Below are 57,325 nucleotides of genomic sequence, written 5' to 3' on the forward strand. Positions count from 1 at the left end.
GTGCAGGCGGGTGCCGTGCTTCTTCGCCAGCGACACGGCCAGCTGGGAGGACTTCAGGCAGGCCTCGCGCGAGCGGATGTCCGGGTGCTGTTCGGCACTGAGGGCATCGCCGTACTTCTCGGCGTACTCCTTGGCCTTGGCATCGATCATCGGGGTGTCTTCGCAGTGCGTGATGATCGGGGTGGGCGCGTCGCGGAAGATCGCGTCCAGCGTTTCGGGGTTGTCGACCAGCATGTTGCCGGTGGAGGCGCCCATGAACACCTTGATGCCCGGTGCGGTCTTGGGATCCAGCGACTGGATGTGGGCCAGGTTGTCGTTGCTGGCGCCCATGTAGAAGCCGTAGTTGGCGCGCGCGCGGCCGGCGGCGGCGTCGTACTTGGACTGCAGGATCTCGGCGTTGAGCGTGGGCGGGTTGGTGTTGGGCATGTCCATGAAGCTGGTCAGGCCCCCGGCGACGGCCGCGGCGGATTCGGTCGCGATGTCACCCTTGTGGGTCAGGCCGGGCTCACGGAAGTGGACCTGGTCGTCGATCATGCCCGGCAGCAGCCAGCGGCCGGCGGCGTCGACGACGGTTTCGCCCGGACGTGCCTCCAGGCCAGGACCGATCTGCGCGATGCGGCCGTCTTCGATGCGCAGGTCGCCCTGGGTGATGGTGCCTTCATTGACGAGGCGGGCGTTGACGATGAGCGTGGAGGACATTCAGTGTTTTCCTGTGCAGCGGCAGGTGGCGTCATGCGCGGCGCGCGGGGGCACCTCGTCGATACCACCGGGATGGAAGGGATGGCAGCGGCCCAGCCGGCGCGCGGCCAGCCAGCTGCCGCGCGCGGGGCCATGGGTGGCGATGGCTTGCATGGCGTATTCAGAACAGCTGGGCATGAAGCGGCAACGCGGCCCCAGCAACGGGCTGATGAAGCGCTTGTAGAAGCGCAGCAGGGCGATGAGCAGGCGTGAGATCACCCCCCAATCTTATTCCAGTTGGCATGAAGGCCGCATTTGTCGCAGGATGGGGCGTTGGACCCGTCCGCACCCACGCGCGCGACGGGCCGCCCCGGCGGTGTCGCCGGGTCAGGTACCGAACTGCGCACGTTGGCCCGCCTGCCAGGCGGACCGGTCGCACGCCTTGCGACTCCGGGGCTGAACGGAGTAGGCGGTGTGGTTGCTGCTGCTGGTCGGGTAGGCTATAAAGGCCCGCTTTCCCGGGCCCCGGGGAATCCAAGGAAGAGCGTTTCGTGGCTGCTAAAAAAACTGCAAAGAAGGCCGTCAAGGCCGCCAAGAAAACCGCCAAGCCTGTTGTAAAGAAGTTGGCGGCCAAGACCGTTGCCAAGAAGCCGGCTGCCAAGCCGGTCGGCAAGCCTGCATCCAAACAACCGGCGGCCAGGACGGCACCCGTTAAGAAGGCGGCCAGCAAGTCGCCCGCCAAGGCCGTCAAGAAGGCTGTCGCCAAGAAGCCTGCTGCCAAGACGGTGGTGGCCAAGAAGACCGTCGCCAAGAAGGTCGTTGCCAAGAAGTCGACGGTCGCCAAGCCGGTTGCCACGCCCGCCAAGCGCGCGGCAGGCAAGCCGGTAACCAAGGCGCCCGTCAAAAAAACCGCGGCCGGCAAGCCGGCGGCCAAGAAGACCGTGACGCCTGCCGCCGCCAAACCCGCGGCCAAGCCGGCCCCGGCGAAGAAGACCGCGGTCAAGCAGGCACCGGCCACGCCGGTGAAGGCCAGCAAGACCGCCAGCAAGCCCGTGGCATCCAAGCCGGCTGCCAAGCCGGTTGCAGCACCCGTAGTGAAGTCCGCACCGAAGCCGGCATCGCCGGCGCCGGCCAAGTCTGTCCCGGCCAAGAGCGCGGCCAAACCTGTCACCTCTCCGGCCTCCGCGCCGGCGCCGGTCGCAGCCGCCCCCGCCTCCAAGGCCCCGCAAAACAAGAATCCCGTGCCCGTTTCGAAATCGCCTGCAAAAACCCCCGCCAAGTCCGAGTCCGCCCCCAAGCCGGTGTCCCGTCCGGTCGGCAAGGTCGCCGTTGCCGTGGCAGCGCGTTCGGCCGCCCCGGCCCCGCGCACCAAGGTGAAGGTGGTGGAATACAAGACTGACGAAGCCACCGGTCGTCCGATCCTGCCCGACGGTTACAAGCCGAGCGCGGAAGAGGAATACATGAGCCCGCTGCAGCTGGAGTATTTCCGCCAGCGCCTGCAGCACTGGCGCAATGATCTGGTGGAAGAATCCAAGCAGACCATCGCGAATCTGCAGGAAGAAGTGCGTGATATCGGCGATGAGGCCGAGCGCGCCACCCGCGAGACCGAGAACTCGCTGGAACTGCGTACCCGTGATCGTTACCGCAAGCTGATCGGCAAGATCAACAGCACCCTGAAGCGTCTGGAAGACGGCGACTACGGTTTCTGTGTCGATACGGGCGAAGAAATCGGCCTGGATCGTCTGGAAGCCCGCCTGACCGCTGAGCGCACGATCGATGCGCAGGAGCGTTGGGAGCATCTGCAGAAGCAGCAGGGCGACTGATCGCCCTGTTGGTGTTGCTGTTCTACGGAAAACCCGGCTTCGGCCGGGTTTTTTTTTGGCTGCTCGCTTTTGGGTTGTGTTGGTCTGGTTGGTCGCGAAGAACGTTGGCGCCTTGGAGGCTGGCGTTTGAGTGGGTCGGGCAGCCCGGTCCGGGACGCGCCGTGAACCCATCCATGGGGGCTCGTAGTGCGGCATCCATGCCGCACACGGTCCCGGACCGGGCTGCCCGCCCCCCTCCCGACAGGTTCATGGGTGGGCGGGAGGAAGAGCTTGGACTCCCGCTTCCGACACGGTTTCGGCCGGCTGCCAGCGCTGGCTGGATCGTCGGACATGCTGGGTGCTGGTCCGGATGTTTGTGCCGCGCTGCGCGCGGTATCCACGCATGGCGTGGATCTACAGGTGTGGCGGGTGCGGTCGCTCTTCGCCGTCAATCCCGCGCAAGCAACTTACTGTCCATGGGTGGACGGGTAGCGCAGTGAAGGACCGTGTGCGGCATGGATGCCGCACTACGAGCCCCCAGGGATGGGTTTACGGCGGGTCCTGCACTGCGCTGCCCGGCCGCCCAACCCCAGGAACAAGCAGGCGCCGAACCCGCGGCCCCGGCAGCCCCAGCCGCGCAGCGCGAGCCAACCAGCCCGGCGTCCAGCTGGGGAGCCCCAAGCGGCCGGCCGGGCAAAAGCTCAATGCAGATCGCGCAGATTCAACCGCCGCAGCGTCGGATTCTTCCAAGCCGTGATGCCGGCCACGCTCAACACCGCAAAGCCACCCAGCACCACCGCCGGGACCAGCCCCAGCAGCTTCGCCATCGTGCCCGCATAGAACGCACCCAGCTCATTCGACGAACTGATGAAAATGCCATTGATCGACGACACCCGGCCGCGCATCTCCTCCGGCGTGGCCAACTGCAGGATCGTCGAACGCACCACCACCGATACCCCGTCGAACGCACCGTAGAACAGCAGGATCGCCGCCGACAGCCAGAAATTCGACGACAGCCCGAACCCGATCACACACAGACCGAACCCCGCCACCGCGAACAACAGCACGCGCCCCGCATTGCGCTGCAGCGGCCGCCGCGCCAGCCATAGGCCGACGCATACCGAGCCGAGCGCCGGTGCCGCACGCAGCACGCCCAGCCCCTCCGGGCCGTGGTGCAGGATCTCGTGCAGGAACGCCGGCAGCATCGCCACCACGCCGCCGAGCAGGACCGAGAACATGTCGAGCGCCATCGCCCCGACCATGATCCTGTTGCCCAGCACGAAACGACCGCCCTCGGCGATGCTCTTGAAGATCGGTGCCGCCGGGCCCGTGTGCACCGGCTCGGAGACCCGCAGCGCCGCCAGGCAGCCCAGCGCGATCAGCGATACGCCGACCGCTACGCCATAGGCCACGCCCTTGCCACCCCAGGCCACCAGTGCGCCACCCAGTGCCGGGCCGAGCACCATGCCCGCCTGGAACACCACCGCGCCCAGGCCCGCACCGCGCGCGTACTGGGTGCGCTCGAGCACGCGCGCGAACAACGCGTTGTAGATCGGCGACAGGAACGCGCGGACCATGCCGGTCAGCGCGATCGCCGCATAGATCGGCCATACCCCGTGGAAGGGCAGCCAGCCCTGGGCGACCGCGGTCAGCACCAGGGCCGTCATCACCAGCCCGCTGCACGCGACCATGCCCAGCCGGCGGCGCGGCAGGTGGTCGACCAGGTAGCCGGCAAACGGGGCCACGCAGAAGAACGGCAGTACCTCGGCCAGGCCGACCAGGCCGAGCGAAAACGGATTGCGGGTGACTTCGTAGATGTGCCAGCCGACCGTCACCGCGACGATCTGGTAGGAGAGCATCGCGAAGATGCGGTACGCCAGCACCAGCGAAAAACCCGGGCGGGCCAGCAACTGCAGGGCGCTGTCGGGCTCCTGCGGATCGGCGGAGACCGTCACGACTGTGCTTGGGCGGTGTCGCGGATGAAGGCCAGCATCGCCGCCACGCCATTGCTGCGGGTTGGCGAGAGGTGGCGCGACAGCCCGATGTCCTGGATGTAGCTCGGTTCGGTGGCCAGGATCTCGGCCGCGGAACGGCCCGAGTACACGCGCAGGGCCAGGTAGATCAGCCCGGAGACGATCGCCGAGTCGCTGATCGCGTGGAAGCGCAGCGACGCGGCATTGCCCTCCGGCACGATCCAGACCATCGACTGGCAGCCGAGCAAACGATGCTCCTCGGTCTTCCACTCGTCCGGAAAGGTCGGCAGCTTGCGGCCGAGGTCGATCAGGTACTGGTAGCGCTCGGACCAGTCACCGAAGAAGGCGAATTCCTCGGCGATGGCGGCCTGGGCCTCGGCAGGGGTGGGTTCGAGCGGGAACGGGGATGCAGGGGTCATGGGGGTACTCCAGGCCGGTCATGCGCCTTCCGTGGTCTGGCCGTGATGGTTCGAAGGAGGCACCCGGCCATCCGTGGCCGGGTCTGTGTCGTGGCAACGCCCGATGGGTCGGGCAATATCTGGCAGCGCCCGGCGGTCAGTCGGGCGGTCTTTCAGCGCTTGCGCGACCAGCGTACGCCCTGGGCGGTGTCTTCCAGCACGATGCCTTCGGCGGCCAGCTGGTCGCGGATCGCATCGGCGCGGGCGAAATCGCGGGCCTGCTTGGCCGCCGCACGCGCGTCGATCAGGGTCTGGATGGCGGCGTCGTCATCGTGGCCGACCGCCGTGCCGAACCATGCGCCAGGATCCTGCTGCAGCAGGCCCAATGCCAGGCCGGCGCCGAGCAGGGTGGACTTCCAGTGCGCCTTGTCGGCGTCGGCGGCCTTGCGCGCCTCGCCGGCGATGCGGGCCAGTTCGGCCAGCGCCTGCGGTGTATTGAGGTCGTCATCCAGCGCGGCCTCGATCTCGGCCGGGATCACTGCCGTGGCGTCCACGTCGACCAGCTCGCGCAGGGTGCCGTACAGACGGTCCAGGGTGCGCACAGACTGCTCGATCAGCGCATCGGACCAGTCCAGCGGCTGCCGGTAGTGGGCCGACAGCAGCGCGTAGCGCAGGGCCTCCGGGGCATGCTGGCGGACCAGGTCGTGCACCCGCTCGATGTTGCCGATCGACTTGCTCATCTTGGCGCCGCCGAAGTTGAGCATGCCGTTGTGCAGCCAGAACCGGGCGAAGGTCTGCCCGCCGTGCGCGCACTCGCTCTGCGCGATCTCGTTCTCGTGGTGCGGGAACTGCAGGTCCACGCCGCCGGCATGGATGTCGATGGTCGGGCCCAGGTGAGCGGCGGCCATTGCCGAGCACTCGATGTGCCAGCCCGGGCGGCCGCGGCCCCACGGCGATGCCCAGCCGGGCAGGTCGTCGCTGGAGGGCTTCCACAGCACGAAATCACCCGGGTCGCGCTTGTACGGGGCCACGTCCACGCGGGCACCGGCCAGCATCTCGTCCGGGTCGCGGCGCGAGAGCTTGCCGTAGTCGGCGTAGGAGCCCACCGAGAACAGCACATGGCCCTCGGCAGCGTAGGCGTGCCCGTTGGCGATCAACTGCTCGATCATCGTGACGATCTGGGGGATGTGCGCGGTGGCTTCCGGCTCGATGTCCGGCGGGACCACGCCCAGCGCCGCCATGTCCTCGCGGTAGGCGGCGGCGAAGCGGTCGGTGATCGTGCTGATCGGCACGCTCTGCTCGCGCGCGGCCGTGTTGATCTTGTCATCCACGTCGGTGATGTTGCGGGCATAGCGCAGGCCGCCGAAGCGCCGCCGCAGCAGATCGGCCAGCACCCCGAACACCACCGGTCCACGGGCATTGCCGATGTGGACGTAGTTGTAGACCGTGGGGCCACACACATACAGGGTCGGACAGGTCGGATCGAGCGGGGTGAACGGTTCGAGCTGGCGTGTCAGGTTGTTGTGCAGGCGCAGGGTCATGAGGGTCGGGAGCGGGGGTAAGCGGTCGATTTTAGAACGTGTCGGGGGCTTTGGGGGGATGCGGGGCAGGGGAGTTGGGCGGCGAGGCCGGCCGGCGGGATCGCTGAAGGCTTCAGCCGTTCCGGCCCGTGGTGGCGGGTTCCGGGGCCGCGGGTGGGTCCGGCCTATGGGCAGAAACGTCGCGGAAGGGTAATGTTCAGCCCCTTGTGCTTGGCACTGCCTAAACTATCCCCCTTGTCCTTTTCCTTGTTGCCAATGAAATCCGCTTCGTTGTTGACGCTGGTCTGCCTGCTCGGAAGTGCCGCCTTCGGGGCGTGCGCCCAGGACGGTGAGGTGCGCAACCGGGTGGTGATCGTGGAGAACGTCAAGTTCGACTACGCCCAGGTGCTCAACGTCGAGCCGGTGTTCCAGACCCTGCGCGCCACCCGCACCGAGGAGCACTGCGAGCCGATCTCGACCCGCACGCTGGCCCCGGTCAACGTTACGGGGGAGGAGCCGCAGGAAGACAAGGGTCGGTTCGGCCGCTTCATGGACTCGGTGCGCTCGATCTTCCGCCGCGAAGACGGCAGCACGGACGAGAACGGCTATTCCGAGACCGTGGTCGTCGAGACCGCACCGGCCAATACCGGCCCGCTGCTGACCCGTGACTGCAAGATCATCCCGGTCGGCCGCGAGTTCCGCCGGCCGATCGCCTACGACGTGGACTACGTCTACAAGGGCACCAAGTACCGCTCCCGCCTGCCCGAAGATCCGGGCAACCGGCTCAAGATCCGGGTCTCGATCACCCCCTGGGTCGGCAACGAGCAGGCTGGCGGCGCCAACCCGTGACCCCCGGCATCGCCCCGGGGGTGGATGCCTTCAACCTGAATTGTCATTCAGGCCTTGCACGCACTCCGGGTGCATGCAAAGATGGGCGGCCATGAAACTCACCGACTTCCAGCACGACACCAGCGCCGCCCGTATGGCTACGGGCATGACGTCGCGTGCCCGCCGACCGGAACCCCACATTTTCGCTGGGTAACCGGAGCTTCGTGCTGTCTGTTCGGAAAACCCAGCCCCCGCGCTGGGTTTTTTCGTTTCTGCGATCTGAAAAGTTTCATCTGTATACGTTTTGTTGAGCCCTGAACGCGCCCCGGCGCCCCCAACCTCCGCCGGAAACGGTGGAAAACCAGCCGCAAAGGATCGATCGATGTCCCTGAAGCACTTCCTGAACACCCAGGACTGGAGCCGCACCGACCTGGATGCCCTGCTGACCCAGGCCGCGCTGTTCAAGCGCAACAAGCTGGGCGACGAGCTCAAGGGCAAGTCGATTGCCCTGGTGTTCTTCAATCCCTCCATGCGGACCCGCACCAGCTTCGAGCTGGGCGCGTTCCAGCTGGGCGGCCATGCGATCGTGCTGCAGCCGGGCAAAGACGCCTGGCCGATCGAATTCAACCTGGGCTCGGTGATGGACGGGGACACTGAGGAGCACATCGCCGAAGTGGCCCGGGTGCTGGGTCGCTACGTCGACCTGATCGGCGTGCGCGCCTTCCCGAAATTCATCGACTGGACCAAGGACCGCGAGGACGAAGTGCTCAAGAGCTTCGCCAAGTACTCGCCGGTGCCGGTCATCAACATGGAAACCATCACCCACCCGTGCCAGGAACTGGCCCATGTGATGGCGCTGCAGGAACACTTCGGTACCCAGGACCTGCGCGGCAAGAAGTATGTGCTGACCTGGACCTACCACCCCAAGCCGCTCAACACCGCCGTGGCCAACTCGGCGCTGACCATCGCCACCCGCATGGGCATGGACGTGACCCTGCTGTGCCCGACCCCGGATTACATCCTGGATGAGCGCTACATGGGCTGGGCCGAGCAGAACGTCGCCGAGAGCGGCGGTTCGCTGCAGGTCAGCCATGACATCGCCAGCGCCTACGCCGGCGCGGACGTGGTGTACGCCAAGAGCTGGGGCGCGCTGCCGTTCTTCGGCAACTGGGAACCGGAAAAGCCGATCCGCGACCAGTACAAGCACTTCATCGTCGACGAAGCCAAGATGGCGATGACCAACAACGGTGTCTTCAGCCACTGCCTGCCGCTGCGCCGCAACGTGAAGGCCACCGACGGCGTGATGGATTCGGCGCAGTGCATCGCGATCAACGAAGCCGAAAACCGCCTGCATGTGCAGAAGGCGATCATGTCGGCGCTGGCAGGACGATAAGCAGCACGGCGGCCGTAGAGCCACGCCATGCGTGGCTTCGCGGCGCCCAACGAAGAGCAGCCACGCATGGCGTGGCTCTACCGCCCCGAAAAACGCATTCCACATTGCATTCCACTTGGACCTGACCCCCATGAGCAAGAAAGACATCGTCCTGGCCTTCTCCGGCGGACTCGACACCAGCTTCTGCGTGCCTTACCTGCAGGAGCGCGGTTACAACGTGCACACCGTGTTCGCCGATACCGGCGGCGTGGATGACGAAGAACGCGATTTCATCGAGAAGCGTGCCGCCGAGCTGGGCGTCACCAGCCACGTCACCGTCGATGGTGGCCCGGCGATCTGGAGTGGCTTCGTCAAGCCGTTCGTGTGGGCCGGCGAAGGCTACCAGGGCCAGTACCCGCTGCTGGTCTCCGACCGTTACCTGATCGTGGATGCCGCGCTCAAGCGCGCCGCCGAACTGGGCACCAACATCATCGCCCACGGCTGCACCGGCATGGGCAACGACCAGGTCCGTTTCGACCTGGCCGTGAAGGCACTGGGCGATTACCAGATCGTCGCGCCGATCCGCGAAATCCAGAAGGAACACACCCAGACCCGCGCCTACGAGCAGAAGTACCTGGAAGAGCGCGGCTTCGGCGTGCGCGCCAAGCAGCAGGCCTACACCATCAACGAGAACCTGCTCGGCCTGACCATGTCCGGCGGCGAGATCGACCGTTGGGAAGCGCCGGGTGAAGGTGCCCGCGGCTGGTGCGCACCGCGCAGCGAATGGCCGGTCGAGCCGCTGACCGTGACCCTGAAGTTCGTCGAAGGCGAAGCCGTCGAGCTGGACGGCAAGGCGCTGCCGGGCGAGCAGATCCTGGCCAAGCTCAACAAGCTGTTCGCCGCGTACGGCGTTGGCCGTGGCGTCTACACCGGTGACACCGTGATCGGCCTGAAGGGCCGCATCGTGTTCGAAGCGCCGGGCCTGGTCTCGCTGCTGGCCGCGCACCGCGCGCTGGAAGATGCGGTGCTGACCAAGCAGCAGAACCGCTTCAAGCCGGACGTGGCGCGCAAGTGGGTGGAGCTGGTGTACGAAGGCTTCTACCACGACCCGCTGAAGACCGACATCGAGGCTTTCCTGAAGTCCTCGCAGACCAAGGTCAACGGTGAAGTGGTGCTGGAGACCCGCGGTGGCCGTGTGGATGCCGTGGCGGTGAAGTCGCCGCACCTGCTCAACACCAAGGGCGCTACGTACGCACAGTCGGCCGATTGGGGCGTGGAAGAGGCCGAGGGCTTCATCAAGCTGTTCGGCATGAGCTCCACGCTGTACGCGCAGGTAAACCGCTAAGGCGATTCACCGGGGTGCCGGCCGCTGGCCGGCGCCTCGCAAGGCCGATGGAGGGTAGTGCCGGCCGCTGGCCGGCTCGTGGCACGGCTGGATCATTGCAGAGCCGGCCAGCGGCCGGCACTACCGATTTTGAACCCTACGGATATCCAGAAACATGTTGGAACAGACACTCGATCACCTGCAGCAGCTCGTGTCCTTCGACACGCGCAATCCGCCGCGTGCGATCACCACCGGCGGCATCTTCGATTACCTGCGCGCGAACCTGCCCGGGTTCAATGTGGAGGTGATCGACCATGGCGACGGTGCAGTCAGCCTGTATGCGGTGCGTGGCACCCCGAAGTACCTGTTCAACGTGCATCTGGATACCGTGCCGGACTCGCCGCACTGGACGGCCGACCCGCACCTGATGCGGCGCACGGACGACCGCGTGATCGGCCTGGGCGTGTGCGACATCAAGGGCGCCGCGGCGGCCCTGGTGGCTGCTGCCAACGCCAGCGATGGCGACGCCGCGTTCCTGTTCTCCAGCGACGAGGAGGCCAATGATCCACGTTGCATCGCCGCCTTCCTCGCCCGTGGCATTCCGTATGAAGCGGTGCTGGTGGCCGAGCCGACGATGAGCGAAGCGGTGCTCGCGCACCGTGGCATCAGCTCGGTGCTGATGCAGTTCAAGGGCCGCGCCGGGCATGCCTCGGGCAAGCAGGATGCGGCCGCCAGCGCGTTGCACCAGGCCATGCGCTGGGGCAACCGCGCGCTGGACCATGTGGACACCCTGGCCCATGCGCGCTTTGGCGGGTTGACCGGCCTGCGCTTCAACATTGGCCGGGTGGAAGGCGGGATCAAGGCCAACATGATCGCGCCCGCCGCCGAGGTGCGCTTCGGCTTCCGCCCGCTGCCGTCGATGGACATCGATGCGCTGCTGGCCACCTTCGCCAGCTTCGCCGAACCGGAGGCCGCGGAGTTCACCGAGACCTTCCGCGGGCCGAGCTTCCCGGCCGGCGATATTGCCGAGGCCGAGAACCGCCGCCTGCTGGCGCGTGACGTGGCCGATGCGCTGGATATTCCGATCGGCAACGCGGTGGATTTCTGGACCGAGGCCTCGCTGTTCTCGGCCGGGGGTTACACCACCCTGGTGTACGGTCCGGGCGACATCGCCCAGGCCCACACTGCCGATGAGTTCGTGACGCTGGAGCAGCTGCAGCGTTACGCCGCGTCCGTGCACCGCATCATCGCGCGCGGCGCGTGATCCAATGACGCCGTCGTGGCTCCCCACTGACGGAACACCCATCGCGGCCCCGGCCGCCTGCGACGATATCGAAATGCCTTCTTCCCAGCCCCACCGCCAGACCCGTCAGACCATCGTGCGCCTGCTCTCGAGCATGGCCAGCGCGAAGGAGATCAGCCAGTACCTCAAGCGTTTCTCGCAGCTGGACGCCAAGCGCTTCGCCGTGGTCAAGGTCGGTGGCGCGGTGCTGCGCGATGACCTCGATGCGCTGACCTCCTCGCTGTCGTTCCTGCAGGAAGTCGGCCTGACCCCGATCGTGCTGCATGGCGCCGGCCCGCAGCTGGACGCCGAACTGTCGGCGGCCGGCATCGAGAAGCAGACCGTCAACGGCCTGCGCGTGACCTCGGCCGAAGGCCTGGCGATCGTGCGCCGGGTGTTCCAGGCCTCCAACCTGCAACTGGTCGAAGCCCTGCAGCAGAACGGTGCGCGCGCGACCTCGATCACCGGCGGCGTGTTCGAAGCCGAGTACCTGGACCAGGACACCTACGGCCTGGTCGGTGAGGTCAAGAAGGTCAACCTGGCCCCGATCGAAGCCAGCCTGCGCGCCGGCTCGATCCCGGTGATCACCAGCCTGGGCGAAACCCGCTGCGGGCAGATCCTCAACGTCAACGCCGATTTCGCCGCCAACGAGCTGGTGCAGGAACTGCAGCCGTACAAGATCATCTTCCTGACCGGCACCGGCGGCCTGCTCGATGAAGAAGGAAAGGTGATCGACTCGATCAACCTCTCCACCGAGTACGACCAGCTGATGCAGCAGCCGTGGATCCACGGCGGCATGCGGGTCAAGATCGAACAGATCAAGGACCTGCTGGATCGCCTGCCGCTGGAGTCCTCGGTGTCGATCACCCGGCCGGCTGACCTGGCCAAGGAACTGTTCACCCACAAGGGCTCCGGCACGCTGGTGCGCAAGGGCGAGAAAGTGCTGCGCGCCACCGCGTGGGACGAACTCGATCTGCCGCGCCTGAAGCAACTGATCGAATCCAGCTTCGGCCGTACCCTGGTGCCGGACTACTTCCAGAAAACCAAGCTGCTGCGCGCCTATGTCAGCGAAAATTACCGCACCGCAGTGATCCTCACCGACGAAGCCGAAGGCGTATACCTGGACAAGTTCGCGGTGCTCGACGATGCGCAGGGCGAAGGCCTGGGCCGCGCGGTCTGGAATGTCATGCTGGACGAAACCCCGCAGCTGTTCTGGCGTTCGCGCAACGGCAACCCGATCAATCACTTCTACTACGCCGAATCCGATGGCTGCTACAAGCAGGGCCACTGGAAGGTGTTCTGGTTCGGCGCCGACGGCTTCGACCGCATCAAAGCGTACGTCGAGCATTGCGCCGCACGCACCCCCAGCCTGGAGGGCTGAACCTGATGAATCTTGCCGATTGGACCAAAGTCCCCACACTGGCCGGCGCTCATGCCCGGCTGGAGCCGCTGCAGATGGCGCACATCGATGGCCTGCGCGGTGCACTGGGGGATGGCACTTTGTCCAAGCTCTGGTACACCCAGGTGCCCAGCGCGAAGACGATGACCGCCTACGTCCAGGCCGCGCTGCAGGCGCAGGCCGAAGGCAAGGTGCTGCCGTTCGTGGTCCTCAACGAGGCCGATGAGGTCGTCGGTACCACGCGCTACTACAGCCTGGAAGCCGAGGTGCCGCGCCTGAGCATCGGCTACACCTGGTACGGCGAGGCCGCCCAGCGCACCGGGATCAACACCGAAACCAAGCTGATGCTGCTCACCCACGCCTTCGAACGGCTGGAATGCCTGAGCGTGGTGTTCGAGACCAGCTGGTTCAACTTCACCTCGCGCACCGCGATCGCGCGCCTCGGCGCCAAGCAGGATGGCGTGCTGCGCAACCACAAGCGCCACCCGGACGGCACCCCGCGCGACACCGTCATCTTCTCCATCATCGATGCGGAATGGCAGGGGGTGAAACGCCACCTGCAGCACCGCCTGGACGCACACGCATGAGCACCACGACCTTCACCGTCGGCATTGTCGGCGCCCGCGGCCATACCGGCGCGGAGCTGATCAAGCTGATTGCCGCACACCCCCACCTGCAGTTGGGCTTCGTCTCTTCGCGCGAGCTGGCCGGCCAGCGCGTGAGCGACCACCACAGCGACTGGCAGGGTGAACTGCAGTTCGAAAACCTGGATGCCGACGCGGTCGCCGCCAAAGGCATGGACGCGGTGATCCTGGCGCTGCCCAATGGCCTGTCTGCACCGTTCGTCACCGCGCTGGATGCGGCGAAGCCGGAGACGGTGATCGTCGACCTGTCGGCCGATCACCGCTTCGAGCCGAGCTGGTACTACGGCCTGCCCGAACTGACCCGTGGCGACTACCTGGGCCAGAAGCACATCAGCAACCCCGGCTGCTACGCCACCGCGATGCAGCTGGCGATCAGCCCGCTGCTGCAGCAGCTGGCCGGCCCGCCGCAGTGCTTCGGTGTCTCCGGTTACTCCGGTGCCGGCACCACGCCCTCGGACAAGAACAATCCCGAGCTGCTGCGCGACAACCTGATGCCGTATGCGCTGACCAATCATGTGCACGAGCGCGAAGTCACCGCGCACCTGCGCGTGCCGGTCGAGTTCATGCCGCATGTGGCGCCGCACTTCCGCGGCATCACCATGACCGTGAACCTGTGGCTCAATACGGTGGTCAAGCGTGAGGACGTGATCGCGCTGTACCAGAAGTACTACGCCAACGAAGCCCTGATCGAAGTGCTCGACGAAGCACCGTGGGTCAGCCGCATCGCCGGCCGGCACGGCGTGCAGATCGGAGGCTTCGACGTGGCCCCGGGCGGCAAGCGCGTGGTGGTCGTGGCGACCCTGGACAACCTGCTCAAGGGCGCGGCGACGCAGGCGATGCAGAACCTCAACCTGGCGCTGGGCCTGGACGAACTGGCCTCGATCCCGCACTGAATTCCCACGGCGCTGCGCGGCCCCTGCGCGCGCCCTGACAACCCGGCGGAGCGACTCCGCCTACGGAGCAAGACATGGCAGACCTTCTGTGGCAGAAGCCCGGCGTCGCGGTAGACGCCAAGATCCAGACCTTCCTGGCCGGCGATGATGTGATCCTGGACCGCGAATTTTTCCTGTACGACGTGGCGGCCAGCAAGGCACATGCGCAGGGCCTGGAAAACATCGGCATCCTCGGCAACGACGAGCGCGTCGACCTGCAGCGCGAGCTGGATGTGCTTGCAGAGGATTTCCGCAGCGGGGCGTTCGTGCTGGATGAGCGCTTCGAGGATTGCCACTCGGCGATCGAAGCGCGCCTGACCGAGCGCCTCGGCGATGCCGGCCGCAAGATCCACACCGGCCGCAGCCGAAACGACCAGATCCTGGTCGCGACCCGGCTGTGGCTGAAGGACAAGCTGCTGCGCGTGGCCGAGCTGAGCCGCGAGATCGCCAAGGTCGCGCTCGACCGTGCCGAGGCCGAGAAGGACCTGCCGGTGCCTGGCTATACCCACATCCAGCGCGCTGTCGTGTCCTCGGCGGGCATGTGGTGGGCCGGCTGGGCCGAGGCCTTCATCGACAATGCGATCCGCGCGCACGACACCTTCAACCTGGTCGACGCCAATCCGCTCGGCACGGCCGCCGGCTACGGCGTGAACCTGCCGCTCGACCGCGCGCACACCACTGAGGCGCTCGGCTTCGCACGGATGCAGATCTCGCCGATCTACGCGCAGCTGTCGCGCGGCAAGTTCGAACTGGCCGCGCTGGAAGCACTCGGCGGCGCCACCCTGGACCTGCGCCGCATCGCCTGGGACCTGTCGCTGTTCACCAGCGGCGAGTTCGGCTTCGTCGCGCTGCCGGCGCAGTACACCACCGGCAGTTCGATCATGCCGAACAAGCGCAACCCGGATGTGATCGAGCTGATGCGCGCTACCCACGCCAGCGTGGCCGCGGCACGAACCGAAATCGAGCAGCTGCTGTCGCTGCCGTCGGGCTACCACCGTGATCTGCAGAGCAGCAAGGGCGCGATCTTCCATGGCTTCGGCCGTGGCCTGGCCGCGCTGGAACTGCTGCCGGCGCTGCTGGCCAACCTGGAATGGCGCGACGACAAGCTGCGGGCGGCGATCGACTCGGGCATGTATGCCACCGATGTCGCCGTGGAAGCGGCGGTGGCCGGCGTGCCGTTCCGTGAGGCCTACAAGGCCGCGGCCGCCGCGGCGGATACGGCCGGGCAGGGGCGTACCCCCGAAGGCAGCTTGGCCGCGCGCGTGTCGCCCGGCGCGGCGGCCGACCTGCGGCTGGATGAGCTGCGCGCCCGCTGGGCCGCATTGGTGTAATCACGACGGCGGCCGCAAGGCCGCCGTTTTTGCAACGACTGACCGGGCGCTGCCCGGGAAAGGATGTCTCATGAAAACCTGTTACCTGGTAGTGGTCACCCGCACCCCCGACTTCCGCGATGAGGTCGGTGCCGAGCATGTGCGCTTCCTCGATGAGGTGCGCGCCCGCGGGCAGCTGCTGCTGACCGGCGGCTTCACCGACAAGAGCGGTGGCGCCTACGTGCTTCAGGACATCGCCGACCTTGCCGCCGCGCAGGCGCTGGTCGACACCGATCCGCTGCTGGTGCACGGCAGTGCCACCGCCCGCATCCACGAATGGAGCACGCGCTGAGCGCGCCGATCACATGAACCAGTCCGTGCTTTCGCCGTTCACCGAACAAGCCGTTCCGCAGTGGAAACGTGCCGTGCTCAAGGTCGGCAGCAGCCTGCTGGCGGCCGATGGCGGCGGCCTCTCGCCACGCCACGCACTCGGTCTGGCCCAGTTCGTCTCGGCCAATGTGCTGGCCGGTCGGGAGGTGGTGATCGTGTCCTCCGGTGCGGTCGCGGCCGGGCGGGCGATCGTGCCCCGCGCGCTGGAAGCCGGGGCGGCGATGGCCGCACGGCAAGCGCTTGCCGCGCTGGGCCAGGCGCAGCTGATCGGGCTGTGGCAGCGCTTCTTCGAGCGCCCGGTGGCCCAGGTGCTGCTGACCCACGACGACCTGCGCAACCGCCGCCGTTACCTCAACGCCCGCGCCACGCTCAACGAACTGCTGCGGCTGGGCGCGCTGCCGGTGGTCAACGAGAACGACACGGTCTCGGTGGATGAGCTCAAGCTGGGTGACAACGACAATCTGGCCGCGACCGTGGCCGCGTTGATCGACGCCGACGTGCTGTTCATCGCCACCGATATCGACGGCCTGTACAGCGCCGATCCACGCCGCGACCCGCAGGCGCGGCCGATCCACGATGTGCCTGAGCTGACCGTCGACGTCCTGGCGATGGCCGGGGGTGCCGGCAGCGGCGCCGGCACCGGCGGCATGCATACCAAGCTGGAGGCCGCGGCCAAGGCGGGCCGCGTCGGCATCGAGACCTGCCTGTTCAACGGGCGCAGTGCCGAGGTCGTGCGTGCGCTCAGTCAGGGGCGCCTGTTCGGCACCCGCATCCACGCCGCGCAGACCCGGGTGGCGGCACGCAAGTACTGGCTGCGCCACGCACCGCTGGAGCCCGGCGCGATCCTGGTCGACGCGGGCGCCGCCGATGCGCTGCGTGGCAAGGGCGCCTCGCTGCTGCCGGGCGGTGTGGTCGGCGCGGAGGGTGACTTCCGCCGCGGCGACATGATCGAGATCCGGCAACGCACCGAGTCCGGCGAGGTCTGCCTGGCCCGCGGCGTCAGCCAGTACTCGGCCAGCGACATCCGCCGCGTCGCCGGGCGCCACTCGCGCGACATCGAAAGCGTGCTCGGCTACAACTACGGTGGCAACGTCATCCACCGCGACGATCTGGTGTTGCTGTAAAGCGTAAGAACATCCCCGGTAGAGCCACGCCATGCGTGGCTGCGCAACCTGGGTCTGTTCGACATCCCCCAGCCACGCATGGCGTGGCTCTACTGTTTTTCCGAGGATATTGAGATGGTCGCCAGCTCCAGTACCGACATCCGCACCCAGGCGCTGGCCTGCCGCGAGGCTGCCCGGCAACTCGCCCAGCTGTCCTCCGCCGCCAAGGCCGCTCTGCTGGAGGCGATGGCTGCCGCACTGGACGCGGATATCGATCTGCTCCTCGCCGCCAACGCGCGCGATCTCGCCGCGGCGACGGAGAAGGGCGTCGGGACCGCGATGCTGGACCGCCTGGCCCTGAACCCGCAGCGGCTGGCCGGTATCGCCACCGCGCTGCGCGAGGTGGCCGCGTTGCCCGATCCGGTCGGCCAGGTCACCCGCGATGACGTGCGCCCGAATGGCATCCGCGTGCAGAAGGTGCGCGTGCCGCTGGGCGTGATCGCGATGATCTACGAAGCGCGCCCGAACGTGACCGCCGATGCGGCCGCGCTGTGCATCAAGGCCGGCAACGGTGTGATCCTGCGCGGTGGTTCGGAGGCGATCCACTCCAATACCGCGATCGCGGCGTCGCTCAAGCGCGCGCTGCGCGAGGCCGGTGTCGCCGATGCCGCGCTGACCCTGGTCGAGGACCTGCGCCGCGAGACCATGCTGGCCCTGCTGCAGCTCAACGACCTGATCGATCTGGCGATCCCGCGTGGCGGGGAAGGCCTGATCCGGTTCGTGGCCGAGCATGCGCGGGTGCCGGTGATCAAGCATTACAAGGGCGTCTGCCATCTGTACGTGGACCGTGCCGCCGATCCCGCGCGTGCACTGGGCCTGCTGGTGGACGGCAAGTGCAGCCGCCCCTCGGCCTGCAATTCGCTGGAGACGCTGCTGGTGCATGCCGACATCGCGCCGACCTTCCTGCCGTTGGTGGCGCAGGCACTGGCCGGGCAGGGCGTGCAGGTCCGTGCCGATGCGGTGGCGCGGCAGTGGTTGCCCGACGCCGGGCCGGCCAGCGACGACGATTACGCCGCCGAGTACCTGGACCTGATCATCGCGGTGCGCGTGGTGAAGGACCTCGATCAGGCACTGGCGCATATCCAGCAGTACAGCTCGGACCATACCGAAGTGATCGCCACCGAGGACGCGGTCGCCGCCGAACGCTTCGTGCAGGCGCTGCGGTCGGCCGTGGTCATGGTCAACGCATCATCGCGGTTCTCCGATGGGGGCGAGCTGGGCCTGGGCGCGGAGATCGGCATCTCCACCACCCGGCTGCACGCCTATGGCCCGATGGGACTGGAAGCACTGACCGTCGAGCGCTTCGTCGTCCGCGGTGAAGGCCAGACGCGCGCGTGACCGGGTAGAGCCGGCCGCTGGCCGGCTCTAGCGCATCCTGGCAATCCGTGGAGCCGGCCAGCGGCCGGCATTACCGTTCTGCCAACGCCCGCGCGATTACCCGTACGCGACCGCCAATGCCTGCGCGGTGACCCGTACCGGCCGCGCGTGCTCATCCAGGTGCAGCGTCACCGACTTGCCATCGGCCAGCGACGCGGCCACGGAGGCACTCGCGCCGAGGTCGTGCGCGATCTCGGCGCGGGTCACATCGTCATGCGGCAGCCGACGTTCCTTGCCCGTGAAGCGCATGCGGTTGTACTCGGCCCAGGCGATCAGCAGCGCCGCGCAGCAGAACAGCATCACCGGCAGGGCGATCACCACGAACGGGTCGATCGTCTGCTTCTGTTCGTACAGCTGCGTCCAGGCCATCTGCCCGCCCAGCAGCCAGGAAACCAACGTGACCAGCGGTGCCCACAGATAGAAGTAGAACGCCCAGAAGGCGATGGTGACAAAGCCCCAGGCGGTGCGCTGCAGGCGCGGCTGCTGGCGCGGTTTCTGGATCAGCCGCGAGTCGAAGCGGCGGGTGGATTTGACGGTGTTCATCGGATACCCCGGTCAGGACTGACCCAGACCGCGCGCTTGCCACGACGTTTGAAGATCGTCTTGGGGAACGCCACCAGGGTCGTGAACAGACTGATGAGCCAGTACGCCATCGGGTACCAGATCACCCAGAAGTAATTACGTCCTATATGCGTTTCGTAACGGCGGTCGATGATCAGGCTGCTGGCGAACTGCAGCAGGCAGACCAGGGCCAGGATCACGCCATGCCACTGCGGCAGCAGCGTGGCGATATACAGATCAGGCGGCAGCTCCATGAACTTGCCCAGCGCCCACAGCACGATGATCGCCAGCATCGTGTACGCCCACAGCACGCTGAGGATGTACTCCATCAGCACCCCCCACATCCGCCGCTTGCGCCAGTGGAACAGCGAGCCGCCATGCCGCAGCAGTACTTCCACGCCGCCCTGGGCCCAGCGCAGGCGCTGCCGCCACAGTCCCTTCAGCGTTTCCGGCATCAGGATGAAGCACAGCGCATTGGGCTCGTAGCGGATGTCCCAGTGGTCCAGCTGCAGCCGCCAGCTGATGTCGATGTCCTCGGTGACCATGTCATCGGACCAGTAACCGATGCGATGCAGGGCGGTACGACGGAACGCGGCGATCACGCCGGAGATGGTGAAGATGCGCCCGTACACCCGCTGCGCACGCTTGATCATGCCGATGATCGAGGAGAACTCGGCCACCTGCAGCCGGCCCAGCAGGGTGGACCGGTTGCGGATGCGCGGGTTGCCGGTGACGGCGCCCACGCGTGGGCCGGAGGTCAGGTGCCAGACCATCCAGTGCGTGGCGTACTCCTCCAGCATCGCATCGCCATCGATGCAGACCAGGAACTCCGAGCGCGCCGCCAGCGCCCCCATGCGCAGCGCGTTGGCCTTGCCCATGTTGCGGTCCAGGTGCACGACACGCAGCCGGGGATGCAGGGCGGCCAGGGCATCCAGGCGTGCTCCGGTGTCGTCGCTGCTGCCATCATTGATGGCGACCACTTCGAAGTCCGGATAGTTCTGCCTGAGTGCGGAGTCGAGCGTGTCCTGCAGGTTCTCCGCCTCGTTGTGGCAGGGGATCAGGATCGAGGCGGACGGGTAGGCGGCCATCGGCGGCGGATCATTGCGGTCGCGCGCCTTGCGTTCGCGCCGGAAGAAGTAGTACAGGCCGCCGGACATCCAGAAGAACGCCATCACCATCGGGTAGAAGAAGGCGAACTGGAACAGAATGTAGAGAAGAGGATGCATGGCGACCTCACTTTTCCTCGTACGGGAAGCTGCGGGCCGACATGGCCGCGCGGGCGTCATACGTGGAGGGACGTCCGGCGATGAAGTCATCCGGATACCAGGCGAAATGGCGCACGCCCTGCGCCTGCAGGCGACGGATCTGCGCGCGCAGGCGGTCGCCGGGGATCGGCTTGCCGGTGCGCCAGTCCAGCGTCTGCAGCTCGAACATCGTCTGCGACAACTGCGGATCGTGCTGCCTCACCGCCACCACCAGCCGGTCCAGCCAGCGTTCCGGGCTGCGACTGCCCTCCATCCACGGCATCGCCATCAGCGCGGTGTGGTCGTAGGCCTTGTTGAACAGGTCCAGGCGCTGGGCGAACCAGCTCGCGCTCTGCGGCTCCAGCACGGGCTGGGCATACAGGTTGCGCACGGTGCCCAGCTTCGGCCGCCAGCGCTGGGCGGCATTGCGCAGCTCCAGGGTGAAATCGATCAGCGCCTGGGTACGTGCACCGTCATCACCTTCCTGCGGCAGCCGGGTCAGCTCGGTGTCGCGCAGGTAGGCGTCATCGTGGAACAGCAGACCCTCGAAGTACGCGTTGATCGCGAGATCTTCGTAGATGTCATCGATGATCCGACGCACCTGCGGCCGGGTGAAGTCCAGCCGGAAGATGCCGTCGCTTTCCGGGCTCTCGATGGCCAGCGCCCTGCGGATGGCCGGATCCTTGAGCTCGTAGCCCAGTACCGGCAGCCAGGCGAACACCTTGACCCCGGCGCGTGTCTTGAGCTGCCACGCCACCCGGTTGAACAGGTCCGCGCGCATCGGCAGATGCCGGTTGGGGAAGTACAGCGCATCGGCCGACCCGTTGCCGTCGGGATCGGCGAACGCCTGAAGGAACACGTGGGTCGGGCCGATCTTCTTGACCCGGTCGATCAACGCATCCAGGTTTTTGCCCTGTTGCACCGGGTCGGCATCGTAGACCGCATCCAGGTCGATCTGCAGCGCACGCATCCCATCGCGTTCCACATCGCGGCGCAGTTCGTAGGCCAGCTGCACCACGGTCGGGTTGTTGGTCACCAGCAGGCGCGCCAAGCCGTGCAGATCGCGCTTGATCGGGGTGCTGCGGCCCTCCAGATCGAACGAGACCGGCATGCCCAGCTGCTCGGCGATATCGTTGCTGAGCGCGTTGTACGCGGCGTACGGCCACACGATCGCCTTCGGGCTGACACCGACATTGCGCTGGATGCGCTCCACGCTGCGGCCCAGATCGGCGCGCAGGCGGGCCTCGTACTCGGCCGCGCTTTCATAGGTCCTGCGGGTCGGGTCGTAGATGCGCGTGATCACCGCCGGCGTCTGGTTGCCCTGCGGGTTGGACTGCACGCCGTGGTGCAGGTTGTCGGTGTGGCTGGCCAGTTCGATCAGCCCGCTTTTCTGCATCTCGCGCAGCTGCGCCCAGGTCAGGAAGTCGTCGCGGGTGAAGGGGCGGTAGCCGTAGTCGATCTGGCGCCCGGCCGGCATGTCCACGTAGTCGGTGATCACTGCCACCAGCGCCGGATAGTTGTAGGCGCGCAGCAGCGGGAACACTTTGCTGTACACGCTGCGCAGCCCGTCATCGAAGGTCAGCAGCACCGGCTTGGGCGGCAGCGGGGTGCCACCCTGCGAGGCAGTGATCAACTGCGACAGCGAGACCGGGTGGTAGCCATGCGCGGACAACCAGTCCAGGTGCGCGGCAAAGTTCTGCGTGCTGACCGCATACGCATCCGGGTCGCCGCGCTCGGCCACCTCGTCACGGATGTCGTGATAGCTCAGCACAAGCAGGCCGTTGTCGGCGGCATCGAGTGCGGCCGGCGTCTGCTGTGCCTGTGCCGGCAGCACCACGGCGAGCAGCGCCAGCAACAGCCAGTGGGACCAGCGCTTCATGTCGATGTGCCGCATCTCATTCTCCCCACCGCAGGCCGGCATCCAGGCCGATGTGTCGTTCCCGCTGTCCGTCATAGACCGGTCGCGACCAGCGGATGCCGTACTCGAAAATGCGGCCTTCGCCGAGCTGCCATTCGTGGCGGTACTCGGCCGAGGGCACGATCGCGCTGCCATAGCCCTGCTGCCAGTACTGCCCCACCGAAACGGTCAGGCGATGCCTGAAGTGGCGTTCGTAGTGGCGCCACAGCTGCTGGTCCACGCGCAGGCCGATCTCCACCGAGCGATCCTCGGAGGGGTTGAAGTAGGGCACGTCGTCGCGGCTGCCGCGGCTGGCATACAGACTGCCGAGGCCGTCCACGAACACGGTCGGCCGGGTCATCAGGCGCTGTTCGATGGCGGTGGTGACGGTGTCGCGGCGGTTGCCGTCGTCGTAGCGGAACTGGCTGGCGCCCAGGCTCCAGTGGGTCCGCTCGTCGCGCCGGTAGTCGGCCGCCAGCGCGATGCTGTCGGCGGTGATGCCGGAGACGCGCGCCTGCATCGAGGCCTCCGGGTCATTGCGTGCGGCGGTGATGCCCGCATGCCACTGATCGCTGAACTGCCAGCCGAACCCGGCGCTCAGTCCGGTCTCGCCGATGTGGTCGTTGGCGCGGTGGATGAACGCTTCCGCATCCGCGCGGCCGTAGCGGTAACGCGTGCCCACGCCGATCCGCAGCGGGTCGATGCTCTCGTCCTGGAAATCCACGCTGCGCCGGTCCGCGAACGCGACCAGGCGCCAGCGGTCGTCGAGTACCGGGGACTGCACTTCCACGCCATAGCGGCCGTCGTCGTTGCCCAGCGGCGAAGCACCGCCACCGCCGGAGCTGCGGCCACCTTCGGCGTAGGCATGCCACTGCCAGCCACGGTGCGCGCGCCAGCTGCGATCCATGCGCTGCACGGACGGCTGGTTGGGATAGGCGGCAAGCAGGGTGTCGTGGATCGGCCGCGCCAGATCATCGCGCTGCACCTGCACGTAGGCGTCGTACTGCCCAAGGCGCGCCGGCACATCGCGCGGGTCCAGCGTGTTGGCCATGCTGTAGCGCTCCAGCGCCCGCCGCGGCCAGCCGCGCATCAGGTAGACGTTGCCCAGCGAGGATTGCGTGCCGGTGTTGCCGGGCCCGACCTCGACCATCTTCTCCAGATCGCGCTGTGCGGTGGGCAGGTCGCCGCTGTAGGCGCGCACCATCGCCAGGTTGAGGTCGGCCTCGTAGCGCGGCCAGTTGGGGTACGGCGCCTTGGCCCCGTTGGCCCAGCGCCAGGCCGGCTCATCGGCCTGCCAGCGCTTCAGCAGGGCGATCGCGGTGTCGGCGTGCTCGTCTTCCAGATACGCATACGCGAGCTCGGAGCGGGCCTGCGGCAGCGACGGATCGGCCTTGAGCGCCGCCTCCAGCACCGGGATCGCTTCGTCCGGATGCTGTGTGGCCATCAGCGAATCGCCGACCGCTGCCAGCAGATAGTTGGGGACGGGGTGACCCTCGGCGAGCAGGCCGCGGTACTCATCGCGCACCTGTGCATGGCGCCCCAGCCGGTTGAGCAGGATCAAACGGTCATGGCGGATCCGCAGCGGCGCCTGCTGCACCGTGGTGCCGTCGCGTTCGAGATACTGCTGCATCTGCACCAGCGCGGCGTCGGCTTCATCCAGGCGCGTGTCCTCGCTGGGGCCAAAGGCCAGGCTCCAGCCCACCAGCTTGGCCAGGTAATTGCCTTCCAGCCGTTCTTTCTGGGCGGTGTCGAACAGGTCGGGGCGGGCCAGATACAGCTGCCACGCGCGGTACGCGTTGCCGATGTCCGAGAGGGTCAATACCTGAAGGCGATACAGCAGGGTGTCTTCTGGTGACTGCACCCGGGCCCGCTCGATCGCCGCCAGCGCATCCAGCCATTGGGCGTGGTCCCGGAACTGGCCGATTTCGGCCAGGGCGTCGGCCCGCGGTTCGGCGGAAAAGGCAGCCGGAGCGGAGAAAGCGAGTGCGGCACATGCCAGGCCGACGCCGAGCGCCAGCGGACGATGGTCGTACATGGAACCCCCCTTGGAGCATCCTTTCGAATGGCATTAGCGTCACAAACTGTGACGCACATCACATGCCAGTCGTGCCTGACTGCGCGCTTGGTGCCAAATCGCCAAGAACCGGGTACGGCCGATCAGCCCCCGGGTAGCACCCGGAGGGGAGGAGCAAGTCGTTGAAATACTGAAGATTCCCGCCATGTCGCCAGCATGGGGAACGCACTCCGTCGCGATGAAGCTGTTCATCCCGCTGGCGATGCCAGCGGACCCGAACATCACCCGTTGCCGCGCAGCGGGTCAGTTAGCGACACGCTACGTCAGCTGTTGCGCACAGCGCGTGTAGATGGACGCAGCGGGGCACTCACCACTGGTCTTCGAGCTTCTGCGGTTTGCAGGCAACCCAGGAGGCGCACAACAGGACTACCGCGCACACCACCAGGAAGCCGAACGGCAGGTGCCAGCCGCCACTGACCGCATGCAGCCAGCCGAACAGGAACGGGCCCAGGCAGCTGAACGCATAGCCCACGCCCTGCATGAAGCCGGACAACGCGGCCGAACCGGCCGGGGTGCGGGTGCGCAGGTTGATCAGGGTCAGCGCCAGCGGGAAGGTCGACGGCCCGATGCCGAGCAGTACCGCCCACAACCACGGCGCCTTCATCGGGGCGAACAACAGGCCGGCGAAGGCGATCAGGAAGGCGCTGAAGCCGATCAGCACCAGCCCGAAGGGATTGCGCAGGCGCACGGCCAGCGCCGGCATGGTCAGTGATGGCAGCAGACCGCAGGCAGCGAAGATGGCGACCATGATGCCGCCGAAGGCCGGCGTGGCACCGGCTTCGACCACGATCCGCGGCAGCCAGGTGAACATCGAATAGGTCATCAGCGAGGTCATGCCGAACATCAGGGTCATGCCCCATGCCAGCGGCGTCTTCCAGACCTTGCCGTGCGGCGCGCTGGACGGGTCGTTGGCGGCGCTGATGGTGTCCGGATGCGGGCGCGCACGCGAAAGCATCAGCCACGGCAGCGCGGCGGCGAGCGACATCAGCGCCCAGATGCCCAGCGACACGCGCCAGCCGGCCTGCTGCGCGACCGGCACCGCCAGCAGTGCCGGCATCATCGTGCCGATCTGCAGCACGGTGATGTAGAGCGTGCTCATGGTGCCCACGCGGTTGGCGAAGTAGCGCTTCACCAGCGGCGGTACCACCACGTTGCCGATGCCCATGCCGGCGAGCGCCACCACCGAACCGAACAGCAGGCTGCCCACGCCGCCGGCCATCGAGCGCAGCAGCAGGCCCACGGTGGCCAGGCTCATTGCCAGCAGCGCGGTGCGCTCCAGGCCCAGGCGGCGCGCCACGGCCGGGGTGGTGACGCCAAACAGCGCGAAGGCCGCGGTGGGCAGCATGCCGAGCACGCCGGTCATCGTGGTGCCGAAGCCGAACGTCTGGCCGAGCACATCCAGCAGCGGGGTCAGCGAGGTGACCGCAGTGCGCAGGTTCAAGGCGGCCAGCAGGATCGCGGCAAACGCCAGCAGGCGTCCGTGCAGCAGGGACTGGGACGGTGAGGTGGGGTGAGTCATCAGCATGTTCCTGACAGGTGGCGCACCGCGGCCATGCCGGCGCGCGGGTGCAACGGCAGAGACCGGCCAGCGGCCGGCATCTGCGGGGAAGGGGACTGGGCCGGCGCCGAAGGCGAGGCCAGGACCGTCCATTGTACGGGTTCGATCCCGGCAGGTCGCGCCGGGAGCCGCCGGGGCCCTGACATGAGCGACGGCAACGTGCAGGGTTGTACGATGAGCCGGGCAGTGCGCGTCGTGGCCGTACCATGAGTGTCCCGCGTGCAGGAAACAGGCTTCTACTGACCTGTACGACGTTGATGCTCGCCAGTTGCGGCATCGGCGGCATGTGGATGGGGATATACGCAGTCGGTATCCCGCATGCCAGAAGCAAGGCGGCTGCGGACAACCAGGACGAAATGCATGAGGCAGGTTCGGAGGCAAGGACATGCGAGGGGGTACACCTCGCTGCTGGTGGCGACTCTACTTCTTACGGTGGCAGGTTGTGCCACTGCTCCTGCCGTGCCTGGCCAGGTAGCGACGGCGGACACGGGACTCATTCCGGCGGGTTCCGTCCGGGTCATGCCCACCCGGCAGTACTGGCGCAAGGCCGGTACCAGCAAGGCCGACGCGGACCGGGTGCGGCAACCATGCAGTCAGGAGATGCGCAACGACGCAGAGTACGCGGGGCTGCTCAAGGAGGGTGCTGTGATCACGAAGGTCTGGCATGCCGAACGCACGGCTGCCCAGAAGAAGCGGTACAGAGAGATCAACGCCCGGCTGGGCCAGCTTTACGACGCATGCATGATCGGCAACGGGTTCGAGTTTGTCCGTCGTGGATTCCCGGTGGAGTAGGAGCGATGTCAACGACGCTGCTGTTCGTACGAAGGGGTTTCATTGGTGCGATGGCGGTGCTGGGAGTGCTGCTTGGCCTGACCGCCTGTGGCGCAGGTGGCATGTGGATGAATGGACATCCCGCCGCGACCCGGCACCTGGTCCCGCCGGGCCACGACTGGAGCAGGCAGGACGCGGGCGCGCTGGTGCGTGACATGGATTGGGAAGCCTGCGGCGGCCAACGCAATGGGAACATCTCGCCGGACCGGCAAGGTGCCACGGGCAAGGAAACCGCGGATATCTCCCGCGACACGCTCTATGCGGCACAGCGCTGCATGTTGGGGAAAGGCTACCGCTACACCGGTACCTGCGAAGGCGATATTCCGAGCCGCTATCCGGCGTGTCAGTCCCGCCCGTTGCCCTGATTCCTGAAGTGGCTCAATCAACAGGCACAAAAAAACCCGGAGGACACTGAAGTCTTCCAGGCTTGATTGTGACCATCAAATGGTCGGGGAGACAGGATTCGAACCTGCGACCTCTACGTCCCGAACGTAGCGCTCTACCAGACTGAGCTACACCCCGTAAGGAGCCGCCTATTGTATCGATCCCGCCGGTCGGCGGCAAGGGGGGATCGCGTTTTTCACCTTCGGTGCCGTGTTGCCACAGCCCTTGATAAAGAAGCCTGGAAACGTGTTCCCAGGCTTCAATACGACCACCGAAGTGGTCGGGGAGACAGGATTCGAACCTGCGACCTCTACGTCCCGAACGTAGCGCTCTACCAGACTGAGCTACACCCCGAAGGAGCCGACAAGGATACGGTGTGAAGACCCGATCGGCAACCTTTTTTTAGCCTTCTTCGTGATCCGTACGGCTCTGCTCGCGGGCTTCGAACCACATGCCGTTGAGAATGGCCACGACCGAAGCCAGCCCTGCACCCAGAATCCAAGCGAAGTACCACATGGTAAGTCTCCTATCGCGCCGTGGGGCGCATCAGTAAGCGTTGGGGTTGTCGCCCATCTCTTCGGCCGTGGTCTTGCCCTTCATCACGCGGTAGACCCAGGAGGTGTAGGCGATGATGATGGGCAGGAAGATGGCCGTGGCGATCAGCATGATCCCCAGGGTCAGGTGGCTGGAGGAGCTGTCCCAGACCGTCAGGCTGGAGCCCGGCTGGCTGGAGGAGGGCAGCAGGAACGGGAAGATCGCAAAACCGACGGTCAGGATGATGCCGGCGATCGACGCACCCGAGGCCAGGAAGGCCAGGCCGCCCCGACGGGCCCGCAGCAGCACCGCGCTGGCCAGCGCACCGACCAGCCCGAGGATCGGGGCCAGCAGGGTCAGCGGCATGCTCTGGTAGTTGCGCAGCCAGCCACCGGCCACCGCACCGGCGGCAGCGGTCTTGAGCAGCGGGTTGGTCGGGCCATCGGTGACCACCTGCGAGGTGATCTGATAGCCCGGCAGGCCGAAGGCCACCCAGACGCCGGCCAGGGCGAACAGCACGAAGGTCAGCACCGCCGCGATGCTGCCGTAACGGGCCGAGCGCTCGGCCACCGGGCCATCGGTCTTGAGCACCAGCATCGCTGCACCATGCGAGACCACCATCGCCACGCTCACCAGGCCGGCCACCAGGGCGAACGGGTTGAGCAGGCCGATCAGGGTGCCGGTGTAGAAGATGCGCATGCTGTCATCGAAGTGGAACGGCACGCCGACCAGCACGTTGCCCACCGCCACGCCGGCGATCAATGCCGGCAGCAGCCCACCGACGAACAGCGCACGGTCCCAGTTCTCACGCCAGCGCTTGCCGGGCATCTTGCTGCGGTACTTGAAGGCGACCGGGCGCAGGATCAGCCCGAACAGCATCAGGAACACCGCCAGGTAGAAGCCGGAGAAGCTGACCGCGTACAGCGGCGGCCAGGCGGCGAAGATCGCACCGCCACCGAGCACCAGCCACACCTGGTTGCCTTCCCACACCGGGCCGACGGTGTTGATCACCAGCCGGCGTTCGTCATCGGTCCTGGCCACGAACGGCAGCAGGGTGCCGACGCCGAGGTCGAAACCGTCCATCACCGCCCAGGCGATCAGCAGGATGCCGAGCAGCAGCCACCAGATCACGCGGAGCGTGGTGTAATCGAGTCCAATGAATTCCATCTGGGTTCTCCTGCCTTACGCCCGACCGTGGGTCGGCGCAGCGGCATTGGGGGAAAGGGACGTGGCTGCAGCCTGCAGCGACGGCAGGATGTCGTCCGGGCCCTTGCGGATCGCCTTGAGCATCAGCTTCACTTCGATCACCAGCAGCACCGTGTACAGCGCGGTGAATACCGCCAGCGTGGTCAGGATTTCATGCAGGGCCAGGCCCGACGCGGCGTAGAAGGTCGGCAGCACGCCGTCCACCGCCCACGGCTGGCGACCGTACTCGGCCACGAACCAGCCGCATTCGATCGCGATCCACGGCGCCGGCAGCGACCACAGGGCGAGCTTGAGGAACCAGCGCTTGTCCTGGAAGTTGTGGCGGCACGAGTAGTAGAAGGCCAGCGCGAAGAAGGCGATCAGATAGAAGCCCAGGCCCGCCATGATGCGGAAGGTCCAGAACAGCGGGGCGACCCGCGGCACGGTATCCATCGCGGCCTTGGAGATTTCTTCCGGGGTCGCGTTGAGGATGTCCTCGCGATAGCGCTTGAGCAGCAGGCCGTGGCCCAGATCCTGCCAATGGCGGTCGAACATCTCGCGCGCTTCGACGTCGTTCTTGTCCTTGCGCACGCGTTCCAGCGCACCGTAGGCCAGCTGGCCACCGCGGATGCGGTTCTCGGCGCGCCCCACCAGCTCCAGGATGCCCGGGATCGGCTGGTCCAGCGAACGGGTGGCGATCAGGCCCATCAGGTACGGAATCTTGATCGCGTAGTCGTTGGTATGGGTGGTCTGGTTCGGAATGCCGAAGGCGGTGAAGTCGGCCGGGGCACGCTCGGTTTCCCACATCGCTTCGATCGCGGCCAGCTTCATCTTCTGGTGTTCGCTGGCGGCATAACCGCTTTCGTCACCCAGCACCACCACCGACAGCGAGGACAGCAGGCCGAAGGCCGCCGCCACCGCGAAGGAGCGGCGGGCCATGTCCTTGTGCTTGTTGCGCAGCAGGAACAGGGCGCTGATCGACATCACGAACACCGCGCCGGTCACGTAGCCCGCACTGACCGTATGCACGAACTTGGCCTGCGCCACCGGGTTGAACAGCACGGCGGCGAAGTCCACCACCTCCATGCGCATCGTTTCCGGATTGAAGATCGCACCGGTCGGGTTCTGCATCCAGCCGTTGGCGATCAGGATCCACACCGCCGAGAGGTTGGTGCCCAGGGCCATCAGCCAGGTCACCGTGAGGTGCTTGACCGGGGTCAGCCGCTTCCAGCCGAAGAAGAACAGACCGATGAAGGTCGCTTCCAGGAAGAACGCCATCAGCCCTTCGATCGCCAGCGGTGCGCCGAAGATGTCACCGACGTAGTGGCTGTAGTACGACCAGTTCATGCCGAACTGGAATTCCATCACGATGCCGGTGGCGACGCCGATGGCGAAGTTGATGCCGAACAGCGTGCCCCAGAACAGCGTCATCTGGCGCCAGACCTGTTTCCGGGTCATGACGTAGACGCTCTCCATGATGGCCACCATGAACGACAGGCCAAGCGTGAGGGGAACGAAAAGGAAGTGGTACATCGCGGTCAGAGCGAATTGCAGCCGCGACAGTTCTACGACTGTCTGATCAATCATGGCCTGGCTACCTCGTTGGGTTTTGCCGTTTCAGGTGGCGGGAAGGGGGTCTACGGGGTGAATTCTGTGACCAGCAACTTCAAACAGCCTTGATTCAGATCAATGTACAAAGACACTCGCGCGGGGATCGTATGCGCTCCCACCCCTGCGACCGCTGGCCGCACGGGGACGGGGCCAGCACCTACTACAATCGACGGAACCTCCCTGTGGCCGCCAGTGACTTGTTTTGAGCATACCCCCCGACGCGCCCCTTGGTGAGACAACCGCCCTGCGCCGCCTTCGCCTGCACTGGCTGGGCGGGCTGGCAACGGCCGCGCGCGGCAAGCAGCGCCTCGCGGCGATCTGCATCTGCCTGTCCGGCGCGTTGCTGATCGGGCAGGCCGCCGCCATCGCCTGGCTGATCCAGGCGGTGCTGGTCGATCATCGCCCGTTGGCCGAGGCCACGCCGGTGCTGCTGGGACTGCTGGCGGTGCTGGGGATCCGCACCCTGCTCGGCAGTGCGACCCAGGCGGCGGCCGGCGATGTCGCCGATGCCGCGCGCCTGGCCCTGCGTGAACGGGTGTATCAGCGGCTGCTCGGCCGGGGTCCGCTGTGGCTGCGCCAGCAGCGCACCGGCGAGTTGGGCGAGCTGATGCTGGCGCACGCCGATGCGATTGAGAATTACTACTCCGGCTATCAGCCGGTTCGCATCGAAGTGGTGGTGGTGCCGTTGCTGATCGCCATCGCCGTGGCCTGGACCGACTGGGTGATTGCGCTGATCCTGCTGTTCACCGCGCCGCTGGTGCCGTTCTTCATGATGCTGGTCGGCTGGGGCGCAGAAGCGGCTGGCCGTGCGCAGCTCGGTGAACTGGCGCGGATGAGCGGTCACTTCGCCGATCGCATCAAGGGACTTGGCCTGCTGCGTCTTTACGGGCGAGGGGAGGCCGAGCTGGACGGCGTGGCGAGCGCGGCAGAAGGCGTGCGCGAGCGCACCCTGAAGGTGCTGCGGATCGCCTTCCTCTCTTCGACGGTGCTGGAGTTCTTCGCCTCGGTCAGCGTCGCGATGGTCGCGTTGTACCTGGGCCTGAGCTATCTGGGCCTGATGTCACTGCATGCGCAGGTGCCGACGCTGGGCGTGGGCATGTTCTGTCTGCTGCTGGCACCGGAGTTCTACGCGCCGCTGCGGCGATTGGCCGCGCACTATCACGACCGCGCCAATGCATTGGCCGCCGCGGCGGAAGTGGAGCGCCTGCTCGGCGAACTGCCTGCCGCCGCCGTTGTCGATGACGCACCGCCCGCCACCGCGCGCGTCCCGGAGCTGCTCGAACAGCACGCGCCGCCGGTGGTCGTACGCGACGTGAGCCTGCGTCCGCTCGGTGCGCACCACGATGTGGTGCAGCACCTTTCTTTCCAGATCGAGCCGGGGCAACGCGTGGCGCTGGTCGGCCCCAGTGGCAGCGGCAAGAGCACGTTGCTGGAAGCACTGGCCGGATGGTTGCCACCCCGCGAGGGCAGCATCGTGCTGCGCCCGGGGCTGGACGTGGGCTATGCCGGGCAGCGCCCGTATCTGTTCCACGGCACCATCGCCGACAACCTGCGCCTGGCCGCGCCCGGCGCGACCGATGCGCATCTGCGCGCCGTGGCCGAAGCCGCTCAGGTGATGCGCTTCGCGGCCGCACTGCCGCAGGGTCTGGACACGGTGATCGGTGAACGCGGCTTCGGCTTGTCCGGCGGCGAGGCGCGCCGCATTGGTCTGGCCCGGCTGCTGCTGCGCGATCCGCACCTGCTGCTGCTCGACGAGCCGACCGCATTCCTCGATCCCGATACCGAAGCCGATCTGCTGCGCACCCTGGCGGCATTCGCACGCGGGCGCAGCGTGGTGATCGCCACCCACAGCGAGACCGCGATGCGCTGGGCCGACACCCGCCTGACCCTGACCGCCGGCGGCGCGCGCCTGGCCTCGGAGGTGACGCCATGAAAGCCGCCCACATCGATTCGCTGAAAGGTGTGTTCGCCCGGCATCGCGGCCGCCTGCTGCTGACCGTGCTGCTGCTGTGGACCACGATGCTGGCCGGCACCGCGTTGCTCGGGCTGTCCGGTGGGTTCCTGACCGCCGCCGCCTTGGCTGGGGCGGCCGGGCTCGGCAATGGCTTCAACTTCTTCTCGCCCTCGGCGGGTATCCGCGGGCTGACCATGGCGCGGATCGTGTCGCGCTACTTCGAAAAACTGGTGGGCCACGATGTCACCCTGCGCATCGCCCGCGATCTGCGCGTGTGGTTCTTCCGTCGCGCGTTGCCGCTGGCACCGGCGCGGTTGGCAGGGGTGCGCACCGGTGAGCTGCTGGCGCGGCTGATGTCGGATATCGGCGAGGTCGACGGCCTGCTGGTGCGCGCGATCGGCCCGCTGCTGGCGCTCGGTGGCATCTCGCTGGTCGCGGTGGTGTCGGCCGGCATCATCTATCCGCCCGCGGCCGGTCTGCTGGCGGTGCTCGCAGTGCTGATCGGCATCGGCGTGCCGTGGTTGACCGTGCGTGGCGCCGCCGACCAGGAGCGCGACCGCGCGCTGCACCGCGCGCAGCTGCGCACCCAGTCGTTCGAAGGCCTGGAAGGCGCGGCCGACCTCGCCGCGCTGCAGGCACGTGAGCATTGGAACCAGCGCGTGCTGGTGGCGGCCAAGCAGCTGAAGTCGCGTGACAAGCGTCGCCGCTGGCGGCTGATCAGTGGCAACACATTGCACGGTCTGTGCGGCGCGGGTGGCCTGGTCGCGATGCTGTGGCTGGCCCTGCATGCCTTCGAACGCGGCAGTGTGGATGCCGCGCTGGCCGCTGCGCTGGTGTTCCTGACCGTTGCACTGCTGGAGCTGTGGGCCGGCATCGGTCTGGCCTGGCAGTCGTGGTTGTCGGGCCGCGTCGCCGCGGTGCGATTGGAAGCCATCGTGGACCAGGCGCCGGGCGTGGTGGAAGCCGACGCGCCCGTGGCCGTGCCGTCGGTGCCCGCGACGCTGCGGTTCGATCAGGTGGTGTTCCGCTGGCCCGGCCAGGCGCGGGTGCTGCTGGACCAGGTGCAGTTGCAGCTCGCCCCGGGCGAACGGATCGCGATCCGCGGCGACAGCGGCAGCGGCAAGACCACGCTCTCATCGCTGCTGCTGCGGCTATGGGATCCGGAGGCCGGCAGCGTGCGTTACGGTGATACCGATATCCGCCGCTTCGCCCAGGCCGACTGGCACCGCCAGATCGCCTGGCTGCCGCAGAACGCGCCCGTGTTCGCCGGCACCGTGGCCGACAACCTGCGGCTCGGCGATGTGCAGGCCAGCGATGCGCGCTTGTGGCAGGTGCTCGCGGAGGTTCGTCTGCGCGCATGGGCCGAGCAGATCGGCGGCTTGCCGGCGTGGGTCGGCGAGAACGGCGCGACCATGTCGGCCGGTCAGGCACGGCGCCTGGCACTGGCGCGCGCGCTGCTGCGCGACGCACCGATCCTGGTACTGGACGAGCCCACCGAAGGCCTGGATGTGGACACCGCGCATGCGTTGTTGCATGACATGGTGGATGCGCTGGGAAATCGCAGTCTGTTGATGATCACCCACGACGAATTGCCGGAGGGCATCGTGCATCGCAGTCATCGTCTGCGGGAGGGGCGGTTAGAGTAGATCGGGGGTCGGCAGAAAGCACCTGCGGGCTGTCTGGCGGATGCAATGTGCTTGAACTAGGATCGTGTCTCAACGTGAACAAGGATGTTGAGCATGAAGTGCAGAGCAGCGTTCCTCCTGATGCTGGGGCTCCTCAGCGGCGGGGCCTCGGCCGACACGGTCTGGAAAGGCACCAGCGTCAACTCGATCACCTCGGGTACGGGAGACATTCTGGAGGACGGCGGAGCGGACCTGCGCTTGTCCGCCGAATCGACCGGCACGGAGAAATTCGTCGGCGCCATCACCTCGATGGACGCCCGTCCTTTCCAGGGGCGAGAGGTTCGTTTAGCTGGACGATTACTGGTCGAGGATGGCGCAGGCAGTGCCGCGCTGTGGGTGCGTGCGGACGGCGCCAACGGGCGATTGGCGTTTGCGAGTTCAGCTGGCGCGCCCGTGCGTGCCGGCGTGGGCGCGCAGGCGAGAGAGCTCCGTCTTTACATTCCGTCCGGAACGACCACCCTCAAGCTCGGTGTCACGCTCGACAGCGCCGGGCATGTCGCTGTGCAAGGGCTCGTGTTGACAGCCGAGGCTGCCACGTCGGGCGGCGTGTCCGCCTATGACATGGTCGAGTATGCCCTCACCACCATCCGCGCCAATGCGTTGAACGCCGGGAACGTTGACTGGTCCGCCGAGGAGAAGGCGCGCTTGGCGCCGGCACTGAAAAGCCTCCCCGCACAAGAGGCCTATGGCAGCATCAGAGCGGTTTTGGATCTGCTGGCAGATCGCCACAGCTTCCTGCAACACCCCAGGGAAGCCGACGCGTACCGTCAGACCGCTGTTGCATCGAGAGACATCGAGGCCAGGCAGATGCAGGACATCGGTTACGTTCTGGTGCCGGGCCTGCGCGGGACCGAAGCAAGTGCTGGTGAAGCTTTTACCTCCCAGCTCTGTGAGCAGATCGAACGATTGGCGCCGACGTCAGCCAAGGGTTGGATCGTCGACCTGCGCCAGAACACGGGCGGCAACATGTGGCCGATGCTCAGCGGATTGCAACCGTTGCTGGGTAACGGAAATATTGGCGCATCCCGGGACCGCAACGGCACTGCCACCGCTTGGCGCCCAGAATCCCGCCGTGCATGCGGAGTCGACCTTTCCAGCAGCCGCGTGGCCGTTCTCGTCGGCCCGAAGACCGCAAGCTCTGGAGAAGCCGTTGCCGTCGCCTTCAGAGCCCGCCCGGGTACCCGGTTCTTCGGGCAGCCGACGGCAGGTCTCGCAACAGCCAACCGCTCCTATCCGCTGCCTGACGGTGGCGCGCTCCGGTTGACGAGGGCCGTGATGGTTGATCGCTCGGGTGAGGCCTATCCGGACGGGATAAAACCCGAGGAACGCGTTTCGAGCGATCAGGACGCCATCGACATGGCGGCCGCGTGGCTACGCTAGTCGCAGTGAAGCAGCGCCACATGCACTGAATACTCTTGGGCTCATGCCCGCAGCAGCACCGCAAGCGCCGAGACGTTGGCCAGCACGCACAGGGCGAACACCCACTGGAATGCGCTCTTGCGGCGTTTGTGGCGGAACACGGATTGGCCCAGCAACGCGCCAGGCCAACCACCCGCGAAGGCCAGCAGCTGCAGGGTGCGCTCGGGTGTGCGCCAGTTGCCCAGGCGTGCGGCGCGTTTGTCATGCCCGTAGAGCGCAAAGGCGACAGCACTGGTGAGTGCGTACCATGCGCCCAGCCACTGCGGTAACAACCCGGTAATCGCCATCGCGACCAACGCGCCTGCCGCCGCCAGCGCCAGGTACCAGCGCGCGTGCCTCACAGCGCCTGCAGGAAGCCGCTGACCGCCGGGCCAAACCGGGCGAAGTCGACCAGGAAGGCATCGTGGCCCTGCGGTGAATCCAGCCCGATGAACTGTGCGTCGGCGCCACCGGCGCGCAGGCCATCGGCGATCTGCTGTTGCTGCTGTACCGGGAACAGGATGTCGGTGTTCGCGCCGATCGCCAGCGCCTTGTCCACCTGGATCTTCGCCAGCCCGGCCATGACGTCGCCGTCGGCGTATTCGGCCAGGTCGAACCAATCCATCGAGCGGCTCAGGTACAGATAGCAGTTGGGATCGAAGAAGCGCACGAAGCGGCGGGCATGGCCTTCCAGGTAACTTTCGACCTGGAACTCCAGGCCGAACGGATCGTCAGCGGCCTGGTCCGAATCCAGGCGCACGCGGCCAAAGCGGCCATCCCATTCCAGTGCGGAGCGGTAGGTGATCACGCCGAGCTTGCGCGCCATGCGCATGCCCGATTCCGGATACGCCTGGTCGGTGTAGCGACCGCCATTCCACTGCGGGTCGAGCCGGATCGCCTCGCGTTGCAGCGAGCGGATCGCGATCGAGAACGGCAACGCCTGGGCACTGCCGGAAATATTGATATGGCTGCGCGCGATGCCCGGGTGCAGCAACAGCAGCGCCAGCGCGGTCATCCCGCCCATCGAGTTGCCGATCACGCAGGCCAGCTCGGCCACGCCCAATGCGCGCACCACCTCGACCGCTGCGCGTGCGCCATCTTCGATCGAGAGTTCGGGGAAGCGCAGGCCGTACAGCTCCCCGGTGGCCGGGTCGATGCTGGCCGGACCGGTCGAGCCCTTGCAGCTGCCCAGCGAGTTCACGCAGATCACGAACCAGCGATCCGTATCGATCGGCTTGCCCGGGCCGACCATCGCCTCCCACCAGCCGGCGGCCGGATTGTCGGCGTTGGCCGCGGCATGCGCGTCCGGCGACAGCCCGGTGACGATCAACACCGCATTGCCGGCGTCCGCGTCGAGCGTGCCCCAGGTCTCGTAGGCGACGTGCGCCTCGCGCAGTGCACCGCCGCGCTTGAACGCGAATGGCGAGGGCAGGGCGTGGTAGCGGGTGCCGGGGGGAATGAATTCAGTCATGCGCGCATTTTAGCCGGGCGCCGCGATGGCGCCGTGGTGGTGGGCGGCACGCTGCGTCGCGGCCGCGCACCGGTCATGGCCGATCGAATACCAGGGACACCGGCCCGGCATGGGGCAGGCGCACCCGTACCGGCGCGGTTTCCACATCCTCCGGCTGGCGGTTGGCCTGGCCCGAGCGCGACAGCCGTGCCACCACCTCGACCTCCTGCAGCTGGGACAACGTGCTGGTCGGCATCGGGCTGTCGCCATCGCCGAGCGTCACCAGCAGCGGCAGCCGGCTGGCCGGATGCTTCTGCACCGCGACCGGCATCGGCGGGCCGTCCGGCGCGCGTGCGATCACGAAGACCGTGGCGTTGGCCCAGGCCGGATCCATCGCGGTTCCGGGCGCGAAGCGCACCTGCACGGCGAGGGCGTGGTCGCCCGCCGCGGCAGGGGCAGGTGTTTCCACCCGCGGCGGCAGACCGGCAGCGCCGCGTGCGATGGCGATCTGCTCGCGCAATGCACGCGCCGCGCCGGGTTCCAGCGTCGGCAGCAGGGCTTCCCAGGCCTTCGCGGCCTCGGCGTCCTGGCCACGCTGGCGCAGGGCAATGCCGATCAGCCAGCCGGCGCGCTCGCTCTCCGGCGCGAGCGCGTTCGCATGACGCAGCCATTGCAGGGCCTCGTCATCGAACTGTTTGCCCGGCGCGGCCTGCGCGCGCGCCTGCGCCGCTTCGACCAGGATGCCGGGATCGTCCGGCGCGAGCCGCACCGCGCGGTCGAACGCGGCCGTGGCCTCGGCCAGCTTGCCCAGTGCCAGTTGCGAGCGGCCGAGCAGGGCCCAGCCATCGGCGCGTTGTGGGTCTTTCGCCAGCGCCTGTTGCAGCGCCTGCACGCCATCTTCCAGCGTGGCGGGTTCGTCGCTGGCCGCCGTCCGCTCGGCGGCATCCGGCGTGCCGACCAGCAGGTACAGCGCGCCACCGGCCAACCCCAGCGCCAGCATGGCGATCACGAAGGGGCGGTGCGAACCGCCTGCACGCAGCGGCCGCAGTACGAGTGCAGCAAGGGCGGCCGCGAACACGGCGGCACTCAGGGCCATCCAAAGGCTCACCAGCGTTCCTCGCTCTTGTCCATCGGTTGGATCCCGCGGCTGCGACGGCGCACCACCCAGATCAGCACGCCCGCGCCGATCAGCAGCGCCACCGGCGGGCCGAACCAGAGCAGCGCGTTGCGGGCCTCCATCGGCGGCCGGTACAGCACGAACTCGCCATAGCGGTCGACCAGGAACTGCTTGATCTGTGCATCGCTGTTGCCCTGCTGCATCAGTACCAGCACTTCACGGCGCAGGTCGTGCGCGATCTGTGCATTGGAATCGGCCAGCGACTGGTTCTGGCATTGCACGCAGCGCAGCTCGGCGGCCAGCGCATGGAAGCGGGCTTCCTCGGCGGCATCGCGGTACTGCAACGGGGTCGGATCGGAGACGGCCTGCGCCATGACCGGCGAGGCCAATGCCAGCGCCAGCGCCAGCGCGATCAGCGCCACGCCGACCCGGCGGATCATCCGGTTACGGCGAGGCCGGCAGCTGCGGCTGGGCATTGGCATGGGCACGCTCCACCTTTTCCAGTTCCGGAATCAGCTGGGTATCGATGACGCGCTGGCTGAGCGCGCCGCTGTACTTCCAGCGCACCACGCCACTGGCGTCGACCAGGAAGGTCTCCGGCGCGGCCGTGACGCCCCAGTCGATCGCGGTGCGGCCCTCGATGTCGCTGAGCACCAGCACGAACGGATTGCCCAGCTGTTCCAGCCAGCGCAGCGCATCGGCCGGCTCGTCCTTCCAGTTGTAGCCGATCACGCGCACGCGCTTGGTTTCGGCGAACCTGGTCAGGATCGGGTGTTCGTCGCGGCAGGCCGCGCACCAGCTGCCCCACACATTGAGCACATAGGGCGCGCCGCGCAGTTCAGTACTGCTGACCTTGATGTGCGGATCGTGCAGCACCGGCAGCTCGAAGGCCGGTGCGGCCTTGCCGATCAGCGCCGAGGGCAGCACGTCGCGGTCCGGCGCGCCGGATTTCATCACCCCGTAGATCATCAGCCCCAGCAGCCCGAAGAAGAACAGCACCCCGATGACGATGGCCACGGGCGGCAGCGGACGGGAGGCGGGGCGGGGATCGGACACGGGGGACTCCTAGGGACGACGGAAACGACGATCGGCGGCGGTGACGAAGCCACCCAGTGCCATCAGCAGCGCGCCCAGCCAGATCCAGCGGACGAACGGTTTGATGTGCACGCGCACGGCCCATGCATTGTTGCCCAGCGACTCGCCGAGTGCCACGTAAACATCGCCGTTGAGGCGGGCGTGGATGCCGGCCTCGGTCATCACCTGTCCGCCACTGGCGTACAGGCGTTTTTCCGGATGCAGCAGGGCCAGTTCACGGTCGTGCTGGAGCACGCGCAGGTGGCCGCGATCGGCGACGTAGTTCGGGCCCTGTTGATGGTCCACGCCTTCGAAGCGCACTTCATACGTGCCCACCACCAGCGACTGTCCCGGTGCGAGCGCGACTTCGCGCTGCACGTTCAAGGCTTCGACCAGCAGCGCACCGGCCAGGAACACGGCCACGCCACCATGGGCGAGCAGCATGCCGACCATCTCGGCGGTGAACCTGCCGTTGCCGCGCAGGCGGGTCCAGACGAAGCGCCCGGTACCGAACGCGACCCAGGCCGCCCCGGTGACGCCAGCGGCGGTCTTCAGCGCCCCCTGGGGCGCCATGAAGTAGGCGATCACGCCGAGCAGCAGGGCCAGCCCGGCCCACGGCGCGAGCATCGCCACGCGGCGCGAGGCCTGGTCGCGCTGCCAGTTGACCAGTGGCCCGAACGGCAGCAGCGCCACCAGCGGCGCCATCAGCACCACGAACAACGTGCCGAAGTAGGGCGGCCCGACCGAGACCTTGCCCAGCACGAGCGCGTCGGCCAGCAGCGGGTACAGCGTGCCGAGCAGGACCATGCCGCAGGCCGCGGCGAGCAGCAGGTTGTTGGCCAGCAGCAGGGTTTCGCGCGAGGTCGGCAGGAAGCCGCGGCGCGGATCCTCGCTGGTCAGCGCGCCGGCCCGCAGCGCATACAGCAGCAGCGCGCCACCGATGACCAGGGCCAGGAAGATCAGGATGAAGGTGCCGCGCGAGGGATCGGCGGCAAACGAATGCACGCTGGTCAGCACGCCCGAGCGCACCAGGAAGGTGCCGAGCAGTGACAGCGCGAATGCGGCGATCGCCAGCAGCAGCGTCCAGCTGGCGAAGCTGCCGCGCTTTTCAGTGACGGCCTGCGAGTGGATCAGCGCGGCGCCGGCCAGCCACGGCATGAAGCTGGCGTTCTCGACCGGATCCCAGAACCACCAGCCGCCCCAGCCCAGTTCGTAATACGCCCACCAGCTGCCCAGCGCGATGCCGATGGTCAGGAAGCCCCAGGCCACGTTGGTCCATGGTCGCGTCCAGCGCAGCCAGCGCGCATCCACGCGGCCTTCCAGCAGGGCGGCGATCGCGAATGCGAACGGCACCGCAAAGCCCACGTATCCGATGTACAGCATCGGCGGATGGATGATCAGCCCGGGATCCTGCAGCAGCGGGTTGAGGTCGCGCCCTTCCAGCGGCGCCGGGATCAGCCGCGCGAACGGATTGGAGGTGAAGATCAGGAAGGCGAGGAAGCCGATGCTGATGATGCCGAGCACCCCGAGCACGCGCGCGGAGACGACGGCGGGCAGGCGCTTGGACCACCGTGCCACCGCGCCGCACCATATCGCCAGCACCAGCGCCCACAACAGCAGCGAGCCTTCGTGCGCGCCCCAGACCGCGGAATAGCGGTACGCCAGTGGCAGCAGCGAGTTCGAATTCTCCGCGACATAGCGCACCGAGAAATCCTGGGTCACGAAGGCCACCGTCAACACGCCGAACGCGCCCAGCAGCAACGCCAGCTGGGCATAGGCGGCCGGACGTGCCACCGCCATCCACGTGGCGCGGTCGCGATGGGCACCCCACAGCGGCAGCACCGTCTGCAGCAGTGCCATCAGCAGGGCGGTGACCAGCAGGATCTGCCCCAGTTCCGGCAGCACTCAGTACGTCTCCGGTGCCGGCACGGGCACATCGTGTTTGGTATGTGCCTGGCCCATCTTGTCGGCCACTTCCTTGGGCATGTAGGTCTCGTCGTGCTTGGCCAGCACTTCCTCGGCGACGAAGCGACCGTCCTGCAGGCGTCCGGTGGCGACAACGGCGGTGCCCTCGGCGAACAGGTCCGGCAGGATCCGCGAGGTGATCACCGGCAGCGTGGCGTCACCATCGGTGACCACGAAGTGCGCATCCAGCGAACCGGGCGCGCGCTGCAGTGAACCTTTGACCACCATGCCGCCGAGGCGGAACCGGGCGTGATCGCCGGCATCGCCGCGCAGCACTTCGGAAGGGGTGTAGAGGTAGGCGATATTGCGCTGCAGGGCCATCGCCACCAGCGCGGTCGCCAGGCCGGAGGCGAGCACCAGCAGCATCACCCAGAGCAGGCGGCGACGCCGGACCGGATTCATCGGGTCAGCTCCGGCGCCACTGGCGGCGTGCTGCCCGCCGCCGCGCGGGACTGTTGGCGCTGCTGGCGGCGTGCAGCCAGGCGGCGTGCCCAGCGCAGCCGCAGCCAGGAGCCGATGGCATCACTGCCCAGCACCAGCACGAACACCGCATAGGCGGCGATCACATAGGGAAGGTGGGTCATGCGCGGTTGTCCTCCAGGGGCGCGCGGGTCCCTGCGGCGACCCAGGCCTTGCCTGCCTCGCGCAGAAGGTTGTCGGCGCGGGCCTTGGCCAGCAGCGAGCCGGCGAACCACAGCTTGGTACCGATCACCATCAGCCACAGGGGCAGCGCCATGCTGGCATCCAGGGTGGATTCGCCGAACAGGCGGATGGTCTGGCCCTGGTGCAGGCTGCCCCACCACTCCACCGAATAGCGGATCACCGGCAGCAGGCTCACCCCGACGATGGACAGCAGGCCGGCCGCGCGCGCGGCGCTGCGGCGGTCCTCGATGGCGTAATACAGGCCGATCACACCCAGGTACAGGAGCAGCAGGATCAGTTCGGTGGTCATGCGCGGGTCCCAGTCCCACCAGGTGCCCCAGGTCGGCTTGCCCCAGATGCTGCCGGTGAGCAGGGTGATCAGGGTGAAGCCGGCGCCGAGCGGGGCGCAGGCCATCGCCAGGATTTCGCAGGTCTTGATCCGCCAGATCAGCGCGATTGCCGCGTACAGCGCCATCAGTGCGAACACGAACAGGCTCATCCACGCGCTGGGCACGTGGATGTAGAGGATGCGGAAGCTGTCCAGCTGCTTGGAATCGGCCGGCACCACCGCCAGCGCCTGCCAGATGCCGACCAGCAGCACCGGCACCGCCGCCAGGTAGAACACACGCGACCAGCGCGCGGCAAAGCGGTCGAAGGTGGGCGGCGAACCGAGTTGGTGGAACCAGCGGACGATCGGGTGCATGCGGCAGTGGCTATCCAACGAAGGGCGACGATGGAACGGACGTGGAGTGGCTCGGCAACGGGTGACGCGGATGCAGGTGACGCTCACAACGCAGCTCACGCCACCGACAGTACGCCATACCGCTCAACTCAGCGAGATGCGGATCGCGGCGGCCGTGGCCAGCGGGGCCAGCACCAGCGCGATCACCAGCCCGGCGCCCAGCATCAGCAGCGCGCCGATCGGGTCCTGCCCGCGTGCGACCGCCGCCACGCTGCCGGCGCCGAACACCAGCACCGGTACGTACAGCGGCAGCGCCAGCAATGCCACGAGAATACCAGAGCGCCGGATGCCGACCGTCAGCGCGGCGACCACCCCGCCGATCAGGCTCAGCAACGGGGTGCCCAGCAGCAACGATGCCAGCAACATCGGCAACTGGTCATGCGGCAGATGCAGCATTTCCGCCAGCAGCGGCGACATCACGATCAGCGGCAGGGCGGTGGTGACCCAGTGCACCAGCACCCGCACCAGCACCAGCCAGGCCAGCGGCACCGGGGCCAGCAACCATTGCTCCAGCGAGCCGTCTTCGGCATCGCTGCGGAACAGGGAGTCCATCGCCAGCTGGCCGGCCAGCAGCACCGCCAGCCACATCACCGCCGCGGCCACGCGCGCCATCGCCTCCGGATCGCGGCCCAGCGCCAGCGCGAACAGCACCACCACCAGCAGCGCGAACAGCAGCGGCTGCAGGGCATCGCCACGGCGCCGCCAGAGCAGGCGCATGTCGCGGGCGACCAGCGCCCGTGCGGTCTGCCACAGACCCGGTTCGGTACCCGGCGCGATCATGCCGCCACGCCCAGGGTCAGCAGGCGCGTGCGCACCGGCGGGGCGGCATAGGCACCGTGGGTGGTGACAAGCGCAGCGCCGCCGCTGCGCAGGTGCGCGGAAATCATGCGGTTCACCAGGTTGATGCCCTCCAGGTCGAGATTGGCGTAGGGCTCGTCGAGCAGCCACAGCGGCGCGGGCGAGAGCCAGATGCGGGCCAGTGCCAAGCGGCGCTTCTGGCCGGCCGACAGCTGCCGCACCAGCGTGTCCTCATACCCGGCCAGGCCGACGATCGCCAGCGCATTGCCGGGCATCTGGCGGGCGCGGCGACCGTGCAGGCCACACAGGAAATGCAGGTTCTCCAGCGTGTCCAGGTCCGGCTTCAACGCGGGCAGGTGGCTCAGATAGGCCACGTAGTTCGCCCGTTCCTTGTGCCCGGCGCGCTTGCCATCGATCTCGACGTGCCCGCTCTCGGCACGCAGCAGGCCGGCCAGCACCCGCAGCAGGGTGGTCTTGCCGGCACCATTGTCGCCCTGCACCAGCAGGGCTTCCCCGGCATCGACCTGCAGGTCCAGCGGGCCGAAGACGGGTTCGTCGTTGCGACTGAAGCCAAGGCCATGCGCGGCCAGCAACGGAGGGGCGTTCAAAGGGCTCAGGCTTCACACCGGGAGGGAGTGTTCATTGTATCGGGGACAGGCGACGTAGTGCCGGCCGCTGGGCGGCAACCTCGCATCTGGGGATTTCGTACACTTCGTCATCTACCCCCTCGATCCTGCCTGCCGATGCAACCGCAAACCAAGCTGCCCAAGGTGGGCACCACCATCTTCACCGTGATGTCCCAGCTCGCCGCCGAACACGGTGCGGTCAACCTGGGACAGGGGTTTCCGGATTTCTCCGCACCGCAGCGGCTGATCGATGAAACCATCGCCGCGATGCAGGGCGGGCTCAACCAGTACCCGCCGATGACCGGCGTGGCGCCGCTGCGCCAGGCCATCGCGCAGAAGTCGCTGGATCTGTACGGCGCGCAGGTGGATCCGGACACCGAGATCACCGTCACCAGTGGCGCCACCGAGGCGATCTTCAACGCCATCCACGCCGTGGTCCGCCCGGGCGAGGAAGTGATCGTGCTCGACCCGGCCTACGACTGCTACGAGCCGGCGATCGACCTGGCCGGCGCGCGTGCCGTGCACGTGCCGCTGGACCCGCAGACCTTCGCGGTCGACTGGGACCGCGTGCGTGCCGCGATCACCCCGCGCACCCGGCTGTTGATGGTCAACACGCCGCACAACCCGTCCGGCGCGATGCTGACCGCCGACGACATGCAGACGCTGGCCGATGTGCTGCGCGGCACCGACATCTACCTGATTTCCGATGAGGTGTACGAGCACATCATCTATGACGGCCGCCGCCACGAATCCTCGCTGCGACATCCGGAGCTGCGCGAGCGTGCGTTCGTGATTTCCAGCTTCGGCAAGACCTACCACTGCACCGGCTGGAAGATCGGCTACGCGATCGCGCCGCCGGCGATGACCGCCGAGTTCCGCAAGGTTCACCAGTACAACACCTTCACCAGCTTCGGCCCGGCGCAGTATGGTTTCGCCGCGATGATCCGTGACGAGCCCGAACACCATCTGGAACTGGGCGCGTTCTACCAGGCCAAGCGCGACCGCTTCCGCGAGCAGCTGCTGACCACGCGCCTGAAGCCTCTGCCGGTGCCCGGCGGTTACTTCCAGCTGGTGGACTACTCGGCCATCAGCGATCTGCCCGACCACGAATTCGTGAAATGGCTGACGATCGACAAGGGCGTGGCGGCGATCCCGCTGTCGCCCTTCTATGAGACCGCGCCCGTCGGCCAGCGCCTGGTCCGCCTGTGCTTTGCCAAGAACGACGCCACGATGGACGCGGCGATCGAACGACTGCGGGCCCTGTGATGCGCACCGCGACCGATCTGCAGGACCTGCGCACTTCCCTGGTCCAGGGCGACACCCGCTGGCACGACCCGGCCGGCAACCGCGCGCATTACGGCTCGCTGCTGGCGCCGCTGGCCGGGCAGACCGATCTGGTGATCCTGCCGGAGACCTTCACCAGTGGCTTCTCCAACGACGCCATCGACAAGGCAGAAGGCATGGACGGCCCGACCGTGGCCTGGATCCGCGAGCAGGCCGTGCGCCTGGGCGCGGCGGTCACCGGCAGCGTGCAGCTGCGGGTGGGCGAGGGCGTCTACAACCGGTTGCTGTGGGCCACCCCGGATGGCGAGCTGCGGTATTACGACAAGCGCCACCTGTTCCGTTACGGTGGCGAGCACGAGCGCTATGCCGCCGGCAGCGAGCGCCTGAGCGTGGAGTGGAAGGGGTGGCGGATCAATCCGCAGGTCTGCTATGACCTGCGTTTCCCGGTGTTCTGCCGCAACCGCTACAACGTGGAGCGCGCCGACCAGCTGGATTTCGATCTGCAGATTTTCGTGGCCAACTGGCCGTCGGCACGCGCCTATGCGTGGAAGACGCTGCTGCGTGCGCGCGCGATCGAGAACCTCTGCTATGTGGCGGCGGTCAACCGGATCGGTGTCGACGGCAATGACCTGCACTACGCCGGCGACAGCGCCGTGATCGATTTCCTCGGCCAGCCGCAGGTGGAAGTGCGCGAAACCGAGCAGGTGGTCACCACCACGATCTCGGCCGCGGCACTGGCCGCCCACCGCGCACGCTTCCCGGCGATGCTGGATGCGGACAGTTTCAGCCTGCAGGAACGCAGCTGAAGCGGTCGTGCCGGCCGCCGGCCGCCGGCCGGCTCTGCACGCTGCTGGCGGTGCGCATTGCCGGCCAGCAGCCGGCACCACCCCGGCCGCTCGGGCTGAACGGATGCCGGATGCACGCGACGTGCATCATCCGCGCCACACGCGCACGCTGCTAGATTCGGCGCGTTCCCACTGCGTACGAGCGGACCTGCATGAAGACGTTCTCCCTGGCATTGATCGCATTGGCCGGCATCTCGGCCGTCCCGGCCGCGCAGGCTGCCGGCAACATTGATTGCGAGCTGCACTACAACCTGGCGGGCTGGTCGGTGCTGTACAAGACCGCCTCCGGCACCGGCACCATCCAGTGCGACAACGGCGCGCGCATTCCGGTCAAGATCACCGCCAAGGGCGGCGGCCTCACCGTAGGCAAGTCCAAGATCGTCGACGGCAAGGGCAAGTTCTCCGGCGCCTACTCGGTCAACGACCTGATCGGTTCCTATGCCTCCGTCGAAGCGCACGCGGGTGCCGACAAATCCAGCAATGCCCAAGTGATGACCAAGGGCGATATCTCGCTCGCCTTGGCGGGCACCGGCAAGGGCTGGGACCTTGGCGTGGGTGTGGGCCGCTTCACCATCGAACGACGCTGAGGGGGAGAGCCACGCCATGCGTGGCTACACCACCGTCTTCGGCATGACGCGCAGCCACCCCAGGAAGCGCAGCCACCCATGAGGTGGCTCTACACGACCGGGTTGATCGCGGCCCGCGTGGACCCAACGAAAAACCCCGGCCTGAGCCGGGGTTTTTTGATCTCAGCGTATCAGCGATCAGCCGCCGCGCGGGCCGCCACCACGATGACCGCCGCCACCGGGGCCGCGATTGCCACCGGGACGACCACCCGGGCCGCCGGGACCACGAGCACCAGGGCCACCCGGGCCACGGTTGCCGCCCGGACCACCCGGGCCGCGGTTGCCACCGGGACCGCCGGGGCCGCGCGCACTGGCGCCACCCGGACCACGTGCGCCGGGACCACCCGGGCCACGGTTACCACCCGGACCCCCCGGACCGCGGTTGCCCGCCGGACGCGCGCTGCCGTACGGGCTGGCGCCCGGGTTGGCGTGATCGGACGGGAAGCTCGGGGCATTGCCCGGATGGCCGTACGGATGGCGGGACGGACCCTGGCCACCCTGGGCGCCGCGGTTGCCACCGCCGCCCGGACCGGCCGGACGGCCCTGGCCGCCGTAACCGCCGCGGCTTTCGCCACCGCCGGCATAGCCGCCGCGACCTTCAGCGCCGCCGCCGTAGCTGCCACGCCCCGGGCCGCCTGCGCCACCCGGGCCCTTCGGCTTGCCATACGGACGGCCCTGGCCGCCGGCACCGGCGCCGGCACCCGGACCACGCGCGCCGGGACCGCGGGCAGCGCCCGGGCCGGCATTGCGATGGCCGCTCGGGCCGGTGCTGACACCGTCCGGCACGTACCAGCTGCGGAACGCGGCCGGGTTGCCTTCCGGAAGCGCGCGGTTGCCCTTGTCCGGGCGGGCCTTGAACGGGCGCTGCGACTGCTTGGCCGCTGCTTCGCCGCTGACCGTCAGGCCACCCTTGAAGCCGCCACCCTTGCCACCGCGGCCACGGCCGCGCTCTTCGCGCACGTTGTCGAAACGACGCAGTTCGCGGCCTTCATCGGCCGAGTTGTGGCCGTTGACGTAGGCGTTGCCACGGCCGCCGTCGCGCGAGACGCGCACGGTGGTCTTGGCGGCACGACGCTGGCCGATCACCGGCTGCAGGGTCAGCGCCGACGGCGCGCCTTCTTCCAGCTTCAGTTCGGCGCGCAGGGCTTCGACCTGCTTGGCCGGCAGCTCGACCGACTGGCCGCGCAGCAGTTCGCGCGGCAGGCTGACCTTGCCGTAGCGGGTGCGCTTCAGGCGGCTGACCTGGCAACCCTGCGATTCCCACAGGCGGCGGACTTCGCGGTTGCGGCCTTCCTTGACGACCACGCGGAACCAGTCGTGCGAATCGGTGCCGCCGATGCGTTCGATCTCGTCGAACTTGGCCGGGCCGTCTTCCAGCGCCACGCCGCGGGCGAGGCGGTCGACGATGCTGTCCGGCACTTTCTCTTCGCCTTCCGGTGCACGCACGCGCACGACGTACTCGCGCTCGACCTCGTAGGAGGGGTGCATCATCGCGTTGGCCAGCTCACCGTCGGTGGTCGCCAGCAGCAGGCCGGTGGTGTTGATGTCGAGGCGGCCGATCGCGATCCAGCGCGCGCCCTTGAGGGCAGGCAGCGCTTCGAACACGGTCGGGCGACCTTCGGGATCTTCGCGCGTGGTCACTTCGCCTTCCGGCTTGTTGTAGGCCAGCACGCGGGAGGTCTCGGTCAGCGCGGTGGCGACGAAGCCACGGCCGTCCAGCTCGACCTTGTCGCCGCTCTTGATCGACTGGCCGGTCTGCGCGACCTCACCGTTGACCTTGACCAGGCCATCGGCGATGCGCTGTTCCAGCGCGCGGCGCGAACCCAGGCCGGCCTGCGCCAGCACTTTATGCAGGCGCTCTTCGAGCTTGGGCTGTTCGGAGGCGGTTTCGCGCTTGAGCGAAAGCTTGTTCAACGATGGCTTGCGGGGGGTGTCACTCATTTACTTGGCTCCGGCCGGCAACGGGTGCGTCGGCCTCTGGTTCGGGATCGGCTTCGTCAACAGCCACGGTCGTCTTCGCGACGGCGTTGTTTTCGGTTTCGTTCTGGGGCGCCGCGCGCTCTCCCGGCGCGGTATCGGGTTCGCCATCGCTGGCGGTCGTATCCGCGTCGTCGTCGGCAAGCGACAACGGCGCATGGGATGGGGTGTCGGAGGCATCCGCATCGGCGGAAGCCTCGTTATTGTCCGGTTCTGCCGGTTGCTCCGCCAGTCGCGCCGAGGCCAGCGCCACGCGGGCAGCCAGCCGGGCGGCGACCGGGTCCACCGGATCTGCAGGATCTGCAGGGTCTACCGGGCCTGCAGGATCTACCGGCTCCGCCGGCGCCGGAGTGGCATCGTCATTGGCCGCGTCGCTGTCCAGCTCGGCATCCGGTGCCGCAGCGCCGGCCGCCAGGCGACCGGCCAGTTGACCTTCGTTGTCCAGCGGCAGCTGCGGCTCCAGCTCACCCAGGTCGCGCAGCTCGGACAGCGGCGGCAGTTCGTCCAGGCGCTTGAGCCCGAAATAATCCAGGAAGCCCTTGGTGGTGCCGAACAGCGCCGGCTTGCCGGGCACGTCGCGGTGGCCGATCACGCGGATCCATTCGCGCTCTTCCAGTGCCTGGATGATGTTGCTGCTGACCGCTACGCCGCGGACCTGCTCGATCTCGCCGCGGGTGATCGGCTGGCGGTAGGCGATCAGCGCCAGCGTTTCCAGGGTGGCACGGGTGTAGCGGGTCTTGCGTTCGGTCCACAGCCGGGTGATGTAGCCATGCACTTCGCTGGTGACCTGGAAGCGGAAGCCGGAGGCCACCTCGACCAGTTCCACGCCGCGGTCCTGGCAGCCGTCGCGCAGCAGTTCCAGCGCGCGTTCGATGCTGCCCGGCGGGGCCGGTTCCTCTTCCGGGAACAGGCCCTGCAGCTGCGCCAGCGTCAACGGCTCGCTGGCCGCCAGCAGGGCGCCTTCGACAATACGGTTGATCAGCGGTTGATCCATGCGTGGGTCGGGTGCTCAGTCGGATTCGTTGGCGGCGTCGTTGTCGTCGAACTCGCTGTTGAACTGCAGCGGTTCGTTGGTGTTGCCGGCGGCCAGGGACTTGACGTAGATCGGCGCCAGCGGAGCTTCCTGGACGATGTCCAGCAGCTGTTCCTTGGCCAGTTCGAGCAGGGCCAGGAAGGTGACCAGCACCCCCAGCTTGCCTTCTTCGGCGGTGAACAGCGTTTCAAACCGGTAGAACCTGCCGTCTTCCAGACGACCCAGCACATCGCCCATCCGCTGGCGCACGCTCAGCGCCTCGCGTTTGATCGCGTGGCCGGTGAACAGCTCGGCGCGCTTGAGCACGTCGTGCAGCGCCATCAGCATTTCCTTCAGGTCCACCGGCGGCGGCAGCTTGACGGCCGCGCGGTCGGGGACGAAGGCATGGACCACGGTGGTGTCGCGGTCCTGGCGGGGCAGGCTGTCGATGTCCTCGGCGGCCTGCTTGAAACGTTCGTACTCCTGCAGCCGGCGCACCAGCTCGGCACGCGGATCGGCTTCCTCGCCCTCGATGCTGGGCGGCCGCGGCAACAGCATCCGCGATTTCACTTCGGCCAGGATCGCCGCCATCACCAGGTACTCGGCCGCCAGTTCGAAGCGCAGCTCCTGCATGACGTTGATGTACTCGACGTACTGGCGGGTGATCTCGGCGACCGGGATGTCCAGGATGTCGAGGTTCTGCCGGCGGATCAGGTACAGCAGCAGGTCCAGTGGACCCTCGAAGGCATCCAGGATGACTTCCAGCGCGTCCGGCGGGATGTACAGGTCCTGCGGAATCTGCAGGACCGGCTGTCCATGCACCACGGCCAGCGGCATTTCCTGCTGCTGTGGGGCGGGCACTCGGGTTGGCGGGTTCGCGTCGAGCGCGAGTTCGGCAGTCATCAAATAGACGTCAGTATTGCAACGGACCGGTCGCCGCACCATGCCAGCGTCCGGAACGGTGCCGGGCGGCAGGATGGCAAGCCATGACACGCCTGGGTCGGCGCGATTCCACACTTCAAACAGCAAGGCGCGCCGCGATGGGCAGCGACAGAACTACGGGGAGGTCGTCTACGTGTGCTGGTGTGGGGCAGTGGGTCGGTCGTCGGCTGGCGGTGGAGCCGGGTGCCGACGGGGCGCTGCGTCCAGCCACGTGCAATGGACATAAGACTACGGGGTTGCCGCGCCAGTGTCCAGCCAGCCCCGCTAGAATGCCCGGGTTCGATTCAACAAGACCTCGGAGTTGCCCGTGTGGTATGTGATTGAAGGCTATGACGGCACCGATGTGCTGGCCGCCCGTCTGGCGTCGCGCCCGGCCCATCTGGCCCGGCTGCAGGCCCTGCAGGATGAAGGCCGGCTGCTGCTGGCCGGCCCGTGCCCGGCCATCGACAGCGAAGACCCTGGCCCGGCCGGCTTCAGCGGCAGCGTGGTCATCGCCGCGTTCGATTCGCTGACCCAGGCCCAGGACTGGGCCGCCGCCGATCCTTATGTAGAGGCGGGCGTATACGTGCGCGTCCAGGTCCGCCCGTTCCGCAAGGTCCTGCCATGAACCGGGTCGAGCGCATCCGCGAGGCGCTGCAGCAGGCGCTGGATCCCGAGTTGCTGGAGGTCAAGGACGACAGCCACCGCCACGCCGGCCACGAGGGCGCGCGTGACGGCCGGGGGCACTTCAAGGTGCACGTGGTCAGCGCGGCCTTCGAAGGAAAACTGCCGCTGGCGCGCCATCGGGCCGTCTATGCGGCCCTGGGGACGATGATGGAGACCGATATCCACGCGTTGTCCATCCGTGCCGAAACACCGGTCAAAAACCGCTGAAACCCTTGTCCCGCCTTGTCCTGGCCAGTCCCGAATGGGGCCGCCATGGACAGCTTTTGGTTACCGCCGTACGACATGAGGCTAACGTAGTGTTTACATCCGGGTTTGAAAACGCTTACATTCCGCGCCAAGCCCAGATCTCTAAGCCGTGGAGGGCGGCGAAGTGAACAAGGCAGCGATCACTATCAAAGATGTCGCCCGTGAGGCCCGTGTCTCTGTTGCCACGGTCTCGCGCGCACTCAATGGCCATGAAAATGTTGCCGAGCCCGTGCGCAAGCTGGTGCTGGAGGTAGCGGCGCGACTGCGCTACACCCCGCACGCAGCGGCCCGGAGCCTGAGCAGCCGACGGACCAACACCATTGGCGTGGTGTTGCCCGATCTCTATGGCGAATTCTTCTCCGAACTGATGCGCGGCATCGACGGGGTGGCCCGCGAGCGTCGCCAGCATCTGCTCGTCTCCAGTTACCACGGTGACCAGGAGCAGCAGGGCGCGGCCCTGCGTGCCATGCGCGGTCGTGTCGATGGGTTGCTGGTGCTCTCGCCGTATGCCGAGAGCCCGGGCTTCCTCACCGACAACCTGCCGCAGTCGCTGCCCACGGTGCTGATCAACACCTATCTGCCCGAGCAGGATCATCCGGTGCTGAGCATCGATGACCATGCCGGTGCGATGACGATGACCCGCCACCTGCTGGATGTCGGGCATCGGCGCATCGCCTTCATTTCCGGTCCGGACCTCAACTACGACGCCCGTGAGCGCCTGCGCGGTTTCCGCGATGCGCTGGCGGCCTTCGGCGATGCTGCCCAAGGTATCGAGTTGCCCGGTGACTTTGACGAAGCTTCCGGCCATCGCGCCGGACAGGAGTTGCTGGCAGCCGGCACGCTGCCCGATGCGGTGTTCGCCGCCAACGACATGATGGCGCTGGGGTGTCTGTATGCGTTCGCGCAGGCAGGTGTCCGTGTGCCGACCGATGTCGCCTTGGCGGGTTTCGATGACATTCCGCTGGCACGTTTCGTTCACCCGTCGTTGACGACGATGCAGGTGAGTATCGCCGACCTCGGCGATAAGGCCGCGACGCGCCTGTTGCAGTTGATGGATGGCAACAACACAGAAGGGGCCGGCGACAAGCAGACGCTCGTGCCGACCCTGATCGTGCGTGATTCAAGCAAGCCCAGAAGCGAGCTGTAGGTCACGACCGTTGGTCGTGACGCATTCAAACCACGCTGTAAAAAAACAATGACAGGGGCCGCAAAGACGGCCACCACCACCCGGAGAGTTACATGACGTATTCCAATCACCGCAACCGCGCGCCCGCACGCAGTCTGTTGTCCAGCGCGCTGGTGACCTGCCTGATGCTGGGCGCCGCCCCGACCGTGATGGCGCAGTCGGCCACCTCGTCGCTGCGCGGCCAGGTCGCCCAGGCCGAGGCCGGCACCGAAGTCACCGCCACCAACCTGGCCAGTGGCTCCGTGCGCCGCGCCACCACCCGTGCCGATGGCAGCTACTCGCTGATGGGCCTGGACCCGGGCACCTACAACGTCGTGGCCAATGGCCAGACGCAGAAGGTGACGGTCACCGTGGCCTCGACCGCGACCCTGAACTTCAGCGGCGCGCCGGCCAACGGCAGCACCGCCAACGCCACCAACCTGGACACGGTCAACGTCATCGCGCCGACCCTGCTGCAGGAAGTGCGCACCTCCGAAGTGGGCAAGACCGTCAGCCTGCAGCAGATCCAGACCACCCCGCAGGTGTCGCGCAACTTCCTGGAATTCGCCGACGCGGTTCCGGGCCTGATCTTCACCCGTGATGCCAAGGGCAACACCTCCCTGCGTGGCGGTGCCACCAACTCCGATGGCACCAACGTCTACATCGACGGCGTGGGCCAGAAGAGCTATGTCAAGGGCGGCGGCGTCGCCGGCCAGTCCGGCAGCGCCGGCAACCCGTTCCCGCAGCTGGCGATCGGTGAATACAAGGTCATCAGCGGCAACTACAAGGCCGAGTACGGCCAGGTGTCCAGCGCGGCCGTGACCGCGGCCACCAAGTCCGGTACCAACGAGTTCAAGGGTGAAACCTTCTACCGTTACACCAACGAAGACATGCGCGCCAAGACCCCGGCCGAGCGCCAGGGCGGCAAGGACAAGATGGTCTCGGCCGAGAAGGAATACGGCTTCGCACTGGGTGGTCCGATCATCCAGGACAAGGCACACTTCTTCGTGACCTATGAAGCCAAGCGCTTCGACCTGCCGGTCACCATCGCGCCGGACGGCGCGGTGACCAGTGCCGCCGGCCTGCTGCCGGCCGACGGCGCCGCAGGCCTCGGCCCGGCCAGCCAGCCGTTCCAGCAGGATCTGATCTTCGGCAAGATCGACTTCGAGCCGACCGACAACGATCGCATCGAGCTGACCTTCCAGGACCGCGATGAAACCCAGTCGCAGTTCAGTGGCCAGACCGCGCCGGAAGCCGGCCGTGAAGTGGTCAACACCGACCGTCGTTACGCCCTGCGCTGGAACCACAGCGGCGAGCGTTACTACAACGAACTGATGGTCACCCACGAAGATTCGTTCAACAACCCGACCCCGCTGACCCTGGCCAACGGCATCACCTACACCGCGCCGGACGGCACCGAAGACCGCACCGTGGTGAAGATCGGTGGCGCATCGGCGCTGGATTCGCAGGTGAAGGGCCAGAAGGGCTGGTCGATCGAAGACAACCTGACCCTGGACGGCATCGAGTGGCAGGGCGACCACACCATCAAGATGGGTGCCAAGTACAAGCAGATCGATCTGTACGCATCCGATGCCGCGCAGATCAACCCGACCTTCACCTACACCCTGGGCGATCCGGACTTCCCGTCGTCCATTCCGTACAAGGCGCAGTTCGTCAAGCCGGTGACCGGCGTGTCGGGCGTGTCGGGTGAAGTGCGTTCGAAGTCCAAGCAGATCGGCCTGTTCATCCAGGACGATTGGCAGGTCAACGACCATCTGCAGCTGAACCTCGGCCTGCGTTGGGACTACGAGAAGACCCCGTCCTACCTGGACTTCGTGACCCCGCAGCAGGTGGTCGACGCGATCTACTCGCAGGATCCGCGTGCGGCGGCTGGCCAGACCTACGCCGATTCGCTGGCACTGGGTGGCCTGAACATCGGCGATTACATCAGCAACGGCCACAACCGCAAGGCGTTCAAGGATGCCTGGCAGCCGCGCCTGGGCTTCTCGTATGACCTCAACGCCGACGAGCAGCACGTGTTCCACGGTGGTGCCGGTCGTTCGTATGACCGCGATCTGTTCGACAACCTGCAGCTGGAAACGACCAAGCTGGCCCTGCCGCAGCCGACCATCTACTTCCGCAACCCAGGCACCGGCACCTGCATCGACGGCCAGGCCGCCTGCTATGACTGGAACCCGAACCTGCTCAACGGCATCGGTAACCTGCAGAACCTGGTCGGTTCGACCAGCAATGCCGGCCTGGAAGTCGACCTGCTGAACAACAACCTCAAGGTGCCGTACTCGGATCAGTTCAGCTTCGGCATGAGCAACCAGGTCGGTGACTGGCTGACCGATGCGACCATTTCCCGCACCCTGAGCTACGACGGCTTCGCCTTCACCCTGGGCAACCGTTACCCGACCGGCCAGTTCTTCGATGACCCGCGCCTGTGCGGCGGCACCGAGCCGGGCCTGGGCCAGGCCTGGAGCTGCAACGTGCCGGGCTTCGGCAGCCTGATCATCGGCCAGCAGGGCATCAAGACCCGTGCCACCCAGGTCCTGCTGTCGGCGCAGAAGCCGTTCACCCAGGAAAGCGGCTGGGGCACCTCGGTGGCCTACACCTGGACCACCGCGCGCCACAACCGTGACATCAACGAGAAGTACGCGTTCGACCGCGGCCTGATCGAAGATTATCCGACCATCCGCTCCAACGGCGCGCCGCGCCACCGCCTGGTGGTTACCGGTTCGTACGCGGGCTTCTGGGGCATCACCTTTGGTGGCAAGCTCACCCTGGCCACCCCGACCGCCGTCAACGACTGGTACGGCGTCCCGCAGGCCAGTGGCTACAACCTGCCGACCCCGCAGGCCGCGGTGCCCAACGCCAATGGCAAGTTCCTGCTGGGTGGCAAGATCTTCGGCTACCGTTCGGTCGATCTGCAGGCGACGAAGACGTTCAAGATGCCGGGCGAGACCGAGCTGTACGCGCGCATCGACATCATCAACGTGTTCAACTTCGACAACTTCTCGACCTACAACTACGTGAAGACCAACGGCAAGCTGCAGGCCAGCTACAACGAGACCGGCGACATCATCGGTACTCCGCGTCAGGTCAAGGCCGAAGTCGGCTTCCGCTTCTGACGCAACAACGGCCCCGTCCTCGGACGGGGCCGGTTTCATGGCAATGGCTGGCCCTCGGGCCAGTCCATTGTCCAGGCCGGTGCCACGGAGGGTGGCAGCGGCCTGGGCAATGACCCGCCGCTTTCGACCACGCATGCGTGGTTTTTTAAAGCGGCGTTCTGTAAACGATTTCAGGTCATTGGACGTTATGCTTCCCAGTCACGAACACCGCACAAGGAGTTGGCCCATGCAGGCACGCCACCTGTTGACCGCTGCGACGATCAGTCTCGCCGCCGCTGCCTGTCAGCCGCAGGCCCAGCAGGAGCCGGCCAAGCCGAAGCCGCCCGTGATCCTGGTCGAGGCGGATGTGCCGCCGCGGCCGATGAAGCCGGAGCTGCCGCCGCTGTTCGACGATATCGAACGCCGCACCTTCCAGTTCTTCTGGGATACCACCAACGAGGTCAACGGGCTCAGCCCGGACCGTTACCCGTCGCGTCCGTTCGCCAGCATCGCCTCGGTGGGCTACGCGCTGACCGCCTATCCGATCGGCATCGAGAACGGCTGGGTCAGCCGCAACCAGGCGATCGACCGCACCCTGCTGACGCTGAAGTTCTTCCGCGACCTGCCGATGGGCCCGCAGCGCACCGGCAAGGGCGGCTACAAAGGCTTCTACTACCACTTCCTGGACATGCAGGAAGGCCGCCGCTACGACAGCTGGGTGGAACTCTCCAGCGTGGATACCGCGCTGCTGATGATGGGCGTGCTGTTCGCGCAGTCCTATTACGACGGTGACGACGCGCGCGAAAAAGAGATCCGCGAGATCGCCGACACGCTGTACAAGCGCGTGGACTGGCCCTGGCTGCAGCAGCGTGCGCCGCTGATCTCGATGGGCTGGTTCCCCGAGAGCGGCTTCATCGATCACGACTGGATGGGCTACAACGAGGCGATGATGGTCTACATCCTCGCGCTCGGCTCGCCGACCCATCCGGTCAGCCCGGACGCCTGGACGGTCTGGACGCGTACCTACGACAACGACTGGGGCGTCTACCAGGGCCAGGAATATCTGTCCTTCGGTCCGCTGTTCGGCCACCAGTACACGCATGTGTGGGTCGACTTCCGCGACATCCAGGATGCCTACATGCGCGAGCGGGGCAGCACCTACTTCCTCAACAGCCGCTCGGCCGCCCTGGCGCAGCGCGAATACGCGATCGCCAACCCGATGAACTGGAAGGATTACGGCCAGAACGTGTGGGGGCTGACCGCCAGCGATGGCCCGCAGAACACCACCCAGGAATACCGCGGCGAGCAGCGCCAGTTCCGCCATTACTCTTCGCGCGGCGCCGGCCTGCGCGAGAACTTCGATGACGGCACCATCGCGCCGACCGCCGCGATCTCCTCGATCGTGTTCGCCCCGGAAGAGGTGATCCCGGCCGCGGTGGAGATGCACAAGCGCTACGGCGACTACATCTATTCCAGTTACGGCTTCCTGGATTCGTTCAATCCCAGCTTCAACTACGACATCCCGATCAAGACCGGTCGTCTGGTCCCGGATCGCGGCTGGGTGGCCAGCGATTACATCGGCATCGACCAGGGCCCGATCCTGACCATGATCGCCAACTACCGGAATGATTTCGTCTGGGATGTGATGAAGAAGAATCCGCACATCCGCAAGGGCCTGGAACGCGCCGGCTTCACCGGTGGCTGGCTGACGCCGGAAGGCGAGGATC

Annotated in this window: 52 protein-coding genes and 2 tRNA genes (2 of these 54 cut by a window edge); 25 read left to right on the plus strand and 29 right to left on the minus strand. The window is 67.2% G+C overall.

Annotated elements, in window-relative coordinates; all coding sequences use genetic code 11:
• Positions 1-699, minus strand: the 5' portion of a protein-coding gene (locus HH110_RS09290; protein ID WP_176989404.1) for a dihydroorotase. The gene continues 648 nt to the left of window position 1, outside the view; the window shows 699 of its 1,347 coding nt (coding positions 1-699); the start codon lies at positions 697-699; its stop codon lies beyond the left edge, outside the window.
• Positions 700-957, minus strand: coding sequence for a membrane protein insertion efficiency factor YidD (gene yidD, locus HH110_RS09295; protein ID WP_121038212.1), 258 nt, complete (start codon positions 955-957; stop codon positions 700-702).
• A gap of 272 nt (positions 958-1,229) precedes the next feature.
• Between yidD and dksA the strand changes: the two genes are divergently transcribed.
• On the plus strand, positions 1,230-2,501 hold the full coding sequence (gene dksA, locus HH110_RS09300; RefSeq protein WP_176989405.1) for an RNA polymerase-binding protein DksA: 1,272 nt from the start codon (positions 1,230-1,232) through the stop codon (positions 2,499-2,501).
• A 680-nt stretch (positions 2,502-3,181) separates the two neighbouring features.
• Here dksA and HH110_RS09305 read toward each other — a convergent pair.
• The 3 genes from HH110_RS09305 to cysS form a co-directional block, all read right to left on the minus strand.
• Positions 3,182-4,435, minus strand: a complete 1,254-nt coding sequence (locus HH110_RS09305; protein ID WP_176989406.1) for an MFS transporter — start codon at positions 4,433-4,435, stop codon at positions 3,182-3,184.
• Positions 4,432-4,872, minus strand: coding sequence for a SufE family protein (locus HH110_RS09310; protein WP_176989407.1), 441 nt, complete (start codon positions 4,870-4,872; stop codon positions 4,432-4,434). Before HH110_RS09310 ends, HH110_RS09305 begins: the two co-directional genes overlap by 4 nt.
• Positions 4,873-5,024: 152 nt before the next feature.
• Positions 5,025-6,392, minus strand: a complete 1,368-nt coding sequence (gene cysS / locus HH110_RS09315) for a cysteine--tRNA ligase (RefSeq protein WP_176989408.1) — start codon at positions 6,390-6,392, stop codon at positions 5,025-5,027.
• A 255-nt stretch (positions 6,393-6,647) separates the two neighbouring features.
• On the opposite strand from cysS, the gene HH110_RS09320 reads away from it, so the two are divergent.
• The 11 genes from HH110_RS09320 to HH110_RS09370 all read left to right on the plus strand — a co-directional run bounded on the left by HH110_RS09320 (position 6,648) and on the right by HH110_RS09370 (position 18,353).
• Entirely contained in the window at positions 6,648-7,220 is a 573-nt protein-coding gene (locus HH110_RS09320) for a hypothetical protein (protein ID WP_176989409.1), read from the plus strand.
• 361 nt (positions 7,221-7,581) lie between these two features.
• Entirely contained in the window at positions 7,582-8,592 is a 1,011-nt protein-coding gene (locus tag HH110_RS09325) for an N-acetylornithine carbamoyltransferase (RefSeq protein WP_176989410.1), read from the plus strand.
• A 130-nt stretch (positions 8,593-8,722) separates the two neighbouring features.
• Positions 8,723-9,916 (plus strand): argininosuccinate synthase, encoded by a 1,194-nt coding sequence (locus tag HH110_RS09330; RefSeq protein ID WP_176989411.1) that lies wholly within the window; start codon positions 8,723-8,725, stop codon positions 9,914-9,916.
• A gap of 154 nt (positions 9,917-10,070) precedes the next feature.
• Positions 10,071-11,159, plus strand: a complete 1,089-nt coding sequence (locus HH110_RS09335; RefSeq protein WP_176989412.1) for an acetylornithine deacetylase — start codon at positions 10,071-10,073, stop codon at positions 11,157-11,159.
• A 73-nt stretch (positions 11,160-11,232) separates the two neighbouring features.
• Positions 11,233-12,558, plus strand: a complete 1,326-nt coding sequence (locus HH110_RS09340) for an acetylglutamate kinase (RefSeq protein WP_176989413.1) — start codon at positions 11,233-11,235, stop codon at positions 12,556-12,558.
• Between the two features lie 5 nt (positions 12,559-12,563).
• Entirely contained in the window at positions 12,564-13,163 is a 600-nt protein-coding gene (locus HH110_RS09345) for a GNAT family N-acetyltransferase (protein WP_176989414.1), read from the plus strand.
• Entirely contained in the window at positions 13,160-14,113 is a 954-nt protein-coding gene (argC, locus tag HH110_RS09350; protein WP_176989415.1) for an N-acetyl-gamma-glutamyl-phosphate reductase, read from the plus strand. Before HH110_RS09345 ends, argC begins: the two co-directional genes overlap by 4 nt.
• Positions 14,114-14,187: 74 nt before the next feature.
• Complete coding sequence (gene argH, locus HH110_RS09355) at positions 14,188-15,483, plus strand: argininosuccinate lyase (protein WP_176989416.1); 1,296 nt, start codon at positions 14,188-14,190, stop codon at positions 15,481-15,483.
• Between the two features lie 70 nt (positions 15,484-15,553).
• Positions 15,554-15,814 carry a YciI family protein gene (locus HH110_RS09360; protein ID WP_176989417.1) on the plus strand — a complete coding sequence of 87 codons (261 nt, stop codon included), beginning with the start codon at positions 15,554-15,556 and terminating at the stop codon, positions 15,812-15,814.
• 13 nt (positions 15,815-15,827) lie between these two features.
• Positions 15,828-16,976, plus strand: a complete 1,149-nt coding sequence (proB, locus tag HH110_RS09365) for a glutamate 5-kinase (protein ID WP_176989418.1) — start codon at positions 15,828-15,830, stop codon at positions 16,974-16,976.
• A 114-nt stretch (positions 16,977-17,090) separates the two neighbouring features.
• Positions 17,091-18,353, plus strand: coding sequence for a glutamate-5-semialdehyde dehydrogenase (locus HH110_RS09370; protein WP_176989419.1), 1,263 nt, complete (start codon positions 17,091-17,093; stop codon positions 18,351-18,353).
• A gap of 96 nt (positions 18,354-18,449) precedes the next feature.
• Here the strand turns inward: HH110_RS09370 and pgaD are convergent, their stop codons facing one another.
• The 5 genes from pgaD to HH110_RS09395 all read right to left on the minus strand — a co-directional run bounded on the left by pgaD (position 18,450) and on the right by HH110_RS09395 (position 25,687).
• A complete protein-coding gene (gene pgaD, locus HH110_RS09375) occupies positions 18,450-18,935 on the minus strand; it encodes a poly-beta-1,6-N-acetyl-D-glucosamine biosynthesis protein PgaD (protein WP_176989420.1) in 486 nt (161 codons plus the stop codon).
• The gene (gene pgaC / locus HH110_RS09380) at positions 18,932-20,179 is read right to left on the minus strand and encodes a poly-beta-1,6-N-acetyl-D-glucosamine synthase (protein WP_176989421.1); all 1,248 of its coding nucleotides are present in this window, start codon (positions 20,177-20,179) and stop codon (positions 18,932-18,934) included. Before pgaC ends, pgaD begins: the two co-directional genes overlap by 4 nt.
• Before the next feature lie 7 nt (positions 20,180-20,186).
• Positions 20,187-22,076 carry a poly-beta-1,6-N-acetyl-D-glucosamine N-deacetylase PgaB gene (gene pgaB, locus HH110_RS09385; protein WP_176989422.1) on the minus strand — a complete coding sequence of 630 codons (1,890 nt, stop codon included), beginning with the start codon at positions 22,074-22,076 and terminating at the stop codon, positions 20,187-20,189.
• 16 nt (positions 22,077-22,092) lie between these two features.
• On the minus strand, positions 22,093-24,129 hold the full coding sequence (gene pgaA, locus HH110_RS09390; RefSeq protein ID WP_176989423.1) for a poly-beta-1,6 N-acetyl-D-glucosamine export porin PgaA: 2,037 nt from the start codon (positions 24,127-24,129) through the stop codon (positions 22,093-22,095).
• A gap of 346 nt (positions 24,130-24,475) precedes the next feature.
• Positions 24,476-25,687 (minus strand): MFS transporter, encoded by a 1,212-nt coding sequence (locus tag HH110_RS09395; protein WP_176989424.1) that lies wholly within the window; start codon positions 25,685-25,687, stop codon positions 24,476-24,478.
• Between the two features lie 558 nt (positions 25,688-26,245).
• Between HH110_RS09395 and HH110_RS09400 the strand changes: the two genes are divergently transcribed.
• Both HH110_RS09400 and HH110_RS09405 read left to right on the plus strand, forming a co-directional pair.
• Positions 26,246-26,518 (plus strand): hypothetical protein, encoded by a 273-nt coding sequence (locus HH110_RS09400; RefSeq protein WP_176989425.1) that lies wholly within the window; start codon positions 26,246-26,248, stop codon positions 26,516-26,518.
• Positions 26,519-26,523: 5 nt separating this feature from the next.
• Entirely contained in the window at positions 26,524-26,922 is a 399-nt protein-coding gene (locus HH110_RS09405; RefSeq protein ID WP_176989426.1) for a hypothetical protein, read from the plus strand.
• 80 nt (positions 26,923-27,002) lie between these two features.
• Here the strand turns inward: HH110_RS09405 and HH110_RS09410 are convergent.
• From HH110_RS09410 to HH110_RS09430, 5 genes are all read right to left on the minus strand, one after another.
• Positions 27,003-27,079: transfer RNA gene (locus HH110_RS09410), tRNA-Pro, on the minus strand.
• Between the two features lie 139 nt (positions 27,080-27,218).
• Positions 27,219-27,295: transfer RNA gene (locus HH110_RS09415), tRNA-Pro, on the minus strand.
• Between the two features lie 48 nt (positions 27,296-27,343).
• A complete protein-coding gene (gene cydX / locus HH110_RS09420) occupies positions 27,344-27,457 on the minus strand; it encodes a cytochrome bd-I oxidase subunit CydX (RefSeq protein ID WP_019182852.1) in 114 nt (37 codons plus the stop codon).
• Between the two features lie 30 nt (positions 27,458-27,487).
• Positions 27,488-28,642, minus strand: a complete 1,155-nt coding sequence (gene cydB / locus HH110_RS09425) for a cytochrome d ubiquinol oxidase subunit II (RefSeq protein ID WP_176989427.1) — start codon at positions 28,640-28,642, stop codon at positions 27,488-27,490.
• 15 nt (positions 28,643-28,657) lie between these two features.
• Positions 28,658-30,247, minus strand: a complete 1,590-nt coding sequence (locus HH110_RS09430) for a cytochrome ubiquinol oxidase subunit I (protein WP_176989428.1) — start codon at positions 30,245-30,247, stop codon at positions 28,658-28,660.
• Between the two features lie 226 nt (positions 30,248-30,473).
• On the opposite strand from HH110_RS09430, the gene cydD reads away from it, so the two are divergent.
• The 3 genes from cydD (at position 30,474) to HH110_RS09445 (ending at position 35,290) form a co-directional block, all read left to right on the plus strand.
• Positions 30,474-32,204, plus strand: a complete 1,731-nt coding sequence (cydD, locus tag HH110_RS09435) for a thiol reductant ABC exporter subunit CydD (protein ID WP_176989429.1) — start codon at positions 30,474-30,476, stop codon at positions 32,202-32,204.
• Positions 32,201-33,871: a thiol reductant ABC exporter subunit CydC gene (gene cydC / locus HH110_RS09440; protein ID WP_176989430.1), complete on the plus strand. Its 1,671-nt coding sequence runs from the start codon at positions 32,201-32,203 to the stop codon at positions 33,869-33,871. Before cydD ends, cydC begins: the two co-directional genes overlap by 4 nt.
• A gap of 93 nt (positions 33,872-33,964) precedes the next feature.
• Positions 33,965-35,290 (plus strand): S41 family peptidase, encoded by a 1,326-nt coding sequence (locus HH110_RS09445; RefSeq protein ID WP_176989431.1) that lies wholly within the window; start codon positions 33,965-33,967, stop codon positions 35,288-35,290.
• Between the two features lie 41 nt (positions 35,291-35,331).
• Here HH110_RS09445 and HH110_RS09450 read toward each other — a convergent pair whose 3' ends face one another.
• The 11 genes from HH110_RS09450 to ccmA all read right to left on the minus strand — a co-directional run bounded on the left by HH110_RS09450 (position 35,332) and on the right by ccmA (position 43,704).
• Complete coding sequence (locus tag HH110_RS09450) at positions 35,332-35,616, minus strand: DUF1294 domain-containing protein (protein ID WP_176989537.1); 285 nt, start codon at positions 35,614-35,616, stop codon at positions 35,332-35,334.
• Between the two features lie 50 nt (positions 35,617-35,666).
• Complete coding sequence (locus HH110_RS09455) at positions 35,667-36,779, minus strand: homoserine O-acetyltransferase (protein ID WP_176989432.1); 1,113 nt, start codon at positions 36,777-36,779, stop codon at positions 35,667-35,669.
• Between the two features lie 73 nt (positions 36,780-36,852).
• Positions 36,853-37,869: a tetratricopeptide repeat protein gene (locus HH110_RS09460; protein WP_176989539.1), complete on the minus strand. Its 1,017-nt coding sequence runs from the start codon at positions 37,867-37,869 to the stop codon at positions 36,853-36,855.
• Positions 37,863-38,249: a cytochrome c-type biogenesis protein gene (locus tag HH110_RS09465; protein ID WP_241696510.1), complete on the minus strand. Its 387-nt coding sequence runs from the start codon at positions 38,247-38,249 to the stop codon at positions 37,863-37,865. Before HH110_RS09465 ends, HH110_RS09460 begins: the two co-directional genes overlap by 7 nt.
• Before the next feature lie 70 nt (positions 38,250-38,319).
• Positions 38,320-38,931 carry a DsbE family thiol:disulfide interchange protein gene (locus tag HH110_RS09470; protein WP_176989433.1) on the minus strand — a complete coding sequence of 204 codons (612 nt, stop codon included), beginning with the start codon at positions 38,929-38,931 and terminating at the stop codon, positions 38,320-38,322.
• A 9-nt stretch (positions 38,932-38,940) separates the two neighbouring features.
• The gene (locus HH110_RS09475; protein WP_176989434.1) at positions 38,941-40,854 is read right to left on the minus strand and encodes a heme lyase CcmF/NrfE family subunit; all 1,914 of its coding nucleotides are present in this window, start codon (positions 40,852-40,854) and stop codon (positions 38,941-38,943) included.
• On the minus strand, positions 40,855-41,316 hold the full coding sequence (ccmE, locus tag HH110_RS09480) for a cytochrome c maturation protein CcmE (RefSeq protein ID WP_123730743.1): 462 nt from the start codon (positions 41,314-41,316) through the stop codon (positions 40,855-40,857).
• Positions 41,313-41,498 carry a heme exporter protein CcmD gene (gene ccmD / locus HH110_RS09485; protein ID WP_176989435.1) on the minus strand — a complete coding sequence of 62 codons (186 nt, stop codon included), beginning with the start codon at positions 41,496-41,498 and terminating at the stop codon, positions 41,313-41,315. Before ccmD ends, ccmE begins: the two co-directional genes overlap by 4 nt.
• A complete protein-coding gene (gene ccmC, locus HH110_RS09490) occupies positions 41,495-42,259 on the minus strand; it encodes a heme ABC transporter permease CcmC (protein WP_176989436.1) in 765 nt (254 codons plus the stop codon). Before ccmC ends, ccmD begins: the two co-directional genes overlap by 4 nt.
• A 123-nt stretch (positions 42,260-42,382) precedes the next feature.
• Complete coding sequence (gene ccmB, locus HH110_RS09495) at positions 42,383-43,078, minus strand: heme exporter protein CcmB (RefSeq protein ID WP_176989437.1); 696 nt, start codon at positions 43,076-43,078, stop codon at positions 42,383-42,385.
• A complete protein-coding gene (ccmA, locus tag HH110_RS09500) occupies positions 43,075-43,704 on the minus strand; it encodes a heme ABC exporter ATP-binding protein CcmA (protein ID WP_176989438.1) in 630 nt (209 codons plus the stop codon). Before ccmA ends, ccmB begins: the two co-directional genes overlap by 4 nt.
• 135 nt (positions 43,705-43,839) lie before the next feature.
• Here ccmA and HH110_RS09505 point away from each other — a divergent pair, with 135 nt between their 5' ends.
• From HH110_RS09505 to HH110_RS09515, 3 genes are all read left to right on the plus strand, one after another.
• Complete coding sequence (locus HH110_RS09505; RefSeq protein WP_176989439.1) at positions 43,840-44,988, plus strand: pyridoxal phosphate-dependent aminotransferase; 1,149 nt, start codon at positions 43,840-43,842, stop codon at positions 44,986-44,988.
• 17 nt (positions 44,989-45,005) lie between these two features.
• Positions 45,006-45,812 carry an amidohydrolase gene (locus tag HH110_RS09510; protein WP_176989540.1) on the plus strand — a complete coding sequence of 269 codons (807 nt, stop codon included), beginning with the start codon at positions 45,006-45,008 and terminating at the stop codon, positions 45,810-45,812.
• Positions 45,813-46,003: 191 nt separating this feature from the next.
• Positions 46,004-46,438 carry a hypothetical protein gene (locus HH110_RS09515; protein ID WP_176989440.1) on the plus strand — a complete coding sequence of 145 codons (435 nt, stop codon included), beginning with the start codon at positions 46,004-46,006 and terminating at the stop codon, positions 46,436-46,438.
• A 177-nt stretch (positions 46,439-46,615) separates the two neighbouring features.
• Here HH110_RS09515 and HH110_RS09520 read toward each other — a convergent pair whose 3' ends face one another.
• Genes HH110_RS09520 through HH110_RS09530 form a run of 3 tightly spaced genes read right to left on the minus strand, consistent with a single transcriptional unit; the run spans position 46,616 to position 50,495 of the window.
• Positions 46,616-48,418: a pseudouridine synthase gene (locus tag HH110_RS09520; RefSeq protein WP_176989441.1), complete on the minus strand. Its 1,803-nt coding sequence runs from the start codon at positions 48,416-48,418 to the stop codon at positions 46,616-46,618.
• A complete protein-coding gene (scpB, locus tag HH110_RS09525) occupies positions 48,411-49,448 on the minus strand; it encodes an SMC-Scp complex subunit ScpB (RefSeq protein WP_176989442.1) in 1,038 nt (345 codons plus the stop codon). Before scpB ends, HH110_RS09520 begins: the two co-directional genes overlap by 8 nt.
• A 15-nt stretch (positions 49,449-49,463) precedes the next feature.
• Complete coding sequence (locus HH110_RS09530; protein WP_176989443.1) at positions 49,464-50,495, minus strand: ScpA family protein; 1,032 nt, start codon at positions 50,493-50,495, stop codon at positions 49,464-49,466.
• 220 nt (positions 50,496-50,715) lie between these two features.
• Here HH110_RS09530 and HH110_RS09535 point away from each other — a divergent pair, with 220 nt between their 5' ends.
• The 5 genes from HH110_RS09535 to HH110_RS09555 form a co-directional block, all read left to right on the plus strand.
• Positions 50,716-51,015, plus strand: coding sequence for a YciI family protein (locus HH110_RS09535; protein WP_088434706.1), 300 nt, complete (start codon positions 50,716-50,718; stop codon positions 51,013-51,015).
• Complete coding sequence (locus HH110_RS09540; RefSeq protein WP_070470362.1) at positions 51,012-51,281, plus strand: BolA family transcriptional regulator; 270 nt, start codon at positions 51,012-51,014, stop codon at positions 51,279-51,281. Before HH110_RS09535 ends, HH110_RS09540 begins: the two co-directional genes overlap by 4 nt.
• Positions 51,282-51,429: 148 nt before the next feature.
• The gene (locus tag HH110_RS09545; RefSeq protein WP_176989444.1) at positions 51,430-52,467 is read left to right on the plus strand and encodes a substrate-binding domain-containing protein; all 1,038 of its coding nucleotides are present in this window, start codon (positions 51,430-51,432) and stop codon (positions 52,465-52,467) included.
• Positions 52,468-52,559: 92 nt separating this feature from the next.
• Entirely contained in the window at positions 52,560-55,619 is a 3,060-nt protein-coding gene (locus HH110_RS09550; protein ID WP_176989445.1) for a TonB-dependent receptor, read from the plus strand.
• Positions 55,620-55,845: 226 nt separating this feature from the next.
• Positions 55,846-57,325: the 5' portion of a glucoamylase family protein gene (locus tag HH110_RS09555; RefSeq protein WP_176989446.1), read on the plus strand. It continues 134 nt past the right edge of the window; only the first 1,480 of its 1,614 coding nucleotides appear in the window; its start codon is at positions 55,846-55,848; its stop codon lies off the right edge, out of view.

This window comes from Stenotrophomonas sp. SAM-B (genome assembly GCF_013387485.1).
GTDB classification, from domain to species: Bacteria; Pseudomonadota; Gammaproteobacteria; order Xanthomonadales; family Xanthomonadaceae; genus Stenotrophomonas; species Stenotrophomonas maltophilia_AA.

What these genes read in the sequence shown, in the direction of transcription:
- HH110_RS09520 (WP_176989441.1), bottom strand. Translation starts at nt 48,418, where the DNA reads ATGAGTGACACCCCCCGCAAGCCATCGTTGAACAAGCTTTCGCTCAAG.
- HH110_RS09360 (WP_176989417.1), top strand. Translation starts at nt 15,554, where the DNA reads ATGAAAACCTGTTACCTGGTAGTGGTCACCCGCACCCCCGACTTCCGC.
- pgaC (WP_176989421.1), bottom strand. Translation starts at nt 20,179, where the DNA reads ATGCATCCTCTTCTCTACATTCTGTTCCAGTTCGCCTTCTTCTACCCG.
- HH110_RS09505 (WP_176989439.1), top strand. Translation starts at nt 43,840, where the DNA reads ATGCAACCGCAAACCAAGCTGCCCAAGGTGGGCACCACCATCTTCACC.
- HH110_RS09550 (WP_176989445.1), top strand. Translation starts at nt 52,560, where the DNA reads ATGACGTATTCCAATCACCGCAACCGCGCGCCCGCACGCAGTCTGTTG.
- HH110_RS09310 (WP_176989407.1), bottom strand. Translation starts at nt 4,872, where the DNA reads ATGACCCCTGCATCCCCGTTCCCGCTCGAACCCACCCCTGCCGAGGCC.
- HH110_RS09455 (WP_176989432.1), bottom strand. Translation starts at nt 36,779, where the DNA reads ATGACTGAATTCATTCCCCCCGGCACCCGCTACCACGCCCTGCCCTCG.
- cydX (WP_019182852.1), bottom strand. Translation starts at nt 27,457, where the DNA reads ATGTGGTACTTCGCTTGGATTCTGGGTGCAGGGCTGGCTTCGGTCGTG.
- HH110_RS09325 (WP_176989410.1), top strand. Translation starts at nt 7,582, where the DNA reads ATGTCCCTGAAGCACTTCCTGAACACCCAGGACTGGAGCCGCACCGAC.
- cysS (WP_176989408.1), bottom strand. Translation starts at nt 6,392, where the DNA reads ATGACCCTGCGCCTGCACAACAACCTGACACGCCAGCTCGAACCGTTC.
- HH110_RS09540 (WP_070470362.1), top strand. Translation starts at nt 51,012, where the DNA reads ATGAACCGGGTCGAGCGCATCCGCGAGGCGCTGCAGCAGGCGCTGGAT.
- HH110_RS09370 (WP_176989419.1), top strand. Translation starts at nt 17,091, where the DNA reads ATGGTCGCCAGCTCCAGTACCGACATCCGCACCCAGGCGCTGGCCTGC.
- cydB (WP_176989427.1), bottom strand. Translation starts at nt 28,642, where the DNA reads ATGGAATTCATTGGACTCGATTACACCACGCTCCGCGTGATCTGGTGG.
- ccmD (WP_176989435.1), bottom strand. Translation starts at nt 41,498, where the DNA reads ATGACCCACCTTCCCTATGTGATCGCCGCCTATGCGGTGTTCGTGCTG.
- HH110_RS09405 (WP_176989426.1), top strand. Translation starts at nt 26,524, where the DNA reads ATGTCAACGACGCTGCTGTTCGTACGAAGGGGTTTCATTGGTGCGATG.
- argC (WP_176989415.1), top strand. Translation starts at nt 13,160, where the DNA reads ATGAGCACCACGACCTTCACCGTCGGCATTGTCGGCGCCCGCGGCCAT.
- HH110_RS09345 (WP_176989414.1), top strand. Translation starts at nt 12,564, where the DNA reads ATGAATCTTGCCGATTGGACCAAAGTCCCCACACTGGCCGGCGCTCAT.
- HH110_RS09335 (WP_176989412.1), top strand. Translation starts at nt 10,071, where the DNA reads ATGTTGGAACAGACACTCGATCACCTGCAGCAGCTCGTGTCCTTCGAC.
- HH110_RS09515 (WP_176989440.1), top strand. Translation starts at nt 46,004, where the DNA reads ATGAAGACGTTCTCCCTGGCATTGATCGCATTGGCCGGCATCTCGGCC.
- HH110_RS09445 (WP_176989431.1), top strand. Translation starts at nt 33,965, where the DNA reads ATGAAGTGCAGAGCAGCGTTCCTCCTGATGCTGGGGCTCCTCAGCGGC.
- HH110_RS09465 (WP_241696510.1), bottom strand. Translation starts at nt 38,249, where the DNA reads ATGGCGCAGGCCGTCTCCGATCCGACCCCGTTGCAGTACCGCGATGCC.
- ccmB (WP_176989437.1), bottom strand. Translation starts at nt 43,078, where the DNA reads ATGATCGCGCCGGGTACCGAACCGGGTCTGTGGCAGACCGCACGGGCG.
- HH110_RS09450 (WP_176989537.1), bottom strand. Translation starts at nt 35,616, where the DNA reads ATGGCGATTACCGGGTTGTTACCGCAGTGGCTGGGCGCATGGTACGCA.
- scpB (WP_176989442.1), bottom strand. Translation starts at nt 49,448, where the DNA reads ATGGATCAACCGCTGATCAACCGTATTGTCGAAGGCGCCCTGCTGGCG.
- pgaA (WP_176989423.1), bottom strand. Translation starts at nt 24,129, where the DNA reads ATGTACGACCATCGTCCGCTGGCGCTCGGCGTCGGCCTGGCATGTGCC.
- HH110_RS09330 (WP_176989411.1), top strand. Translation starts at nt 8,723, where the DNA reads ATGAGCAAGAAAGACATCGTCCTGGCCTTCTCCGGCGGACTCGACACC.
- HH110_RS09395 (WP_176989424.1), bottom strand. Translation starts at nt 25,687, where the DNA reads ATGACTCACCCCACCTCACCGTCCCAGTCCCTGCTGCACGGACGCCTG.
- ccmE (WP_123730743.1), bottom strand. Translation starts at nt 41,316, where the DNA reads ATGAATCCGGTCCGGCGTCGCCGCCTGCTCTGGGTGATGCTGCTGGTG.
- pgaD (WP_176989420.1), bottom strand. Translation starts at nt 18,935, where the DNA reads ATGAACACCGTCAAATCCACCCGCCGCTTCGACTCGCGGCTGATCCAG.
- proB (WP_176989418.1), top strand. Translation starts at nt 15,828, where the DNA reads ATGAACCAGTCCGTGCTTTCGCCGTTCACCGAACAAGCCGTTCCGCAG.
- pgaB (WP_176989422.1), bottom strand. Translation starts at nt 22,076, where the DNA reads ATGAAGCGCTGGTCCCACTGGCTGTTGCTGGCGCTGCTCGCCGTGGTG.
- HH110_RS09320 (WP_176989409.1), top strand. Translation starts at nt 6,648, where the DNA reads ATGAAATCCGCTTCGTTGTTGACGCTGGTCTGCCTGCTCGGAAGTGCC.
- argH (WP_176989416.1), top strand. Translation starts at nt 14,188, where the DNA reads ATGGCAGACCTTCTGTGGCAGAAGCCCGGCGTCGCGGTAGACGCCAAG.
- HH110_RS09430 (WP_176989428.1), bottom strand. Translation starts at nt 30,247, where the DNA reads ATGATTGATCAGACAGTCGTAGAACTGTCGCGGCTGCAATTCGCTCTG.
- HH110_RS09400 (WP_176989425.1), top strand. Translation starts at nt 26,246, where the DNA reads ATGCCCACCCGGCAGTACTGGCGCAAGGCCGGTACCAGCAAGGCCGAC.
- HH110_RS09340 (WP_176989413.1), top strand. Translation starts at nt 11,233, where the DNA reads ATGCCTTCTTCCCAGCCCCACCGCCAGACCCGTCAGACCATCGTGCGC.
- cydC (WP_176989430.1), top strand. Translation starts at nt 32,201, where the DNA reads ATGAAAGCCGCCCACATCGATTCGCTGAAAGGTGTGTTCGCCCGGCAT.
- ccmC (WP_176989436.1), bottom strand. Translation starts at nt 42,259, where the DNA reads ATGCACCCGATCGTCCGCTGGTTCCACCAACTCGGTTCGCCGCCCACC.